This is a genomic window from Streptomyces sp. NPDC046759 (assembly GCF_040645475.1).
Lineage (GTDB): Bacteria > Actinomycetota > Actinomycetes > Streptomycetales > Streptomycetaceae > Streptomyces.
The window spans coordinates 236,210-293,880 of sequence record NZ_JBEYYJ010000007.1; the positions used below are offsets into that span (position 1 = coordinate 236,210).

General features: G+C 71.5%; 41 protein-coding genes and 2 pseudogenes (1 of these 43 cut by a window edge). 33 read left to right on the forward strand and 10 right to left on the reverse strand.

The features are described 5' to 3' along the window. The 3 genes and pseudogenes from ABZ919_RS12665 to ABZ919_RS12675 all read left to right on the forward strand — a co-directional run. Positions 1–293, forward strand: a pseudogene (locus ABZ919_RS12665) (hypothetical protein); the annotation flags it as partial. A gap of 115 nt (positions 294–408) precedes the next feature. Continuing rightward, the gene (locus tag ABZ919_RS12670; RefSeq protein WP_361246284.1) at positions 409–879 is read left to right on the forward strand and encodes a hypothetical protein; all 471 of its coding nucleotides are present in this window, start codon (positions 409–411) and stop codon (positions 877–879) included. Positions 880–962: 83 nt separating this feature from the next. Continuing rightward, complete coding sequence (locus ABZ919_RS12675) at positions 963–2,810, forward strand: glycoside hydrolase family 18 protein (RefSeq protein ID WP_361246287.1); 1,848 nt, start codon at positions 963–965, stop codon at positions 2,808–2,810. Between the two features lie 22 nt (positions 2,811–2,832). On the opposite strand, the pseudogene ABZ919_RS12680 reads toward ABZ919_RS12675, so the two are convergent. Together ABZ919_RS12680 and gabT are read right to left on the reverse strand one after the other, a co-directional pair. Next, positions 2,833–3,447 (reverse strand): annotated as a pseudogene (locus tag ABZ919_RS12680) (phosphatase PAP2 family protein); the annotation flags it as partial. 506 nt (positions 3,448–3,953) lie between these two features. Beyond that, positions 3,954–5,288 (reverse strand): 4-aminobutyrate--2-oxoglutarate transaminase, encoded by a 1,335-nt coding sequence (gene gabT, locus ABZ919_RS12685; protein ID WP_361246290.1) that lies wholly within the window; start codon positions 5,286–5,288, stop codon positions 3,954–3,956. Between the two features lie 302 nt (positions 5,289–5,590). On the opposite strand from gabT, the gene ABZ919_RS12690 reads away from it, so the two are divergent. The 5 genes from ABZ919_RS12690 (at position 5,591) to ABZ919_RS12710 (ending at position 15,426) form a co-directional block, all read left to right on the forward strand. Further along, positions 5,591–8,077 (forward strand): ATP/GTP-binding protein, encoded by a 2,487-nt coding sequence (locus ABZ919_RS12690; protein ID WP_361246293.1) that lies wholly within the window; start codon positions 5,591–5,593, stop codon positions 8,075–8,077. A gap of 108 nt (positions 8,078–8,185) precedes the next feature. Next, positions 8,186–9,868, forward strand: coding sequence for a PucR family transcriptional regulator (locus tag ABZ919_RS12695; protein WP_361246296.1), 1,683 nt, complete (start codon positions 8,186–8,188; stop codon positions 9,866–9,868). 125 nt (positions 9,869–9,993) lie between these two features. Then, positions 9,994–11,439 (forward strand): aldehyde dehydrogenase family protein, encoded by a 1,446-nt coding sequence (locus ABZ919_RS12700; RefSeq protein WP_361246299.1) that lies wholly within the window; start codon positions 9,994–9,996, stop codon positions 11,437–11,439. A gap of 234 nt (positions 11,440–11,673) precedes the next feature. Further along, on the forward strand, positions 11,674–13,041 hold the full coding sequence (locus ABZ919_RS12705) for a S53 family peptidase (protein ID WP_361246301.1): 1,368 nt from the start codon (positions 11,674–11,676) through the stop codon (positions 13,039–13,041). A gap of 447 nt (positions 13,042–13,488) precedes the next feature. Then, the gene (locus ABZ919_RS12710) at positions 13,489–15,426 is read left to right on the forward strand and encodes an acyl-CoA dehydrogenase family protein (protein WP_361246304.1); all 1,938 of its coding nucleotides are present in this window, start codon (positions 13,489–13,491) and stop codon (positions 15,424–15,426) included. Between the two features lie 30 nt (positions 15,427–15,456). On the opposite strand, the gene ABZ919_RS12715 is transcribed toward ABZ919_RS12710, so the two are convergent. Continuing rightward, positions 15,457–15,933, reverse strand: coding sequence for a hypothetical protein (locus ABZ919_RS12715; protein WP_361246307.1), 477 nt, complete (start codon positions 15,931–15,933; stop codon positions 15,457–15,459). A 250-nt stretch (positions 15,934–16,183) separates the two neighbouring features. Here ABZ919_RS12715 and dxr point away from each other — a divergent pair, with 250 nt between their 5' ends. From dxr to ABZ919_RS12745, 6 genes are all read left to right on the forward strand, one after another. Next, positions 16,184–17,455: a 1-deoxy-D-xylulose-5-phosphate reductoisomerase gene (dxr, locus tag ABZ919_RS12720; protein WP_361246309.1), complete on the forward strand. Its 1,272-nt coding sequence runs from the start codon at positions 16,184–16,186 to the stop codon at positions 17,453–17,455. Further along, positions 17,452–18,753 carry a site-2 protease family protein gene (locus ABZ919_RS12725; protein ID WP_361246312.1) on the forward strand — a complete coding sequence of 434 codons (1,302 nt, stop codon included), beginning with the start codon at positions 17,452–17,454 and terminating at the stop codon, positions 18,751–18,753. The genes dxr and ABZ919_RS12725 overlap by 4 nt, the downstream gene beginning before the upstream one ends. A gap of 171 nt (positions 18,754–18,924) precedes the next feature. Beyond that, complete coding sequence (ispG, locus tag ABZ919_RS12730; protein WP_361246315.1) at positions 18,925–20,082, forward strand: flavodoxin-dependent (E)-4-hydroxy-3-methylbut-2-enyl-diphosphate synthase; 1,158 nt, start codon at positions 18,925–18,927, stop codon at positions 20,080–20,082. Positions 20,083–20,327: 245 nt separating this feature from the next. Further along, positions 20,328–21,176 carry a GNAT family N-acetyltransferase gene (locus ABZ919_RS12735; protein ID WP_361246318.1) on the forward strand — a complete coding sequence of 283 codons (849 nt, stop codon included), beginning with the start codon at positions 20,328–20,330 and terminating at the stop codon, positions 21,174–21,176. A gap of 20 nt (positions 21,177–21,196) precedes the next feature. Then, positions 21,197–21,727: a GNAT family N-acetyltransferase gene (locus ABZ919_RS12740; RefSeq protein ID WP_361246321.1), complete on the forward strand. Its 531-nt coding sequence runs from the start codon at positions 21,197–21,199 to the stop codon at positions 21,725–21,727. A gap of 74 nt (positions 21,728–21,801) precedes the next feature. Continuing rightward, positions 21,802–23,505 carry a proline--tRNA ligase gene (locus ABZ919_RS12745; protein WP_361246322.1) on the forward strand — a complete coding sequence of 568 codons (1,704 nt, stop codon included), beginning with the start codon at positions 21,802–21,804 and terminating at the stop codon, positions 23,503–23,505. Between the two features lie 70 nt (positions 23,506–23,575). Here ABZ919_RS12745 and ABZ919_RS12750 read toward each other — a convergent pair whose 3' ends face one another. From ABZ919_RS12750 to ABZ919_RS12760, 3 genes are read right to left on the reverse strand one after another with little or no spacing between them, the layout of a single operon-like run. Further along, positions 23,576–24,475 (reverse strand): aminoglycoside phosphotransferase family protein, encoded by a 900-nt coding sequence (locus ABZ919_RS12750; RefSeq protein WP_361246325.1) that lies wholly within the window; start codon positions 24,473–24,475, stop codon positions 23,576–23,578. Positions 24,476–24,535: 60 nt separating this feature from the next. Further along, positions 24,536–25,027: a ferritin-like domain-containing protein gene (locus ABZ919_RS12755; RefSeq protein ID WP_361246328.1), complete on the reverse strand. Its 492-nt coding sequence runs from the start codon at positions 25,025–25,027 to the stop codon at positions 24,536–24,538. Further along, a complete protein-coding gene (locus ABZ919_RS12760; protein WP_361246331.1) occupies positions 25,024–25,530 on the reverse strand; it encodes a hypothetical protein in 507 nt (168 codons plus the stop codon). Before ABZ919_RS12760 ends, ABZ919_RS12755 begins: the two co-directional genes overlap by 4 nt. 284 nt (positions 25,531–25,814) lie before the next feature. On the opposite strand from ABZ919_RS12760, the gene rimP reads away from it, so the two are divergent. The 9 genes from rimP to ABZ919_RS12805 all read left to right on the forward strand — a co-directional run bounded on the left by rimP (position 25,815) and on the right by ABZ919_RS12805 (position 37,826). Continuing rightward, complete coding sequence (rimP, locus tag ABZ919_RS12765; protein WP_361246332.1) at positions 25,815–26,324, forward strand: ribosome maturation factor RimP; 510 nt, start codon at positions 25,815–25,817, stop codon at positions 26,322–26,324. A 2-nt stretch (positions 26,325–26,326) separates the two neighbouring features. Beyond that, positions 26,327–27,313 (forward strand): transcription termination factor NusA, encoded by a 987-nt coding sequence (gene nusA / locus ABZ919_RS12770; protein WP_361246335.1) that lies wholly within the window; start codon positions 26,327–26,329, stop codon positions 27,311–27,313. A 90-nt stretch (positions 27,314–27,403) separates the two neighbouring features. Beyond that, positions 27,404–27,700, forward strand: coding sequence for a YlxR family protein (locus ABZ919_RS12775; protein ID WP_361246338.1), 297 nt, complete (start codon positions 27,404–27,406; stop codon positions 27,698–27,700). Positions 27,701–27,844: 144 nt separating this feature from the next. Then, entirely contained in the window at positions 27,845–30,895 is a 3,051-nt protein-coding gene (gene infB, locus ABZ919_RS12780; RefSeq protein WP_361246341.1) for a translation initiation factor IF-2, read from the forward strand. A gap of 202 nt (positions 30,896–31,097) precedes the next feature. Beyond that, positions 31,098–31,391 (forward strand): DUF503 domain-containing protein, encoded by a 294-nt coding sequence (locus ABZ919_RS12785; protein WP_361246343.1) that lies wholly within the window; start codon positions 31,098–31,100, stop codon positions 31,389–31,391. A 58-nt stretch (positions 31,392–31,449) separates the two neighbouring features. Continuing rightward, positions 31,450–31,911, forward strand: a complete 462-nt coding sequence (rbfA, locus tag ABZ919_RS12790; RefSeq protein ID WP_361246345.1) for a 30S ribosome-binding factor RbfA — start codon at positions 31,450–31,452, stop codon at positions 31,909–31,911. Beyond that, on the forward strand, positions 31,908–32,813 hold the full coding sequence (truB, locus tag ABZ919_RS12795) for a tRNA pseudouridine(55) synthase TruB (RefSeq protein ID WP_361246348.1): 906 nt from the start codon (positions 31,908–31,910) through the stop codon (positions 32,811–32,813). The genes rbfA and truB overlap by 4 nt, the downstream gene beginning before the upstream one ends. Positions 32,814–33,312: 499 nt before the next feature. Next, positions 33,313–36,738: a trypsin-like peptidase domain-containing protein gene (locus ABZ919_RS12800; protein WP_361246430.1), complete on the forward strand. Its 3,426-nt coding sequence runs from the start codon at positions 33,313–33,315 to the stop codon at positions 36,736–36,738. 140 nt (positions 36,739–36,878) lie between these two features. Beyond that, the gene (locus ABZ919_RS12805) at positions 36,879–37,826 is read left to right on the forward strand and encodes a bifunctional riboflavin kinase/FAD synthetase (protein WP_361246351.1); all 948 of its coding nucleotides are present in this window, start codon (positions 36,879–36,881) and stop codon (positions 37,824–37,826) included. 84 nt (positions 37,827–37,910) lie between these two features. Here the strand turns inward: ABZ919_RS12805 and ABZ919_RS12810 are convergent, their stop codons facing one another. From ABZ919_RS12810 to eccE, 3 genes are all read right to left on the reverse strand, one after another. Then, positions 37,911–41,159 carry an SCO5717 family growth-regulating ATPase gene (locus ABZ919_RS12810; RefSeq protein ID WP_361246353.1) on the reverse strand — a complete coding sequence of 1,083 codons (3,249 nt, stop codon included), beginning with the start codon at positions 41,157–41,159 and terminating at the stop codon, positions 37,911–37,913. A 347-nt stretch (positions 41,160–41,506) separates the two neighbouring features. Then, the gene (locus tag ABZ919_RS12815) at positions 41,507–42,277 is read right to left on the reverse strand and encodes a hypothetical protein (RefSeq protein ID WP_361246356.1); all 771 of its coding nucleotides are present in this window, start codon (positions 42,275–42,277) and stop codon (positions 41,507–41,509) included. A gap of 17 nt (positions 42,278–42,294) precedes the next feature. Next, positions 42,295–43,632, reverse strand: a complete 1,338-nt coding sequence (eccE, locus tag ABZ919_RS12820; RefSeq protein ID WP_361246359.1) for a type VII secretion protein EccE — start codon at positions 43,630–43,632, stop codon at positions 42,295–42,297. Between the two features lie 197 nt (positions 43,633–43,829). On the opposite strand from eccE, the gene eccB reads away from it, so the two are divergent. The 10 genes from eccB to ABZ919_RS12870 all read left to right on the forward strand — a co-directional run bounded on the left by eccB (position 43,830) and on the right by ABZ919_RS12870 (position 56,792). Continuing rightward, positions 43,830–45,356: a type VII secretion protein EccB gene (gene eccB, locus ABZ919_RS12825; RefSeq protein WP_361246362.1), complete on the forward strand. Its 1,527-nt coding sequence runs from the start codon at positions 43,830–43,832 to the stop codon at positions 45,354–45,356. A gap of 11 nt (positions 45,357–45,367) precedes the next feature. Then, complete coding sequence (gene mycP / locus ABZ919_RS12830; protein WP_361246365.1) at positions 45,368–46,606, forward strand: type VII secretion-associated serine protease mycosin; 1,239 nt, start codon at positions 45,368–45,370, stop codon at positions 46,604–46,606. Positions 46,607–47,050: 444 nt separating this feature from the next. Next, on the forward strand, positions 47,051–47,503 hold the full coding sequence (locus tag ABZ919_RS12835; protein WP_361246368.1) for a hypothetical protein: 453 nt from the start codon (positions 47,051–47,053) through the stop codon (positions 47,501–47,503). Continuing rightward, entirely contained in the window at positions 47,500–49,257 is a 1,758-nt protein-coding gene (locus ABZ919_RS12840; protein ID WP_361246371.1) for a hypothetical protein, read from the forward strand. Before ABZ919_RS12835 ends, ABZ919_RS12840 begins: the two co-directional genes overlap by 4 nt. Positions 49,258–49,356: 99 nt before the next feature. Then, the gene (locus ABZ919_RS12845; protein WP_361246433.1) at positions 49,357–50,559 is read left to right on the forward strand and encodes a S8 family serine peptidase; all 1,203 of its coding nucleotides are present in this window, start codon (positions 49,357–49,359) and stop codon (positions 50,557–50,559) included. Positions 50,560–50,672: 113 nt separating this feature from the next. Beyond that, entirely contained in the window at positions 50,673–51,014 is a 342-nt protein-coding gene (locus ABZ919_RS12850; protein WP_361246374.1) for a WXG100 family type VII secretion target, read from the forward strand. A gap of 38 nt (positions 51,015–51,052) precedes the next feature. Then, positions 51,053–51,355, forward strand: a complete 303-nt coding sequence (locus ABZ919_RS12855; RefSeq protein ID WP_361246377.1) for a WXG100 family type VII secretion target — start codon at positions 51,053–51,055, stop codon at positions 51,353–51,355. A gap of 111 nt (positions 51,356–51,466) precedes the next feature. Then, positions 51,467–52,414: a serine/threonine protein kinase gene (locus ABZ919_RS12860; protein ID WP_361246380.1), complete on the forward strand. Its 948-nt coding sequence runs from the start codon at positions 51,467–51,469 to the stop codon at positions 52,412–52,414. A 9-nt stretch (positions 52,415–52,423) separates the two neighbouring features. Then, on the forward strand, positions 52,424–54,667 hold the full coding sequence (locus tag ABZ919_RS12865) for a PQQ-binding-like beta-propeller repeat protein (protein WP_361246383.1): 2,244 nt from the start codon (positions 52,424–52,426) through the stop codon (positions 54,665–54,667). 34 nt (positions 54,668–54,701) lie between these two features. Next, entirely contained in the window at positions 54,702–56,792 is a 2,091-nt protein-coding gene (locus ABZ919_RS12870) for a PQQ-binding-like beta-propeller repeat protein (RefSeq protein ID WP_361246384.1), read from the forward strand. A gap of 82 nt (positions 56,793–56,874) precedes the next feature. Here the strand turns inward: ABZ919_RS12870 and eccCa are convergent, their stop codons facing one another. Next, positions 56,875–57,671, reverse strand: partial view of a type VII secretion protein EccCa gene (eccCa, locus tag ABZ919_RS12875; protein ID WP_361246387.1) — the 3' portion only. It continues 3,169 nt past the right edge of the window; the window shows 797 of its 3,966 coding nt (coding positions 3,170–3,966); its start codon lies beyond the right edge, outside the window; its stop codon occupies positions 56,875–56,877.

Here is a 57,671-nt window from a genome sequence, read left to right on the forward strand (position 1 = left end):
ACCCCAACCCGAAGGATCCGGCTCCCAAGGACCCGGCTCCGAAGGATCCCAACCCCAAGGACCCCGGTAAGGACCTGGGCAAGGACAACCCGGCGCAGGGCGATCAGGGGCAGACCGACCCGCAGCAGGGCCAGTCGGGCCAGGACCAGTCCGGCCAGGGGCAGAAGGACCAGGGGCAGACCGGCCCGCAGCAGGGCCAGTCGGGCCAGGGGCAGACCGACCAGGGCAAGGGTGACCAGTCGCAGGCCCCTGCCGATGCCACCGGGGCTGCCGACACCGGGGCCGGAATGTGATCCGGGTCAGTTCTAAAAAGGGCGCTGAACCCGCGTAACGCGTCCGGAGGGCCTCCCTCTCTCTCCTCGTACGACCGTGCAGGACGGTCGTACGAGAGAAGAGGGGGCCTTCTTGATGACTGGGGCGAAGACGGCCGTCGAGTGGCTGGCATCCGTCGCACCGGACCCCGAGTCCTGCCGCTTGGAATGGGAGCGCAACCCCCTCGGGATCGCGCTGTTGCCCGCCGGCCGGGCCTGGGACGTACTGATCCTGCCGGGCGACCTCGGTCATCCCACCCTGGACGTGCTCACCCGCGTGCTCGACCACCCCGGCCCGGTACTCGTCGATTTCGGCGACAACCGGGTCGGGTTCCTCGTGCCGCCGGGCACCGCGGCCCGCTGGGTCGGCACCGGTGTCCGTGCCGCCGGACGCGGAACCTGGATCGTCGTGCCGTACCCGGGCCGGGCGACCCGGGGTGTGCGCTGGCTGGTGCCGCCGGACGGCTCGGGGACGCTGACCGACCCCGCGCTGCTGGAGCTGGCGATGCACGAAGCGGCGGCGCGGCTGGCCGGGGGCGGGGGTGGGGCCGGGGGTGTGGGCGGGTAGCGCTCGATGCCTTGACAAGAGGATTGGTCTGGACCAAGTTGAGTGCGCTCCACCCTCCAACTCCCCTGACACCGGAGGCTCTTGTGGAACGTGCCCTACGCGCCCCGCGCGCACGCTGCCCCGGACCCGTCGTCGCCCTGCTCACAGCCGCCCTGCTGGCCGTGCCCGGCATGACCGCGCTCTCGTCGGCCGCCCGCGCGGTGGACGCGGACGTCGTGACGAACGGCGGCTTCGAGTCCGGCCTGACCGGCTGGGCCTGCACGGCCGGCAGCGGAACGACCGTCACCTCGCCCGTGCGCAGCGGAAGTCACGCGCTGCAGGCGACGCCGGCCGGCAGCGACGACGCCCAGTGCGCGCAGACGGTCGCCGTCCAGCCGAACTCCCAGTACACGCTGTCCGGGTACGTCCAGGGCTCCTACGTCTACCTCGGCGCGACCGGCACCGGCACCACCGACGTGTCCACCTGGACCCAGTCCGCCCCCACCTGGCAGAAGCTGACCACCGCCTTCACCACCGGCGCGAGCACGACGAAGGTGACCCTCTACACGCACGGCTGGTACGGCACCGGCACCTACTACGCCGACGACGTCTCCCTGGTCGGCCCGGGCGGCGGTGGCAGCGGCACCGGACGGCCGCCCGCCGCGCCCACCGGCCTGACGACCACCGCAGTCACCTCCTCCTCGGTCGGCCTGTCCTGGTCGGCGGTCTCCGGCGCCACGAGCTACACCGTCTACCGCGACGGGGCCCGCGTCACGACGGCGAGCGGCACGTCGGCCACCATCACCGGACTGTCCGCCTCGACGGCCTACAGCTTCCAGGTCACCGCGAGCAACGACGCCGGTGAGTCCGCGAAGTCCTCGGTCGTGACCGCGACGACCGGCAGCGCGGGCACCGGAGGCGGGGGAGGCTCGGCCGGCCTGCCGGTCCACGCCCTCGTCGGCTACCTGCACGCGAGCTTCGCCAACGGCTCCGGATACACCCGCCTGGCCGACGTGCCCGACAGCTGGAACGTCATCGACCTGGCATTCGGCGAGCCCACTTCGCCCGCCTCGGGGGACATACGCTTCAACCGCTGCCCGGTCACCGAGTGCCCGAACGCCGAGAGCGACGCCGACTTCAAGGCCGCGATCAAGGCCAAGCAGGCGGCCGGCAAGAAGGTGCTGATCTCCATAGGCGGCCAGAACGGCCAGGTCCAGCTCACGACCACCGCGGCCCGCGACGCCTTCGTCTCCTCCGTCTCCAGGATCATCGACGACTGGGGCCTCGACGGCCTCGACATCGACTTCGAGGGCCACTCGCTGTCCCTGGACACCACCGACACCGACTTCAAGAACCCGACCACACCCGTGATCGTCAACCTGATCTCGGCCCTGAAGACCCTCAAGGCCGAGTACGGCTCCAGGTTCGTGCTGACCATGGCGCCGGAGACCTTCTTCGTCCAGAACGGCTACCAGTACTACGGCACCGGCAAGTGGGGCGGCCAGGACCCGCGCTGCGGCGCGTACCTGCCGGTCATCCACGCCCTGCGCGACGACCTCACGCTCCTGCACGTCCAGGACTACAACTCCGGGCCGATCATGGGCCTGGACCACCAGTACCACTCCATGGGCGGCGCCGACTTCCACATCGCCATGACCGACATGCTGCTCACCGGTTTCCCGGTCGCCGGCGACCCGAACAACGTCTTCCCGCCGCTGCGCCCGGACCAGGTCGCGATCGGCATGCCGGCCTCGACGAACGCGGGCAACGGCTATGTGCCTCCGGCGGAGGTCACCAAGACCCTGGACTGCCTGACGAAGAGGACGGACTGCGGCTCGTACGCGACCCATGGCACCTGGCCGTCGCTCCGGGGGCTGATGACATGGTCGGTGAACTGGGACCGCTACTCGAACTGGGAGTTCCGGAAGACGTTCGACGCCTACTTCGGCTGAGACCGGGCGTCAGGGACAGGACCGTCAGCAGCACGGCGCTCAGGCACCAGCTGGCCACCACGTCCAGCGGCCAGTGGTAGCCGTGCCTGACCAGGCCGTACGACACCCCGAGGACCACGGCCGTACAGGCGGCGACCAGGCGGCGGCGGGCGGCGGGGGAGTGCAGCCAGGGAAGCAGGAGCAGGGTCGCCGAGCCGTACGCGACGGCCGCCGTGGCCGTGTGGCCGGAGGGGAAGTAGCCGACGGCCGGGGGCATCACGGGTGTCCCCGGCCGTGCGGTCCAGTCCTTGAGCGGCACGACGATCACCGGGACCAGCGTCATCAGGAAGACCGCCGCAGTGGGGGGCAGCCACCACAGACCCGTACCGGAGGCGCGCCCGCGCCAGAGGGCGTAGAGCACGGCCACGACGAGGACCGGGACGGCGACCTGGACGTTGCCGAGGTCGGAGAGGCGTTCGGAGAACCGGTCCGGGTGCGCGAGGGCCCGGCTGAGACGGGCGTCCGGGCGCAGCAGCGGGCCGTGACTCACGACCTGCCAGGTGATCAGGGCGAAAAGGGCGGCCGGGAGGCCGAGGAGCGGGGCGCGGCGGAGTGTGGTCGGCACGGCGCCCAGCTTGTCAGATTTACACGGAGACATCCGGAGACATCCGGAGACATGCAAGACATCCGGTGACGCCGGCGGCAACCGGCGAGATTCGGTGGCATCCGGAGAAGTCCGGGGGCATCCGGAGGCAGCTGGAGAAGTCCGGGGGCATCCGGAGAAGGAGGTCGGCCGCCCCGGAACAGGGGGGGCGTTCCGAAGCGGCCGTCCGGATCGGAACGTCGCGCGCCCCGGGGGGTTTGGGGCGGCGACCGTCCGATCGGTGAGGAGATCCCGGAGCCGTCAGGCGCCGGATGTGTGCGCGAGGGCACGACCAGGTCGAAGCTGGGGAGGCCCCGGCCTGAAATCGCCCACAGTCCCCTGTGGGCGGGGTGTATCTCTCATCTGGGTAGAACCTACGGCAGGCGGGGCCGCTTGGGCAGACGGAATCGCGTCCCGTCATCCACCTCGCACACCTTCTTCACACCGCCTGCCGCAGGCACCCTTCCGGGGCCTCCAAAGGTGCGGACCACGCGCTCGGATGCGCGTGATCAGCCGTCGGCTCAGATGCCGGCGAAGGCCTGCTCGATGATGTCGAGACCCTCGTTGAGCAGGTCCTCACCGATGACCAGCGGGGGCAGGAAGCGCAGCACGTTGCCGTAGGTGCCACAGGTCAGGACCAGCAGGCCCTCGGCGTGGCACGCCTTGGCGAGCGCGGCGGTGGCCTCCGGGTTCGGCTCCTTGGTCGTGCGGTCCTTGACCAGCTCGATGGCGATCATGGCGCCGCGCCCGCGAACGTCACCGATGACGTCGAACTTCTCGGCCATGGCGGTGAGGCGACCCTTCATGATCTCCTCGATGCGCTTGGCCTTGCCGTTGAGGTCGAGCTCCTTCATGGTCTCGATGGCGCCGAGCGCACCGGCGCAGGCGACGGGGTTACCGCCGTACGTACCACCGAGCCCACCGGCGTGCGCGGCGTCCATGATCTCCGCCCGCCCGGTGACGGCGGCGAGCGGCAGACCACCGGCGATGCCCTTGGCGGTGGTGATCAGGTCCGGGACGATGTCCTCGTCCTCACAGGCGAACCACTGCCCGGTCCGGCAGAAGCCCGACTGGATCTCGTCCGCGACGAACACGATCCCGTTGTCGGCGGCGAACTGGCGGATCGCCGGCAGGAAGCCCTTGGCCGGCTCGATGAAGCCGCCCTCGCCGAGCACCGGCTCGATGATGATCGCGGCCACGTTGTCCGGGCCGACCTGCTTGGTGATCTGGTCGATGGCCTGCGCGGCGGCCTCCGGCCCGGCGTTCTCCGGCCCGGTCGGCCAGCGGTACGCATACGCCACCGGTACCCGGTACACCTCGGGCGCGAACGGCCCGAAGCCGTGCTTGTACGGCATGTTCTTCGCCGTCAGCGCCATGGTCAGGTTGGTACGCCCGTGGTAACCGTGGTCGAACACCACCACGGCCTGCCGCTTGGTGTAGGCACGCGCGATCTTGACGGCGTTCTCCACGGCCTCGGCGCCGGAGTTGAACAGCGCGGACTTCTTGGCGTGGTCACCGGGGGTGAGCTCGGCCAGGGCCTCCGCGACGGCGACGTACCCCTCGTACGGGGTGACCATGAAACAGGTGTGGGTGAAGTCGGCGAGCTGGGCGGAGGCGCGCCGTACGACGGCCTCGGCGGACGCGCCGACGCTGGTCACGGCGATGCCGGAACCGAAGTCGATGAGCCGGTTGCCGTCGACGTCCTCGATGATCCCGCCACCCGCGCGCGCGGTGAAGACCGGCAGCACGGAGCCCACGCCCTGCGCGACCACAGCGGTACGGCGGGCCTGCAGCTCCTGCGACTTGGGGCCGGGGATGGCGGTGACGACGCGGCGCTCCTGCGGAAGTGCGCTCATGGGGGCTCCCTGATGATCTTGCGTACCGGGCGGTCCCGGACGATTCCGGGCGGTGATTTTTCGGCCGCTTACCTGTCTTTCTTCGCAGGCTAGGGCCGGGGGTGGGGGGTGGGCATGCTCCATGTGGGCGTCTTCGCGGTAGGCGGTTGTCCGGAGTGGACATAGAGGAACGGGGAGAGGGACGCGGTGGCGTGCTCGCATCTCACTGGGTGCCCTGCCACGCAATCGCTGAACTCCCCATGCGAGGGCATTAGATTGACTCGCTGACGGTGGACGGCGCGGCTGGTCAGGGGGCAAGGGCGATGGACAGCGACGGGACGCAGGACGCACGGGGCACGCATGCGCACCCCGTGCCGCGGCCGGCGGAGCCGACGGACGTGCCCGCACCACCCTGGAACCGGCCCGAGACGCCGTACAACGGCGCTGCGACGCCGTACGAGGTCCCCGCCGCGCCACCTCGGCCGACGCGACTGCCGGACGTGCCCCCGCCTGGACCGCGGCCCGGCGACGCCACTCAGCCGTCACACCCTCGCTCGCCCGTCGCCGACTGGCTCGACCAGCCTCGTCCGGCCGCCGAGCCCGGTATCTGGCGCCACGGCTACCGCCTGCCCAAGGCGACACACCAAGGACAGCGCCTGGCTCCGGTCACCATCGTCGGTTTCGTGGTCCCCCTCGTGGCGGGACTGCTTCTGTGGTCACTGTGGCGGCACGGCAGCCTGCCCTACCAGTGGACCGTCCTCAAGCTGCTCACCCCGGACGGCTGGTGGTGGCCCGGCACCACGTCGCCGAAGGGGTACCAAGGTGCCGAGGCCATGACCGTCGCCGACGGCGTGGTCTTCGCGCTCCTCGTCTATGCCATGGCGCGCCTGGGCAGCTGGCCCGACGTCATCCGGCACGTCGTCACCCGTCGCGAGCAGCCCGCTCGCGCCCTCATCGCCGCTCTCGGCGCACTGATCACGCTGGCCTTCGTCTTCCCGGGCGCGTTCGGGCTGGGCTGGAACGCGCTGCCCGTACAGGACCCGTTGTTCTCGCTGATCGTTCTGATCAGCGGCGATTACGGCGTCTTCACCTCGGAGACGCTCACGGACGCGTTGTACACGCTGATCACCCTGCTGGTGCTGTGGCCGTTCGCCCGTATCGGCGGCTGGTGGTCTCTCATCAAGCAGGCTCTCGCCGCGCGGAGTCGGGCCGGGTCAGCCGAGGGCCCAGAGCCTGCCGTCGACCGGCGGCCGTCGCAGTGGCCCGCACTGCGCGAGGCCGGCCAGCACCAGGCCGCGGACGTGCTCGCCGCAGAGGTGGACGCCGGCCGGATGAACGACGTCGACTGCGCCAGGGTCGGCCACATGTGGGCCTTGGCGCGTTCCCGGGCGCGGCTGTCCTCCTTCACCGACACCGTGCTGCGCGAGGGTGGTGCCGCCTGGACCCATCCCTCCGGGGACCGTGACCTGTCCGGCCGGGTCGCGCCGCATGATCTGCTCATCCGGCAGGTGCGCATCGGGCGGTGGGTGGAGGGGGAGCGCACCCCGCTCGCCTACGGCGGTGCCGGGGCGGCCCTCGCGCCCGACACCCTGGGCACCTCGCTGCTGGCCGTCGGGCCCTCCGGCTCCGGCAAGACGCGTCACCTGATCCGGCCCGTCGTCGAGTCGCTCGGCCTGCAGGCACTGGCCGGCCAGTGCGCCGTGGTCGCGGTGTGCGCGGCCGGCACCCCGCTCGGACCCGATTCGGCCTACGACGTGATCGTACGCCTCGGCGATCCCGCGTCCGTGCACGATCTCGACCCGTACGCCGACTCCGACGACCCCGACGAGGCGGCGGCCTTCCTGGCGGAGGGGCTGGCCGGCGACCTGGACACGGCGAGCGGTCAGCGCTCGGTCACCGCGCTCGCCCAGCTCCTCGGCCCCTACCGGGCGGCGTACGGAAGATTCCCGACCCTGCCCGTGCTGCGGGAACTCCTGGAGGGGGATGCCGAGGCCCTGGCCGCGCTGCGCGGGGGGCTCGCCGGCGACGAGCACGCCGCGATGCGGCGCGAACTCGATGCGCGTACCCGGCAGTCGGGCAGCTCCGCCGATCCCGGGCCGGTCCTGGCCGACCGGCTCGCCGTACTGGACCGGCCGGCGTTCGCCGAGTTCTTCGGCGGGGACGGCGGGAGCGCCCGGCCGTTCTCGCTGCGTGCCGTCGCCCACCATCCGTTGCGCGTCCGTATCGATCTGCCCGACCGCGGACACGAAGAGGCGTCCCGGATCATCACCCGGTTGGTGCTCGCCCAGTTCGCCACCGTGACGCCGGCGGCCGAACGGACCCACTTCGCCTGCCTCGTCCTGGACGACGCCACCGGAGCGGTGACGGCCGAGTCCGTCCGGCGCATCCAGCGCCTGCGCTCCCAGAACGCGGGTGTGGTCCTCGCGCTGCGCACGGTGGGTGACGTCCCCGAGGCACTGCACGGGCCGTTGTACGCGGCCGTCGGCTGCCACATGGCCTTTGCGGGGGTCACCACATGGGACGGCGGGAGGTTCGCGGACGCCTGGGGCACGCAGTGGGTCGAGACCCGGGATGTGGCACGGCACACCGTCTTCGCCGACCAGCCGATGACGCGCGCCATCCATGCCCTGCGCAAACTGGTGACCGGTAAGGCGGTGACGACCGAGGCCGTCACCGTCCGTCAGGTCGAGCGGGAGCGCTGGTCGGCGTCCGAGTTGGCTCACGGGGTGCCGGCGGGGCATGCGGTGTTGTCGTTGACGAGTGTGCGGGGGCAGCACGCGCCGCCGTTGCTGGTGGATCTGCGGGGGTGAGGGGGCGGCAGGGGATCGTACGGTGAGGCAGAATCGGTGTAGGTCGTTCATACGCTTCGGCCAAAAGATCACCGTGATCACCCGGATTCCCCTCACCGTGAAGGCCCCATGCCCCCGACCCTCGCCTCGCTCGTCCACCATTCCGCGCTCAAGCTGACCGTGCGCGCGGGCGAGGACCGTCTCGACGTGCCCGTCCGCTGGGCCCACGTCAGCGAGCTGGCCGACCCCGTGCCGTACATGGAGGGCGGCGAGCTGCTGCTGATCACCGCGCTGAAGCTGGACGCGGAGGATCCCGAGGCCATGCGGCGGTATGTGAAGCGGCTGGTCGGAGCGGGGGTCGTGGGGCTCGGGTTCGCCGTCGGGGTCAACTACGAGGAGATCCCGGCGCCCCTCGTCGACGCCTGCCGGCAGGAGGGCCTGCCGTTGCTGGAGGTGCCGCGCCGCACCCCGTTCCTCGCCATCAGCAAGGCCGTGTCCGCCGCCATCGCCGCCGACCAGTACCGGGCGGTCACGGCAGGGTTCGCCGCGCAGCGCGAGCTGACCAGGCAGGCCCTGAACGCCGGGCCCGAGGGGCTGCTGGGCGCGCTCGCCGCGCAGGTCGACGGCTGGGCGGCCCTGTACGACGCCTCCGGTGCCGTCGTCGCCGCCGCCCCGGAGTGGGCCGGCCGGCGCGCCGGCCGGCTGACCGCGGAAGTGGAGCGGCTGCGGGAGCGGCCCGCCCCCGCCTCCTCCGTGGTCGGCGGCCCCGAACACGAGGACCGGGTCGAGCTGCACTCCCTGGGCACGGGCCGGCGGCCGCGTGCCGCGCTCGCCGTCGGTACGGCCGCCACCCTCGGCACCGCCGAGCGGTACGCGGTGCACTCGGCCATCGCCCTGCTCACCCTCACCACCGAACGCTCCCGCTCCCTGCACGCGGCCGAACAGCGCGTCGGAACGGCGGTGCTGCGCATGCTGCTCGCCGGGGAACCCGACCACGCCCGGGCCGTCGCCGGGGACCTGTACGGCGGGCTGCTCGACGCGCCGTTCCGGATGATCGTCGCCGAGTCGGTCTCCGGCTCGGCCGCACGGGCCCACGCCGACGCCCGCGCCCACGCCCAAGGGCAGACCCCGGCCCACGGCCACGCGCGGGTGGCGGCCGGCGCCGTGCTCGCCGCCGCCGGCGCCTCCGGTGATCCGCTCGGCGGGCTGGCGGAGAGCGTGGAGTCCGCCGCCGCGCGCTCCGGGGAGGCCGTGCTGGTCGTGCCCGAGGGGGTGCGGCTGGTGGTGCTCGCCGCCGACGGGGGCGCGGCGGTGACCGCCTGTACGCAGTACGCGGCGGCCCTGGAGGCGGCGCGGGCGGTCCCGGACCAGGCAGGGGGCGACGAGGCGGAGCTGGTCGTCGGGTTGTCCGCGCCGGCCGGGCCGATCGCCGCGGCCGCGGCGTACAAGCAGGCCGAGCAGGCACTGTCGGTGGCGCGGCGGCGCGGGCGGGTGCTGGTGGAGCACGAGCAGCTGGCCGCAGGGTCCGTGCTGCCGTTGCTCGCCGACGACGCGGTGAAGGCGTTCGCGGACGGCTTGCTGCGGGCGTTGCACGAGCACGACGCGACGGGCCGGGGGGACCTGGTCGCCTCGCTGCGGGCGTGGCTGTCGCGGCACGGGCAGTGGGACGCGGCCGCGGCGGACCTGGGAGTGCATCGGCACACGCTGCGGTACCGGATGCGCCGGGTCGAGGAGATCCTGGGGCGTTCCCTGGACGACCCGGACGTCCGTATGGAGCTGTGGCTCGCTCTGAAGGCGACCGGCACCGACTAGTCCAAACAGTAGTGCCGGGTCCTCCTACTGCTACGACTCGGACAAGCGACCCCCGGCCGCCCCCGCCCTACCGTGGACCACGAAAGCCAAGCACACCTCCAACGCGGAAGGGCCGGGACTCGCACATGACTTCCACCCACGCCTTCTGGCTCGCCGGCCGCCAGGTCACCGGCGAGGACACCTTCGACGTCACCTCCCCGTGGGACGGCCGGCTCGTCGGCAAGGTCAGCGTGCCGACCGACGCCCAGGTCGAGGAAGCCGTGGCCGCCGCGTACGCCGTGCGGGACGACTTCGCCGCCACCCCGGCGCACGTGCGTGCCGCCGCGCTCGACCATGTCAGCAAGCGGCTGGTCGAGCGCACCGAGGAGATCGCCCAGCTGATCTCCGCCGAGAACGGCAAGCCCATCAAGTGGGCCCGGGGCGAGGTCGGGCGTGCCGTCTCCGTCTTCCGGTTCGCCGCCGAGGAAGCCCGCCGGTTCAACGGCGGCGAGGCCCAGCGCCTCGACACCGACGCCGGCGGCCAGGGCCGGCTGGCCCTCACCCGCCGCTTCCCCAAGGGTGTCGTGCTCGGCATCGCGCCGTTCAACTTCCCGCTGAACCTGTGCGCCCACAAGGTCGCCCCGGCGATCGCCGCCGGCGCGCCGATCATCCTCAAGCCGGCCCCGGCGACCCCGCTCTCCGGCCTGATCCTCGGCGACCTGCTCGCCGAGACCGACCTGCCGGCCGGCTCCTGGAGCATCCTGCCGGTCACCAACGACAAGATGCCCGCCCTCGTCCAGGACGAGCGTCTGCCGGTCATCTCCTTCACCGGTTCCGAGAAGGTCGGCTACGCGATCATGGACTCGGTGCCGCGCAAGCACTGCACGCTGGAGCTGGGCGGCAACGGGGCCGCGGTCGTCCTCGGCGACTACGCCTCCGACGCCGATCTGGACTGGGCCGCGACCCGCATCGCGACCTTCTCCAACTACCAGGGCGGCCAGTCCTGCATCTCGGTGCAGCGCGTGATCGTCGACGCCTCCGTCCACGACCGCCTGCTGCCGCGCATCGTCGCCGCCGTCGAGGCCCAGGTCACCGGTGACCCGTCCGACGCCAAGACCGATGTCGGCCCGCTGGTCAGCGAGGACGCCGCCAAGCGTGTGGAGTCCTGGGTGAAGGAGGCGGTCGAGGCCGGTGCCACGCTCCTCACCGGGGGTGACCGCGACGGCGCCTCGTACGCGCCGACCGTGCTCACCGACGTACCCGCGGACGTCACCCTCTCCTGTGAGGAGGTCTTCGGACCGGTCCTCACCGTGCAGAAGGTGGACGGCGAGGCCGAGGCGTTCGCCGCGGCCAACGACTCCAAGTACGGCCTCCAGGCAGGCGTGTTCACCCACGACCTGCAGGTCGCCTTCCGTGCCCACCGCGCCCTCGAGGTCGGCGGCGTGGTGATCGGCGACGTCCCGTCCTACCGCGCCGACCAGATGCCCTACGGCGGCGCCAAGCAGTCCGGTGTGGGCCGTGAAGGCGTGCGGTTCGCGATGGAGGACTACACCTACGAGCGCGTGCTGGTTCTCACCGGTCTCGCGCTCTGACCTGCCACGGACAGGTCGGAAAACAGAAACGGCCGCAGCCCACTGTGCGGGGGCTGCGGCCGTTTCCGTTGCCTCGTTTCTGCTTGCCGGTAAAGGATTTGATATCGGCTGTTCAAGACTGTTGCCCTGCGTCTTGTTCTGTCCATGACTCTCCCGATGGGATGCGCCTGACCACTTCGTCCGGCTCGGGTCCGTCCGGGCCCGGGACGTCTCAGGGATCACTCAGGGGAACACATGCTCATAGCCCGTACCGGGCGCGGCGTCGCGGCGTCCGCCGCCACCGCCGCGCTCGTCGCCGCCGCACTGGCGGCCACCTCCCAGGCCGGCGCCACCACCGCCGCGCCCGCCGGTGTACCGCACACCTTCGCGGTACCGGCCATCGCGGGGCATACTCTGGTCCACGGCGTGGCCAGCCCCCTGCCGATCGAGCAGTGCCAGGCCAAGTGGCACATCAACTGCTACAACCCGCTGCAGTACCGCACCGCGTACGACCTGAACCCGCTGTACAAGAAGGGCATCACGGGCAAGGGCCGGACGATCGTCATCGTCGACTCCTTCGGGTCCCCCACCGTCCAGCACGACCTGGACGTCTACAGCAAGCAGTTCGGGCTGCCGAGCACCACGGTCAAGGTGGTCAAGTGGGGCCACGTCCCGAAGTTCGACCCCAAGAACTCGGACATGACCGGCTGGGCCGGCGAGACCACGCTGGACGTGGAGATGGCCCACGCCGTCGCGCCGGGGGCCAAGATCGTCCTGGTGGAGACGGCGGTGTCCGAAACCGAGGGCACCACCGGTCTGCCGGAGATGATGTCCGCCGAGAAGAGCCTGATCGACCACGGTGTCGGCGACGTCATCAGCCAGAGCTTCGGCGCCACGGAGAACACCTTCCCGGGCTTCGACAAGGGCGACTTCACCAGCATCAAGAAGCTGCGGTACGCCTTCCAGGACGCGCAGCGCAAGCACGTGACGGTTCTCGCCGCCTCCGGTGACGGCGGTGCCACCGACATGAAGCTGGACGGCAAGACGTACTACAACAAGCGCGTCAACTCCTGGCCGTCGTCCGACCCGCTGGTCACCTCCATCGGCGGTACCCAGCTGCACCTGAACGACAAGGGTGAGCGGGTCAAGCCGGACAGCGTCTACAACGACTACGGCGCGGGCGGCGGCGGCCAGTCCCACGTCTTCACCCGGCCCTCCTTCCAGGACGGTGTGAAGAACGTCGTCGGCACCCGTCGCGGCACCCCGGACATCTCGATGGCCGCCGCGGTCAACGGCGGCGCCTGGATCTACTCCAGCTACGACCCGACCGCCACCGGCTGGGACGTCACGGGCGGCACCAGCGAGGCCACCCCGCTCTTCTCGGGCATCGTCGCCCTCGCCGACCAGGCGGCCGGCCACCGCCTGGGCAACGTCAACGCGGCCCTGTACGGCCTGCTCAAGCACAAGAGCACCGGCCTCGTCGACGTCAACGACGGCACCGACAACAGCTACCAGGGCGTCAAGGGCTACAAGGCCGTCAACGGCTACGACCTGGCCACCGGCGTGGGCACGCTGGACGCCCTCCGCTTCGTGCCGGCCCTTGCCGAGGCGAGCCGCGGCTGACGCGTCCGGCCCTCGCGGTCGAGCGTCACCTCCGCGCACGGCCCGGGTCCCGGACCCGGGCCGTTTCGCGTGTCCGCGTGCGGATGACGGGTGCCCGCGTGCGGAAGCGCCCGGCACCGCCTCATGGGCCGCCGCAGGGACCGCCACAGGGACCGCCGCAGGGCCGCCGCAGGGACCGCGGGAGGCGGCCCGGAGGCGCGCCCTGACCGCCGTACCGCACTGGTACGTCTCACCGGCCACGCGTCCGTCTGGCGCGCGCCCGCCGGAAGGCACGGCGTCCGGGCCGACCGTCCGGGCCGGCCGTTCGGCAGGGCCGAGAGCGGACTATCGGCCGTATGGACGCGCGAGGGGTGGTGAGGTCGGCCCGTTTCGGGTACCAACGATCCAGTAGCACTGGTCGGTAACGAACGGTCCGAATCATCCCTCTTTGCGGCGAGGTGAGCCTCCATGTCCGCCCCCACCACTTCACGTACCAACGTCACCGAGCGCGAGGCCCGTCAGGTGGCGGAGGCCGCCCGGCAGCAGGACTGGCACAAGCCCAGCTTCGCCAAGGAGCTGTTCCTCGGGCGCTTCCGGCTCGACCTCATCCATCCCCATCCGCTCCCGGACCAGGAGAGCGTCCGCCACGGCGAGGAGTTCCTCGCCAAGCTGCGGGCGTTCTGCGAGTCCACGATCGACTCCGCCCGCATCGAGCGCGAGGCCCGCATCCCCGACGAGGTCATCACCGGTCTGAAGGAACTCGGCGCCCTCGGCATGAAGATCGACCCCAAGTACGGCGGTCTCGGCCTCACCCAGCTCTACTACAACAAGGCCCTCGCCCTCGTCGGCTCGGCGAGCCCCGCGGTCGGCGCGCTGCTCTCCGCCCATCAGTCGATCGGCGTACCGCAGCCGCTGAAGCTCTTCGGCACCCAGGAGCAGAAGGACGCCTTCCTGCCCCGCTGCGCCCGCACCGACATCTCCGCCTTCCTGCTCACCGAGCCCGACGTGGGCTCCGACCCGGCCCGCCTCGCCACCACGGCCGTACCCGACGGGGACGACTACGTCCTGGACGGGGTGAAGCTGTGGACCACCAACGGCGTGGTCGCCGACCTGCTCGTGGTCATGGCGAGGGTGCCGAAGTCCGAGGGGCACAAGGGCGGCATCACCGCGTTCGTGGTGGAGGCGACCTCGGAGGGCATCACCGTCGAGAACCGCAACGCCTTCATGGGCCTGCGCGGCATCGAGAACGGCGTCACCCGCTTCCACCAGGTGCGCGTCCCGGCCGCCAACCGGATCGGCCCCGAGGGCGCGGGCCTGAAGATCGCGCTGACCACCCTCAACACCGGCCGGCTCTCGCTGCCGGCGATGTGCGCGGGCGCCGGCAAGTGGTGCCTGAAGATCGCCCGCGAATGGTCGGCGGAACGCGAGCAGTGGGGCAAGCCGGTCGCGCTGCACGAGGCCGTCGGCTCCAAGATCAGCTTCATCGCGGCCACCACCTTCGCCCTGGAGGCCGTCCTCGACCTGTCCTCCCAGATGGCCGACGAGGACCGCAACGACATCCGCATCGAGGCCGCCCTCGCCAAGCTCTACGGCTCCGAGATGGCCTGGAGGATGGCCGACGAACTGGTCCAGATCCGCGGCGGACGCGGCTACGAGACGGCCGAGTCCCTCAAGGCGCGCGGCGAACGGGCGGTACCGGCCGAGCAGATGCTGCGCGACCTGCGCATCAACCGCATCTTCGAGGGCTCGACGGAGATCATGCACCTGCTGATCGCCCGCGAGGCCGTCGACGCCCACCTCTCGGTCGCCGGTGACCTCATCGACCCCGACAAGTCTCTGTCGGACAAGGCGAAGGCGGGCGCGAACGCGGGTGTCTTCTACGCCAAGTGGCTGCCCAAGCTCGTCGCCGGCCCCGGGCAACTCCCCCTGTCGTACGGCGAGTTCAAGAACGACGTCGATCTGTCCGGGCACCTGCGCTACGTCGAGCGCACCGCCCGCAAACTGGCCCGCTCCACCTTCTACGCCATGTCCCGCTGGCAGGGGCGGATGGAGACCAAGCAGGGCTTCCTCGGGCGGATCGTGGACATCGGCGCCGAGCTGTTCGCGATGAGCGCGGTCTGTGTCCGGGCCGAACTGCTGCGCCGGCGGGACGAACACGGCCGGGAGGCCTACCAGCTGGCCGACGCCTTCTGCCGGCAGGCCCGCATCCGGGTCGAGGAACTCTTCGACCGGCTGTGGACCAACACCGACGCCCTCGACCGCAAGGTGGTCAAGGGCGTACTCGGCGGGGCCTACACCTGGCTGGAGGAAGGCGTCATCGACCCGTCCGGGGACGGCCCGTGGATCGCGGATGCGACCCCCGGACCGGCCACGGGGCAGAACGAGCGCCGCCCCTTCGGCGACTGAGCCGCGCCCTCGTGGGCCGGGCGCCCGGGGTCAGGAACCCCAGGTGCCCTGGTCCACGGCGCAGTTCCAGCCCGAACCGTGCAGGGTGAACTTCACCTTGTAGGTGTGGGTGTTGAGCAGGTGCGTCTGCACCTTGACCCCGAGGCTCGCCTTCTTGTTGAGCGTGCCCGTGTACACCGACACGGTCTTCGACGTCTTGCTGGTGACCTTGCCGCCGGTGGCCTTGGCCGAGCCGAAGCGGATGTTCTTGACGTCCGTGACGGTGAACGTGACCTTCTTGAAGGTCTGGGTGGTGCTCTTGTTCCTGATGCCGAAGTACAGACCCCCGTTGGTCACCCAGCCGTGCGAGTCGATGTAGAAGCGGCTCGGGTAGACCAGGTTGAGCGGGCAGCCGGCGCGCTCAGGCGTCTGGGTGGCGGCGAACGCCCCGCCCGCCAGCCCGAGCTGAGCAGTGGTCAGGACGCCGGCCGTGGCCAGGACGGCCGCGGTCGTGCGGATGCGGTTCATGGTGGTGACTCCTCCCCCTTGTGGCCCTTCTTGATCGGGCGCCAACGGAAGGATGCCATCACGGGCGGCGGGAAGCCCGCGATTTCGTCGACCTCGGCCCCCGGAGGTGACGCACCCCGTCCAGATGATGTGATCTTTATGGTGTCTTCACCTCGGTAAAACCACCCCATCCGGCGACGAAACACTTGAACGCACCCGCCCGGGGGACCGGCCTTTCCGCACCGTCGCCGCTTGCGGCCACAATGGGGGGATGACCGACAGCCCCGCCCATCCGGCACCTCTCGCCGACCCGCACCTCGTCTACGACCCCCTCAGGGGCGACGGCCCCAAGGACGTGGTGATCCTCGGCTCCACCGGATCCATCGGCACCCAGGCCATCGACCTCGTCCTGCGCCACCCCGGCCGCTTCCGGGTCACCGCCCTGTCCGCGAACGGCGGGCGGGTCGCCCTCCTCGCCGAGCAGGCGCGCAGGCTGAGGGTGCGGACCGTCGCGGTCGCCCGCGAGGACGCCGTGCCCGCCCTGCGGGAGGCGCTGGCCGCCGAGTACGGCACCGGCGAGCCGCTGCCCGAGATCCTCGCCGGACCGGAAGCGGCCACCCACCTCGCGGCCTTTGACTGCCACACCGTGCTGAACGGCATCACCGGCTCCATCGGACTCGCCCCCACCCTCGCCGCGCTGGAGGCGGGCCGCACCCTGGCGCTCGCCAACAAGGAGTCGCTGATCGTCGGCGGGCCGCTGGTCAAGGCGCTCGCCAAGCCGGGCCAGATCATCCCGGTGGACTCCGAGCACGCCGCCCTGTTCCAGGCCCTCGCCTCCGGCACCCGGGCCGACGTCCGCAAACTGGTCGTCACCGCCTCCGGCGGCCCCTTCCGCGGCCGCACCAGGGCCGACCTGGCGAACGTCACCGTCCAGGACGCCCTCGCCCACCCCACCTGGGCGATGGGCCCGGTGATCACGATCAACTCCGCGACCCTCGTCAACAAGGGCCTGGAGGTCATCGAGGCGCACCTGCTCTACGACATTCCCTTCGACCGCATTGAGGTGGTCGTGCATCCCCAGTCGTATGTCCACTCGATGGTCGAGTTCACCGACGGATCCACGATCGCCCAGGCGACGCCGCCCGACATGCGCGGGCCCATCGCCATCGGTCTGGGCTGGCCCGAACGCGTCCCGGACGCGGCGCCCGCTTTCGACTGGAGCAAGGCCTCCACCTGGGAGTTCTTCCCGCTGGACAACGAGGCCTTCCCTTCGGTGGACCTCGCCCGGCACGTGGGGCGGCTCGCGGGCACGGCCCCGGCGGTGTTCAATGCGGCCAACGAGGAGTGCGTCGAGGCCTTCCTGGGCGGCGCACTGCCCTTCAACGGCATCATGGAGACCGTGACGCGGGTGGTCGAGGAACACGGCACCCCGGCACAGGGAACTTCACTCACCGTGTCGGACGTCCTCGAAGCGGAGACCTGGGCCCGTGCCCGGGCCCGCGAACTGACAGCCACGACGGCGACCGCGGAGGCGCGTGCATGACGACGTTGATGTTCATCCTCGGCATAGGGGTCTTCTTCGTCGGCCTGCTCGTCTCGATCGCGTGGCACGAGCTGGGGCACCTGTCCACGGCCAAGCTCTTCGGCATCCGCGTCCCCCAGTACATGGTCGGCTTCGGCCCGACCGTCTGGTCGCGGAAGAAGGGCGAGACGGAGTACGGCGTCAAGGCGATCCCGCTCGGCGGCTACATCCGCATGATCGGCATGTTCCCGCCCGACGAGGAGGGCCGGGTCTCCGCCCGCTCCACCTCCCCGTGGCGCGGCATGATCGAGGACGCCCGCTCGGCGGCCTTCGAGGAACTGCAGCCCGGCGACGAGACGCGCATGTTCTACACGCGCAAGCCGTGGAAGCGGGTCATCGTCATGTTCGCGGGCCCCTTCATGAACCTGATCCTCGCGATCGCCCTGTTCTTCACCGTGCTCATGGGCTTCGGCATCCAGCAGCAGACCACCACGGTCGCCACGGTCTCGCCGTGCTCCATCGCCCAGAGCGAGCACCGCGACACCTGCAAGAAGTCCGATCCCGTCTCCCCGGCGGAGAAGGCCGGACTGAAGGCGGGCGACAAGATCCTCTCCTTCGGCGGCGTGCGGACCAAGGACTGGAACACCCTCTCGGACCTCATCCGGGACAGCGCCGGCAAGAACGTGGCGATCGTGGTCGACCGCAAGGGCCAGGACGTGACCCTGCACGCGACGATCACCACGAACATGGTCGCCAAGAAGGACGCCGGCGGACAGTACGTCCAGGGTTACGTCCCGGCGGGCTTCCTCGGCTTCAGCGCCGCCACCGGCGTCGTCCACCAGAACTTCGGCCAGTCCGTGACCTGGATGAGCGACCGGGTCGGCGACGCCGTCGACTCCCTCGCCGCCCTGCCCGCCAAGATCCCGGCCCTGTGGGACGCGGCCTTCGGCAACGCCCCGCGCCAGCCGGACTCCCCGATCGGCATCGTCGGCGCCGCCCGCATCACCGGCGACATCGCCACCCTCCACATCCCCGCCTCCCAGCAGGTGGCGATGTTCGTGATGCTCCTCGCCGGCTTCAACCTCTCCCTGTTCCTGTTCAACATGCTCCCGCTGCTCCCGCTCGACGGCGGGCACATCGCGGGCGCGCTGTGGGAGGCACTGCGGCGGAACGTGGCGCGGGTGCTGCGGCGCCCCGACCCGGGCCCGTTCGACGTGGCGAAGCTGATGCCGGTGGCGTACGTCGTGGCGGGGATCTTCGTCTGCTTCACCCTCCTGGTGCTGATCGCGGACGTGGTTAACCCGGTGAAAATCTCCTAGCCATCCGGCGTTCGAGGCGGCCCGGGACCCTGTGCAGCGGGCCGCCTTCCATCGAGTGGGTTTACCGGGGTGGGATGTGCTCAGGCCAAGGGCCGTACCGTAATCTCGAAGCCTGGAGCCCGCCCGTAGACGGGACCGGACCTTGATCCACGACTTGGGGTTGCACAGCAGATGACTGCGATTTCTCTCGGCATGCCGTCCGTTCCGACCAAGCTCGCCGAGCGCCGGAAGAGCCGGCAGATCCAGGTCGGAAGCGTGGCGGTCGGCGGAGACGCGCCCGTCTCGGTCCAGTCGATGACCACGACCCGTACGTCCGACGTCGGCGCCACCCTCCAGCAGATCGCCGAGCTGACCGCGTCCGGCTGCCAGATCGTCCGCGTCGCCTGTCCCACCCAGGACGACGCCGACGCCCTCGCGACCATCGCCAAGAAGTCCCAGATCCCGGTCATCGCCGACATCCACTTCCAGCCCAAGTACGTCTTCGCCGCGATCGAGGCCGGCTGCGCCGCGGTCCGCGTCAACCCCGGCAACATCAAGCAGTTCGACGACAAGGTCAAGGAGATCGCGCGCGCCGCGAAGGACCACGGCACCCCGATCCGCATCGGCGTGAACGCCGGCTCCCTCGACAGGCGTCTCCTGGAGAAGTACGGCAAGGCCACGCCGGAGGCCCTCGTCGAATCGGCCCTGTGGGAGGCGTCCCTCTTCGAGGAGCACGACTTCCGGGACATCAAGATCTCCGTCAAGCACAACGACCCGGTCGTCATGATCGAGGCCTACCGCCAGCTCGCCGAGAGCTGCGACTACCCGCTCCACCTCGGCGTGACCGAGGCCGGCCCGGCGTTCCAGGGCACGATCAAGTCGGCGGTGGCCTTCGGCGCCCTGCTCTCCCAGGGCATCGGCGACACGATCCGCGTCTCCCTGTCGGCCCCGCCCGTCGAGGAGGTCAAGGTCGGCCTGCAGATCCTGCAGTCGCTCGGCCTGCGCCAGCGCGGCCTGGAGATCGTCTCCTGCCCGTCCTGCGGCCGCGCCCAGGTCGACGTCTACAAGCTCGCCGAAGAGGTCACCGCGGGCCTGACCGGCATGGAGGTCCCGCTGCGCGTGGCCGTCATGGGCTGCGTGGTGAACGGCCCGGGCGAGGCCCGCGAGGCCGACCTCGGCGTCGCCTCCGGCAACGGCAAGGGCCAGATCTTCGTCAAGGGCGAGGTCATCAAGACCGTCCCCGAGTCCAAGATCGTGGAGACCCTCATCGAGGAGGCCATGAAGCTGGCCGAGAAGATGCAGGACGAGGGCGTGGAGTCGGGCGAGCCGTCGGTGTCGGTGGCCGGCTGACACCCGTACCCACCACCCCGCGGGTCCCGTCACCACTCGGTGGCGGGACCCGGCCGTGTGGGCGGCAGGAGAAGCGGAAATCCGCCCCCACCGTCCGCACCGGGGCCCCGGGAGCCCCGGACCGCGGGGGCGGAGCGAGGCCGCCTTCGCCGTCCTCCTGATGGGCCGTCCGCACCCGCAAGCGCCGCACAACCGCTCGGGGTAAAGTTCCGGGACCAGCAGAACCCCAGGGTGAGGCCCCGAACGTGTTGACCCAGACCACCTCACGGGTGCTCGAACCGAGCGACCTCGACGCCGCGCTCGCCGTACTCGACCGCGAGCCGGTCGCGAACGCCTTCGTGACCTCACGGGTGCAGGTCGCGGGCCTCGACCCGTGGCGCCTCGGCGGCGAGATGTGGGGCTGGTACGAGGACGGCATGCTCACGTCCCTGTGCTACGCGGGTGCCAACCTGGTCCCGGTCTGCGCCACTCCGCGTGCCGTCCGCGCCTTCGCCGACCGCGCCCGCCGGGCCGGCCGCCGCTGTTCCTCCATCGTCGGCCCCGCCGAATCCACCGCCGCGCTGTGGCGCCTGCTGGAGCCCCACTGGGGTCCCGCCCGTGAGGTACGCCGCCACCAGCCCCTGATGGTCACCGACCGCATGCCCGCGGACATCGCCCCGGACCCCTACGTCCGCCGCGTCCGCAAGGACGAGTTGGAGACGATCATGCCGGCGTGCGTGGCGATGTTCACCGAGGAGGTCGGCGTATCGCCGATGGCCGGCGACGGCGGCCTGCTGTACCAGGCCCGCGTCGCCGAACTCGTCGGCTCCGGCCGCTCCTTCGCGCGCGTCGACGACCACGGCAAGGTCGTCTTCAAGGCGGAGATCGGCGCGGCGACCAGCCAGGCCTGCCAGATCCAGGGCGTCTGGGTCGCCCCCGAGTACCGGGGCAGGGGCCTGGCTGTCCCCGGCATGGCGGCCGTCCTGGGCTACGCGCTCGCCGACGTGGCCCCGGTCGTCAGCCTGTACGTCAACGACTTCAACACGGCGGCGAGGAGGACGTACCTCAGGGTGGGCTTCCGAGAGGTGGGCGCCTTCATGAGTGTGCTGTTCTGAACCCCCTGTACGCTCCCGGCATGGACCTCGTGATCGGTTCCCTGGACCTCGCAGCCCGCGTCGACGAGGCCCTCGCTGTCCAAGCCGTCGCATTCGGCCTCGGCCCGGACGAGGTCGCCGTACGCCGCCAGATCGTCCAGCGCCACATGCAGTTCCCGGGCGCCAGGGCCCTCGGCGCCACGGTGGGCGGTCACCTCGTCGGGTTCGTCTACGGCATGCCGAACTCCCGCACGCACTGGTGGTCCACCGTCGTGGAGCCCTACCTCCGCGCGGCCGGCAACGACCACTGGCTGGACGACTCCTTCGTGATCACGGAGCTGCACGTCCACCCGGACCACCAGAACCGCGGCATCGGCCGGCGCCTGATCACCACCATCACGGACTCCGCCCCCGAACCCCGCTCGATCCTCTCCGCGATCGACACCGACAGCCCCGCCCGCGGCCTCTACCACTCCCTCGGCTACGTCGACCTCGCCCGCCAGGTGCACTTCCCGAGCGCGCCGAGGCCGTACGCGGTGATGGGCGCGCCTCTGCCCCTCCGCAGGCGTTAACCGATTTCCACCGGCCCAGTCGGCCCGGCTAACCTCCTTGCCATCAACGTTTTCCCGGCAGGAGTACGAGAACCATGGCCAACGCACCGGTCCAGCGCATGTCCCAGTTGATGGCGAAGACGCTGCGCGACGACCCGGCGGACGCCGAGGTCCTCAGCCACAAGCTCCTCGTCCGCGCCGGCTACGTCCGCCGGACCGCCGCCGGAATCTGGAGCTGGCTGCCCCTCGGCAAGAAGGTCCTGTCCAACGTCGAGCGGATCGTCCGCGAGGAGATGGACGGCATCGGCGCCCAGGAGGTCACCCTTCCCGCCCTGCTGCCCCGCGAACCCTACGAGGCCACCGGCCGCTGGGACGAGTACGGCCAGGAGCTGTTCCGCCTCAAGGACCGCAAGGGCGGCGACTACCTCCTCGGCCCCACCCACGAGGAGATCTTCACCCTCCTGGTCAAGGACCAGTGCACGTCCTACAAGGACCTGCCGGTGATCCTCTACCAGATCCAGACCAAGTTCCGGGACGAGGCCCGCCCCCGCGCCGGCATCCTGCGCGGCCGCGAGTTCCTGATGAAGGACTCGTACTCCTTCGACCTGGCCGACGAGGGCCTCGCCCAGTCGTACGCCCTGCACCGCCAGGCCTACCAGCGCATCTTCGAGCGCCTCGGCCTGGACTACCGCATCTGCGCGGCCACCGCCGGCGCCATGGGCGGCTCGAAGTCGGAGGAGTTCCTGGCCCCGGCCGAGGCCGGCGAGGACACCTTCGCCGACTGCCCGAACTGCGACTTCGCCGCCAACACGGAGGCGATCACCTACGAGCTCAAGCCGGTCGACGGCTCGGCCGTGCCCGCGCTGGAGGAGATCCCCACCCCGGACACCCCGACCATCGAGACCCTGGCCGCCTCCCTCGGTGTCCCGGCCTCCGCCACGCTGAAGAACCTGCTGGTGAAGGTGGACGGCGAGATCGTCGCCGTCGGCGTGCCCGGTGACCGCGAGGTGGACCTGGACAAGGTCGAGGCGCACTTCGCCCCGGCCGTCGTCGAGATGGTCACGGAGGCCGACTTCGCCGGCCGCCCCGACCTGGTCCGCGGCTACGTCGGCCCGCAGGGCCTGGGCGAGAAGGTGAAGTACATCGCCGACCCGCGCGTGGCCCCCGGCACCGGCTGGATCACCGGCGCCAACAAGGAGCACACGCACGCCAGGAACGTCGTCGCCGGCCGTGACTTCGAGGTCGACGCGTACGTGGACGTCGTGGTGGTCCAGGAGGGTGACCCCTGCCCGAAGTGCGGCACCGGCCTGAAGCTGGACCGCGCCATCGAGATCGGCCACATCTTCCAGCTGGGCCGCAAGTACACCGACGCCCTCAAGCTCGACGTCCTCGGCCAGAACGGCAAGCCGGTCCGCGTCACCATGGGCTCCTACGGCATCGGCGTCTCCCGCGCGGTCGCGGCCATCGCCGAGCAGAGCGCCGACGACAAGGGTCTGGTGTGGCCCAAGGAGGTCGCCCCGGCCGACGTGCACGTGGTCGCCGCCGGCAAGGCCCTGCAGACCGAGCTGGCCCTCGACGTCGCCGAGAAGCTGGCCGCCGCGGGCGTCCGGGTCCTGGTCGACGACCGGGCCGGTGTCTCCCCGGGCGTGAAGTTCACCGACTCCGAGCTCATCGGCGTCCCGCAGATCCTGGTCGCCGGCCGCCGCTCCGGCGAGGGCGTCCTGGAACTGAAGGACCGCAGGACCGGTGAGCGCGAGGAACTGACGGTGGAGGACGCGATCGCCCGTCTCACGGCGTAGCGGGGAAGCCCTCGGCATTGGGACGCCCCCTGAGACCTCCGGAGGTCTCAGGGGGCGTTCCCCGTGGCTCTCACAGCCACCCGGCGAACTCCAGCAGCAGCTCCCCGTCCTTCGGCCGCCCCACCCGCAGGGCCCGCACACCGGACTCGACCGCCCGGAACAGCGTCCACCCGCGCAACCGCTCCTGATCCACCTCCAGCGACTCCGCGAGCCGCTTGACCCGCCGCCGTACGATGGCCGCCCCGGACGGCGCCGCGATCAGGTCCTCCACCCGGTCCCGCACCAGCCGTGCCAGATCGAAGGCGTTCTCGCCGACCACCGGATCCGGCCCCACCGCGAGCCACGGCATCCGCTCCCCGGCGAGCACCTTGCTCTGCCGGAACGTGCCGTGCAGCAACCGGTGCTCGGGCGGTTCCGCCACCAGCTCCTCTCGGGCCGCGAGCGCCGCGTCGACCAACGGCGCCACATCCGGCTCGGCCTCCGCACCCGCCCGCATCGCCGCCGCCTGCCGCCCCGTGCGCTCGGCGACGGTCTCGAAGACGTGGCCGGCGGGCGGCTCGACCCACAGCCGCCGCAGCGTGCCCGCGGCCTCCAGCAGCGCCTTCGCCTCCGGCAGCGACCGCACCGACACATCCGGGTGCAGCCGCTCCAGCAGCAGCACACCCTCCTCCGCGTCGGCCTCGAGGAGCTGTACGGCGCCCCGTCCGCCCCAGTGCGCCAGCGCCGCCCGCTCGCTCTGCGGGCGGGCCCTGGGCGGGGCCAGCTTCAGCACGGCCGGGGTGCCGTCCGGCCGCCGGACCAGAACCACCAGGCTGCTGCGGCCGCCCGGCACCTGGACCCGCTCCACGGTCAACTCGCGCCTGGTCACAGCCTGTTCGGCGATGGCGGGCAGCCGTGCCAGCCAGTCGTCCCCGGCCGGTGCCGTCTCACCGAGCGCGCGAACCAGGCGCGGCGGCGGTTCGAAAGCCATGCGCGAGTCGTTCCCTTCCAGTCCGGGTCCTGTCCTGCGGCCGCCTGCCGGGTCACCGGGTCACGGTGACACCGGGGCGGAGGCCGACGGCGCGGCACCGGCCGCGCCGGCACCCTCGTCGGCCCGCTCGGCGAGCCCAGGGAAGGCTACGCTCTCCCCGCTCCAGCGCACCGCGCGCACCGCGGCCTCCCGCAGGGCCGCGGCGGCAGCGCCGCGCCGGGCGCCCGTCACCGCCCGCACCACGTCCGCGTACACGCCGGCCAGCCGCTCCTCGAGCCGGGCGGCGAGCCGCACGGCCGCGGGCGAGTCCGGCACCGGGAACGGCAGCGCGTACGCGGCGTTCGCGGCGACCGGCTGCCCGCCCAGATCGCGGACCTCACGGCTCAGCGTGTCCCGGCGCGCCCGGTGGGCGTCGTACGCCGCCCGCGCCTCGGCGCGGCGCGCCGAGCTGATCTTGCCGCCGACGATGCCGTAGCCGTACACCGCGGCGTGCTCCGCCGCCAGCGCCGCCTGCAGAGCGGTCAGCTCGGCCGTCTTCACTCCGTCGCTCACTTGGCTCCTTCCGTCAGCAGGTACGCGTGCGTGGCGCCGGCCGCCGCCACCGACGCCAGCAGCCGTGCCGGCTCGCCCGGCACGTCGAGCAGCGCCTGGGCGCGCCGGCCGGCGAGGATGCGTTCGGCAGCGGCGAGGTCGGCCAGCGCGTCCTTCTCGGTGGCCGGCACGGGAGCCGGCGACGAGGACGCGGACGGCGACCTCGCCGGTGTCGCGGCGCTCCCGAAGGCCGCGGCGTGGGCGGCGACCTGGTCGCGCAACGGGCGCAGCCGCTGTTCGAGCCCGGGATGCGCGGCGAGCACCGCGTCGTAGCGCTCCAGCAGCCCCCGGCTGTCCCGCGCCGCACGCGCGCGTGCCTTCTCCGTCGCCGACGCGCCCGCGCCGCCGCCGGAGTCCGGGCCGGCGGCGGCGCAGCCCACCAGCAGGGCGGCACCCGCGGCCGAGGCGAGCAGGGATCTTCTGCGCGGCCCCGAGGGGGTGCGCGGCGGCAGGGGGTACGGCACTGCAGACGTCCTCGGGGAACTCGTACGGAGGGAAATGGAGGGCAGAAACGCAGGGAAACGGAGGGAAGGCCGCGAGGTGGGCGGCACGCCCGTGATCACCGTACCCGCGCGCCCGTCCTACGCCACTCACCGGCACCGATCGTCCCCGCTCGGCCTCAACGCTCCCCCGAGGGATCGTCCCGGCTTGTCCACAGGTGGACGGCAACACTCCCTGCGACCGGATACCCTTTGACCAGACACGCGACCCATCCCACAACAGCACACGCGGCCGAGGAGTCACCCGGATGAGCACGACCCAGAGCGAAAGGCTGCGAGAGCTGCTGGAACCGCTCGTCACGTCCCAGGGACTGGATCTCGAGGAGATCGCCGTCGACTCCGTCGGACGCAAGCGGGTGCTGCGCGTGGTCGTCGACTCCGACACCGGAGCCGATCTGGACGCCATCGCCGATGTGAGCCGTGCGCTCTCGGCGAAGCTCGACGAGACCGACGCGATGGGTGACACCGCGTACGACCTCGAGGTGGGAACCCCTGGCGCGGAGCGCTCCCTCACCGAGCACCGCCACTTCGTGCGTGCCACCGACCGGCTCGTGAAGTTCCAGCTGACCGAGGGCGACGAGCTGACCGCCCGGATCCTGAAGGTCGACGAGGACGGTCTCGACGTCGAGGTCCCCGGGGTCAAGGGCCGCAAGGCGACCAGCCGCAGGCTCGGTTTCCCGGAGATCGCCAAGGCGCGCGTGCAGGTCGAGTTCAACCGCAAGGACAAGAAGGACATGACGGAAGAGGAGGAGGCGTAGCCGTGGACATCGACATGAGCGCCCTGCGGGGCTTGGTTCGGGAGAAGGAGATCTCCTTCGACCTGCTGGTCGAGGCGATCGAGTCGGCCCTCCTCATCGCCTACCACCGCACCGAGGGAAGCCGCCGACACGCGCGCGTGGAGCTCAACCGGGAGACCGGGCATGTGACCGTGTGGGCGAAGGAGGACCCCGACGACCTCGAGGAGGGCCAGGAGCCCCGCGAGTTCGACGACACCCCCAGCGGCTTCGGCCGGATCGCCGCCACCACCGCCAAGCAGGTGATCCTGCAGCGGCTGCGCGACGCCGAGGACGACGCGACGCTCGGCGAGTACGCGGGGCGCGAGGGCGACATCGTCACCGGCGTGGTCCAGCAGGGCCGCGACCCGAAGAACGTGCTGGTCGACATCGGCAAGCTGGAGGCCATCCTGCCGGTGCAGGAGCAGGTGCCGGGCGAGACCTACCCGCACGGCATGCGGCTGCGCAGCTACGTCGTCCGGGTGGCCAAGGGCGTCCGCGGACCGTCGGTCACCCTCTCGCGCACGCACCCCAACCTGGTGAAGAAGCTCTTCGCCCTGGAGGTGCCGGAGATCGCCGACGGCTCCGTGGAGATCGCCGCGATCGCGCGTGAGGCCGGTCACCGCACCAAGATCGCCGTCCGCTCCACCCGTTCGGGCCTGAACGCCAAGGGCGCCTGCATCGGCCCGATGGGCGGCCGGGTGCGCAATGTGATGGGCGAGCTGAACGGCGAGAAGATCGACATCGTCGACTGGTCGGACGATCCGGCGGAGATGGTGGCGAACGCGCTGTCACCCGCTCGGGTGAGCAAGGTGGAGGTCGTCGACATGGCCTCCCGCTCCGCCCGGGTGACCGTGCCGGACTACCAGCTGTCGCTGGCGATCGGCAAGGAGGGCCAGAACGCCCGCCTGGCCGCCCGGCTCACCGGCTGGCGGATCGACATCCGCCCCGACACCGAGCAGATCGGGGAATAAATCCAAGCCGCACACCGCTTGGATCACGACAACAGCCGTTCGATCTTTGCCCCGAAGGGGTGAGGTCGGTACGGGGAGGTAGACTTAACTGTGTCTGGCCGGACGCACGCCGGAGCATGCCCTGAACGCACCTGTGTGGGGTGCCGGGAGCGGGCGGCCAAGAACGATCTCCTGCGGATCGTGAGGATCGAGGACGCATGCGCCCCCGATCCTCGCGGTACGCTGCCCGGCCGGGGTGCCTATGTGCACCCCGCCCTGGTCTGTCTCGACCAGGCGGTACGCCGCCGGGCGTTCCCGCGGGCACTGCGCGCCCCGGGGCCGCTCGACACAAAGGCGTTGCGCCAATACGTCGAGCAGACAAGAGTTGCCGAGCAGGCAACACCGTAAGACGTGCCGTACGGAACCCCGTGCGGCCTGGTACCTCGCGAGTCGAAAGCAGGTCGAGATTGCGATGAGCACTCGATGAGTACGCGATGAGTACGCCCATGAACTAGCGACGGTCCGGCTTCACCCGGACCTCAAAGGAGCGAAGTGGCTAAGGTCCGGGTCTACGAACTCGCCAAGGAGTTCGGCGTTGAGAGCAAGGTCGTCATGGCCAAGCTCCAGGAGCTCGGTGAATTCGTCCGTTCGGCGTCTTCGACCATCGAAGCGCCCGTAGTACGCAAGCTGACCGACGCCTTCCAGGGCGGTGGCAACGGCAAGTCCGCCGGGAAGCCCGCCCCGCGCAAGGCCGCCCCCAGGCCCGCCGCGCCCTCCCCGGCGCAGGCGGCTCGTCCTGCTGCCCCGAAGCCGGTGGCCCCCAAGCCTGCGACGGCGCCCGCTGCCGAGCAGCCGGCCGCCCCGTCGGTGCCCTCGGCGCCCGCTCCGGGTCCGCGTCCGGTCCCGGGTCCCAAGCCCGCGCCGCGTCCGGCTCCGGCCGCCCCGGAGTTCACCGCTCCGGCCGCGCAGACCCCGCAGGCCCCGGCCGCGCAGGGTCCGCGTCCCGGCGCCCGTCAGGGTGCCCCGAAGCCCGGTGGCCGTCCGGCTCCCGGTCAGGGGCAGGCCCGTCCGGGCCAGGGTGCCCCGCGTTCCGGTGGCCAGGCCCCGCGTCCGGGTGCCCGTCCGGCCGGCCCGCGTCCGGGCAACAACCCCTTCACCTCCGGTGGCTCCACCGGCATGGCCCGCCCGCAGGCCCCGCGCCCGCAGGGCGGCCCGCGTCCCGGCCCCGGCGGCCCCGGCGGCGCTCCCCGTCCGCAGGCGCCCGGCGCCCAGGGCGGCGGTCCGCGTCCGCAGGCTCCCGGCGGTTCCCGTCCGTCCCCGGCCGGCATGCCCCGGCCGCAGGGCGGTCCGCGTCCCGGCCCGGCCGGTCCGCGTCCGAACCCCGGCATGATGCCGCAGCGTCCCGCTGCCGGCCCGCGTCCGGGCGGCGGTGGCCCCGGCGGCCGTGGCCCCGGTGGCGGCGGTCGTCCCGGTGGCGGTGGCGGCGGTCGTCCCGGCGGCGGCTTCGCCGGTCGTCCCGGTGGTCCCGGTGGTGGCGGCGGCTTCGCCGGTCGTCCCGGTGGTCCCGGCGGTGGCGGTGGCGGCGGTTTCGCCGGTCGTCCCGGTGGTCCCGGCGGTGGCGGCGGTGGCCGTCCCGGCTTCGGTGGCCGTCCCGGCGGTCCCGGGGGCCGCGGTGGCACGCAGGGTGCCTTCGGCCGTCCCGGTGGTCCCGCGCGTCGTGGCCGCAAGTCGAAGCGGCAGAGGCGCCAGGAGTACGAGGCCATGCAGGCCCCGAGCGTCGGCGGCGTGATGCTGCCGCGCGGCAACGGCGAGACCATCCGTCTCTCCCGCGGCGCGTCGCTCACCGACTTCGCGGAGAAGATCAACGCCAACCCGGCGTCCCTCGTCGCGGTCATGATGAACCTCGGCGAGATGGTCACGGCCACGCAGTCCGTCTCCGACGAGACGCTGCAGCTCCTCGCGGGCGAGATGAACTACGAGGTTCAGATCGTCAGCCCCGAGGAGGAGGACCGCGAGCTGCTCGAGTCCTTCGACATCGAGTTCGGCGAGGACGAGGGCGACGAGGAGGACCTGGTGGTCCGTCCGCCGGTCGTCACCGTCATGGGTCACGTCGACCACGGCAAGACCCGACTGCTCGACGCGATCCGCAAGACGAACGTCATCGCGGGCGAGGCCGGCGGCATCACCCAGCACATCGGTGCCTACCAGGTCGCGACCGAGGTCAATGACGAAGAGCGCAAGATCACCTTCATCGACACCCCGGGTCACGAGGCGTTCACCGCCATGCGTGCCCGTGGTGCGAAGTCGACCGACATCGCGATCCTGGTCGTCGCGGCCAACGACGGCGTCATGCCGCAGACGGTCGAGGCGCTCAACCACGCAAAGGCGGCCGACGTGCCGATCGTGGTCGCGGTCAACAAGATCGACGTGGAGGGTGCCGACCCGACCAAGGTGCGCGGTCAGCTGACCGAGTACGGCCTGGTGGCCGAGGAGTACGGCGGCGACACCATGTTCGTCGACATCTCCGCCAAGCAGGGTCTGCACATCGACTCGCTGCTGGAGGCCGTGATCCTCACGGCCGACGCCTCGCTCGACCTGCGGGCCAACCCGGCCCAGGACGCGCAGGGCATCTCGATCGAGTCCCGCCTCGACCGCGGCCGTGGTGCCGTGGCGACGGTCCTCGTCCAGCGAGGCACGCTGCGGGTCGGCGACACGATGGTGGTGGGCGACGCCTACGGCCGTGTCCGCGCCATGCTCGACGACAACGGCAACAACGTCGCCGAGGCCGGCCCGTCGACGCCGGTCCAGGTCCTGGGCCTGACCAACGTCCCGGGTGCGGGTGACAACTTCCTGGTGGTCGACGAGGACCGTACGGCCCGTCAGATCGCCGAGAAGCGTGCCGCCCGTGAGCGCAACGCGGCCTTCGCGAAGCGCACGCGCCGCGTGTCCCTGGAGGACCTGGACAAGGTACTCAAGGCGGGCGAGGTCCAGCAGCTGAACCTGATCATCAAGGGTGACGCCTCTGGTTCGGTCGAGGCCCTCGAGTCCTCCCTGCTCCAGCTGGACGTCGGCGAAGAGGTCGACATCCGCGTCCTGCACCGCGGCGTCGGTGCGGTCACGGAGTCCGACATCGACCTGGCGATGGGCTCCGACGCCATCGTGATCGGCTTCAACGTCCGCGCGGCCGGCCGCGCGGCGCAGATGGCCGAGCGCGAGGGCGTGGACGTCCGGTACTACTCGGTCATCTACCAGGCGATCGAGGAGATCGAGGCGGCCCTCAAGGGCATGCTCAAGCCGGAGTTCGAAGAGGTCGAGCTGGGTACGGCGGAGATCCGCGAGGTCTTCAAGTCGTCCAAGCTGGGCAACATCGCCGGTGTCCTCATCCGCTCCGGCGAGGTCAAGCGCAACACCAAGGCGCGCCTCGTCCGCGACGGCAAGGTCATCGCCGAGAACCTCAACATCGAGGGTCTGCGTCGCTTCAAGGACGACGTCACCGAGATCCGCGAAGGCTACGAGGGTGGTATCAACCTCGGAAACTTCAACGACATCAAGGTCGACGACGTCATCGCGACGTACGAGATGCGGGAGAAGCCGCGGGCGTAACGCCGACGGTTCGCTGCTGGCCGGCGGGACTGCGGTCCTGTCGGCCAGCGCGCCGTTCCCGGGGGTTCCGCTCCCGGGCGGCGCCCCCCGGCACCGAAACCCTGTCGAGCCACCGGCGGGTACGCGGTACCGTTCTTGATGTCCCCGGCCACACCGACCCGGGGCCATCGATCCCGTACCGGCGGGTAACCCGGCACACAACATGTACGTGGGGACTCTGTCCTTCGACCTTCTCCTCGGCGACGTCCACTCGCTGAAGGAAAAGCGCTCCGTCGTCCGCCCGATCGTCGCCGAACTCCAGCGCAAGTACGCGGTGAGCGCGGCCGAGGTGGACCACATGGACCTCCACCGGCGAGCGGTCATCGGCCTCGCCATGGTCTCCGGCGACGCGGCGCACCTCACCGACGTACTGGACCGGTGCGAACGGCTGGTCGCCGCCCGCCCAGAGGTGGAGCTGCTGTCCGTACGACGGTGCTTCCACGGTGAAGACGACTGAGGACGACCGGCGACCAGACCACAGAACGCAAGAAGAAGAAAGAACGGGAGACGGACCAGTGGCCGACAACGCGCGGGCGAAAAGGCTGGCGGACCTCATCCGGGAGGTGGTGGCCCAGAAGCTGCAGCGCGGGATCAAGGACCCGCGGCTCGGCTCGCACGTCACCATCACGGACACCCGGGTCACGGGTGACCTGCGGGAGGCGACCGTCTTCTACACGGTCTACGGCGACGACGAGGAGCGGAAGGCCGCGGCTGCGGGCCTGGAGAGCGCCAAGGGCATCCTGCGCTCCGAGGTCGGCCGCGCGGCCGGTGTGAAGTTCACGCCGACCCTGACCTTCGTCGCGGACGCCCTGCCGGACACCGCCCGGACCATCGAGGACCTCCTCGACAAGGCCCGGCAGTCCGACGCCGCGGTCCGCGAGGCCTCCGCGGGCGCCAGCTACGCGGGCGGCGCGGACCCCTACCGCAAGCCGGCGGACGACGAGGCGATCGAGCCGGACGGCGACGCCGCGGAATGACCCAGAAGCACACCACGCCCGACGGCCTCGTCATCGTCGACAAGCCGTCGGGCTTCACTTCGCACGACGTGGTCGCCAAGATGCGCGGGATCGCCAGGACCCGCCGCGTCGGCCACGCGGGAACCCTCGACCCGATGGCGACCGGCGTCCTGGTCCTCGGCGTCGAGCGCGCCACCAAGCTCCTCGGGCACCTCGCCCTGACGGAGAAGGAGTACCTGGGCACCGTCCGCCTGGGCCAGGACAGCGTCACCGACGACGCCGAGGGCGAGATCACCTCGTCCACCGACGCGTCCGGAGTGACCCGGGACGCCGTCGACGCCGGCATCGCCAAGCTGACCGGCGACATCATGCAGGTGCCGTCCAAGGTCAGCGCCATCAAGATCAACGGCGTACGGTCGTACAAGCGGGCCCGCGAGGGCGAGGACTTCGACATCCCCGCCCGTCCGGTGACGGTCTCCTCCTTCACGGTGTACGACGTCCGGGCCGCCGTGGCCGACGACGGCACCCCGGTCCTCGACCTGGTCGTCTCCGTCGTCTGCTCCTCCGGCACCTACATCCGCGCCCTCGCCCGGGACCTGGGCGCCGACCTCGGCGTCGGCGGCCACCTCACCGCTCTGCGCCGGACGCGCGTCGGGCCGTACAAGATCGACACGGCGAAGACGCTGGACGAGCTCCAGAAGGAGCTGACCGTGATGCCGATCGCCGAGGCCGCCGGGGCCGCGTTCCCGCGCTGGCAGGTCGACGCCCGGCGCGCCCGGCTGCTGCTGAACGGCGTCCGGCTGGAGATGCCCGACGAGTACGCGGGCGCTGGTCCCGTCGCGGTCTTCGACCCCGAGGGCGGTTTCCTCGCACTGGTCGAGCAGCACAAGGGCAAGGCCAAGAGCCTGGCCGTCTTCGGCTGAGACACCTGCCGCGGGCGACGCCCGTGGAGCGGCGGCCGGCCACGGGGTGGGCCCCTGCCGCCGCTCCACGGTCCCCCCTCGGTTCCCCCCTCTCTAGGGTTGTCCAAGGTCTTCCGCCTATTCACCCGTCCGGGCAGGCGCTCGGAGTGAACCAGGGGAGCGGAAGGGGGCGCGTTCGCCACGCGATCTGTCCCGCCGATCATCACGCGCCTACCGTCGGGAGACAGGGCACGTGGTTCGGACGGGGAGGTACGGCATGGCGGGACGGGGCCCGCGCACCGGCGGCACCGACAGCATCACCAGCACCGGTTACACGACAGGCACCTCCGGTGTCGGCCGGCCCCGGAGCACGACGGACGCCTTTGGTGTCGGCCAGGCCCGGAGCACCACCGGTGTCACCGACGACGGCGGCCGGACCGGCGGCGGGAGGGGCCGCCACGCCTCGCGAGCCGCCGCCGACACCCCCCACGACGACTCCCGGTCCGAACACCCCGCCCTCGTGCAGATCTGCGACCTCGCCGGCCGCCCCCGAGGCGTCGGCTTCCTCGTCGATCACCACGGCACCCTGCTCACCAGCCACGAAGCCGTCGACGGCCTGCCCCGGCTGGTGCTGCACACCGCGGGCGGCGATCTGACCTGCGTGGTCGCCGCCGACGCCGTCACCCCGCTGCCCGACCGCGACCTGGCCCTGGTCCGCACCGAGGGCCTGGGGCTCGACCCGCTGCCGCTGACCGTGCGGGAGCGGATCGACGCCGGCACCTACGTACGCATCCCCGCGGGCTGCTGGCGGGAGGCCAGGGTGCTGGCCGCCACCGAGGCGACCTACACCGCCACCGACCGCTTCCACCTGATCCAGGACGCACTGGAGCTGGCCATCGGCACCGCGGGCCGGGACGCGCTGCGGCTGGGCGGCGGTGCGGCCGGGGGACCGGTGCTCGACGCGGAGACCGGCGCGGTCCTCGGCGTGCTCGGCACCGCCCTGCACTCCGCACAGCGCGACACGGGCTTCGCGGTGCCGCTGCGGCCCGCCGGCGACCCCCTCGCCGAGCTGCTCGCCCGCAACGCGGCCACCGTGCCGGCCTACGGCGCCGACCTCAACCTGGCCGGCATGCTGGAGCTGGCCGCCACCTCGGTCGGCCAGGACGGCCCGCAGGGCTTCCTCGCCGGCGCCGTAGAACCGGTCGAACGCACCGGCGTCACACGGGAGTTGGCCGCATTCACGGACGGCGACCGGGCCGTGCTCGGACTCGTCGGCGCCCCGGGAAGCGGCCGTACGACGGCGCTCGCGGCCTTCGCCGCCCGCCGGGCCCGCGGGGAGCGGCCCGCCCCGACGCTGTGGCTGCGCGGCGCCGACCTGGAGGACGCCGACGACTCCGTGGCCGACGCGGCCCGCCGCACCCTGGAACGGGCCGCCCGGATCGTCGCCGCCGCCCGGTCCGGCGGCCCCGAATGCCTCGGCGGCCTCACCCCCGAAACCCTGGCGCACCACGCCGCCCGGGCCGGCCGCCCGCTGCTGCTCCTCCTCGACGGCCCCGAGGAGATGCCGCCCGTGCTCGCCCACCGCCTCCCCGAGTGGACCAGGGAGACGGCCGCCTGGCTGCGTACGACCGGGGCACGCCTGGTGGTGGCCTGCCGGGAGGAGTACTGGGAACGGGCGGGGGCGGAATTCCCCGCCGACCTGCTGCACGCTCCGGCGGTCCCGGCAGCTCCGGCCGCGTCTGCGGTCCCCGCCGCCCCCGCCGCCCTCCCCGACGAGCCCCCGGCGTCCCTCCCACCCTGCCTGCAGCTGTCCGACCTGACGGAGGACGAGGCCCGCCTCGTCCGCGCCCGCCACCAGCTCCCGGACGGCCTCCTCGCCGACGGTGACGCCCGGCACCCGCTCACCCTCCGGCTGCTCTCCGAAGTGCGGGCCGCCGCCCCGGACGCACCCGTCGCCGGGCCGGTGGACCGGCACGAGGTGTTCGCCGCGCACCTGGACCTGATGTGCCTGCGCGTCGCCGTCCGGCTCGCCGCCGAGAACGGTCTGCGCGGCACCGCCGTACGCCGGCTCGCCGCACGCGTGGCCGGGCAGGTGCACGAAGCCGCCCGGCGCAGCCTCGGCCCCGGGCAGGGCGAGCTGGACCGCGCCTCCTTCGAGGCCGTGTTTCCCTGGGGGCCCGCCCCGGCCCGGCTCGGCGGCGGCACCGGGTGGGCGTCCGCCGTCCTGGCCGAAGGCCTGCTCGTCCCGGCCGGCCGGGGCTACCGCTTCGCCCACGAGGAGCTGGCCGACTGGATCCAGGGCACGCACCTCGACCTCGACGAGGCCCTGCACGCCCTGGTCCACCGACCCCGCGCCCCGCGCGAACCCGTCCCGGTGCCGGTGCCGCACCATCGCGTCGGCCCCGTTGTCCAGGCCCTGCTGCTCCTCGCCAGGCAGCACGGAGACCGCCAGCTCGCCGCTCGGCTACGGGACTTGACGGACGCCCTGGACCGCGACCCGGACTCCTGGTGGGCCGCCCGGCTGCTCGCCCGCACCCTCCTCCAGGTCCCGGACGCGACGCCGTACACCGACGTGCTGAGGCTGCTCGCCGAGCGGATCGTCGCCTGGCGCCGCGCAGGGCGGCCCGTGCCCACCGAGTTCGGTCCCGCCTTCTGGGCCGAGCTGCCGGCCGGCCTTGCCGAACGGCTCGACCTGCTGCGCCGGCTCGTGCTGGCCGACCGGACGCCACCGGAGGCCGGCGGACGCTACCTCGACGCCGCAGCCCGGCTGCTCTGCGCAGCGCCCGCCGTAGTCCAGCCGGCGCTGACACGCTGGTTCGACGACGAACGGCCGCTGCCCGCCACCCCGCACGCCACCGTCGCGACCGCCGCCCAGGCGCTGCTGCACACCCACCGGCACGGCGCGCTGGACGAGCTGACCGAGATCCTGGTGCGAAGCCCGCACCGGCGCGCCGACGAACTGCTCGCCACCCTCGCCGAGGACGAGCCGTCGGCCGTCTGCCGGGCCGTCGACCGCTGGGCGCACGACGAGCGCCCCGCCCGCCGGGCCGCGGTCGTGACCCACGGCCTGCGCGCGGCGCCGCACGCCCGCTCGGACGCCGATCGCGAACTGCTGCGCTACGCCGCCCTCACCCTGCTCGCCCGCCCCGCCGACCGCTCCCTGCACGGCGGCGCCCTCGCCCTGCTGGTCCACGACCCGCGCACCCGCGACCGGCACCTCACCGCGGCCCTGCGGCACTTCGCCGACGGCGATGCGCAGTTCCCGCCCAGCGCCCTGGCCCCCGCCCTGGCCACACACCCCGAACCGGTTCTCGAGGCCTTCCGCGCCCGGCTGCGCGGCCCGGACCCCGGCGAGGCGCTGCGCACGCTCACCGACGTCACCACCCCGGCCCTGGCCCGCCGCGTCGCGGTCCTGCTCCAGGAGGCGGCGCGGACACACCTCCAGGCGGCCGGGCACATCGCCGCCCACATCGACCGCCGCCTCGCGCAGGGCCCCACCACTCGTCCGGTCCTGCTGCCCCTGGTCACCGGTCTGCTCGACGACGCCCCCGAACCGCTCCGCGCCGCCCTCGCCACCGTTCTCGCCGCCGCCGGCACCCCCGCCTCCCGCCCGCTGCGCCGCGAGCTCCTGGAACTGCTGCTCGTCCGGGAACAGGAACCGTCCGTGCTGGACGCCGTCCTGCACGCGGCCGCCGAGCACGGCGACGGCCGGGAGGAGGAGGTCCGCGGGCTCGTCCACCGCACCGGTCTGCTCCTCGTGCGCACCCCCGAGGGCGCCACCCGCTTCGACCGCGGACTGGTGGACCTGGGCAGGCACGTGCCCGGCTTCGCCGCACGGGTGGCCGCCTGGCTGGCCGCCACCCCGGAGGAGTGGGCCGCCGTGGTGGGCCCCAGCACCCGCCGCACCCTCGAGAACCTGGCCGCCGCCGTACGCGTACCGGCGTGACCAGTGCCAACAGGGTTGCCGCGAACGTGCGCCCGGTCACAGCGTCGATACCGATGCGGGCCCGGGGCACCCGGCATGGCACCCTTAGACCTGCACAGAGGTCAAGGTAGACACGGACACGGGTTCGAGGAGCGGTCACAGTGCAGCGCTGGCGTGGCTTGGAGGACATCCCCGAGGACTGGGGGCGCAGCGTCGTCACCATCGGTTCCTACGACGGCGTCCACCGCGGCCACCAGCTGATCATCAAGCACGCCGTCGACCGCGCCCGCGAGCTGGGCGTCCCGGCGGTCGTCGTCACCTTCGACCCGCACCCCAGCGAGGTCGTCCGCCCCGGCAGCCATCCGCCGCTGCTCGCCCCGCACCACCGCCGCGCCGAGCTGATGGCGGACCTGGGCGTGGACGCGGTCCTGATCCTCCCCTTCACCACCGAGTTCTCCAAGCTGTCGCCGGCAGACTTCGTGGTGAAGGTCCTGGTGGACAAGCTGCACGCGAAGGCGGTCGTGGAGGGCCCGAACTTCCGCTTCGGCCACAAGGCCGCCGGCAACGTCGAGTTCCTCACCGAACAGGGCAAGGTCTACGACTTCGAGGTCGAGGTCGTCGACCTGTACGTCACCGGCGAGGCGGGCGGCGGGCAGCCGTTCTCCTCCACCCTGACCCGCCGTCTGGTCGCCGAGGGCGACCTCGAGGGCGCCCGCGAGATCCTGGGCCGCCCGCACCGCGTGGAGGGCGTGGTCGTCCGCGGTGCCCAGCGGGGCCGCGAACTGGGCTTCCCGACGGCCAACGTCGAGACGCTCCCGCACACCGCCATTCCCGCCGACGGTGTCTACGCCGGTTATCTGCACGCTCAGGGCGAGGCCATGCCGGCCGCGATCTCCGTCGGCACGAACCCGCAGTTCGACGGCACCGAGCGCACGGTGGAGGCGTACGCCATCGACCGCGTCGGCCTCGACCTGTACGGCCTGCACGTCGCCGTCGACTTCCTGGCCTACGTGCGCGGGCAGGCGAAGTTCGACTCCCTCGAGGCCCTGCTGGAGCAGATGGCCGCGGATGTGAAGCGCTGCCGGGAGATCGTGGCGGCGCAGGAGTAGCACTGCCCGGCCATCGTCTGCCATGGCCTTACGACATGAAAGGGCGGCCGGTGCCATGAGCACCGGCCGCCCTTTCATGTGCTGCTACTGCTGCTGCGGCGGGGGCTGCTGTCCCTGCGGCGGCTGCTGTGCCTGTCCCTGCGGGGACTGCTGTCCGTGCGGGGGCTGCGGGTAGCCGTAGCCGTACGGCTGGCCGGGCTGCTGCTGGGGCGGCTGGCCCTGCTGCGGCGGGTAGGGCTGCCGGCCCGGAGCTGCCTGCGGGTAGGGCTGCTGGCCTGGGGCTGCCTGCGGGTAGGGCTGCTGGCCTGGGGCTGCCTGCGGGTAGGGCTGCTGGCCCGGCTGGGGCGGGTAGGGCTGCGGCGGCCCGGTGTACAGCTCCTGGCCGGGTGCCTGGGGGTATGGCTGGCCGGGCATCGGCGGGGCGGCCACCGGCGGCGGGTTGCCGTCGCTGGTCCACAGGCCGTGCGCCTGCTGGTGCCGCACGAAGTCCTCGGCGACGAGCGCGGCGAGGTTGAAGTACGCCTCCCGCGTCTTCGGGCGCATCATGTCGAGGTCGACCTCGGCACCGGCGGCCAGATGTTCGTCGAAGGGCACGACCACGACCGCGCGGGTGCGCGTCTCGAAGTGCGCCACGATGTCCTCGACCTTGATCATCTTGCCGGTCTCGCGGACACCGGAGATCACGGTGAGCGAGCGGGAGACCAGGTCCGCGTACCCGTGCGCGCCCAGCCAGTCCAGCGTCGTACTGGCGCTGCTCGCGCCGTCCACGGACGGGGTGGAGATGATGATCAGCTGGTCGGCGAGGTCGAGCACCCCGCGCATGGCGCTGTACAGCAGACCCGTGCCGGAGTCGGTCAGGATGACCGGGTACTGCCGGCCGAGCACGTCGATCGCGCGCCGGTAGTCCTCGTCGTTGAACGTGGTCGAGACGGCCGGGTCCACGTCGTTGGCGATGATCTCCAGACCGGAGGACGCCTGCGAGGTGAACCGCCGGATGTCCATGTAGGAGTTCAGGTACGGGATCGCCTGGACGAGGTCACGGATGGTCGCCCCGGTCTCCCGGCGCACCCGCCGGCCGAGCGTACCGGCGTCCGGGTTCGCGTCGATCGCGAGGATCTTGTCCTGCCGCTCGGTGGCGAGGGTGGAGCCCAGCGCGGTGGTCGTGGTCGTCTTGCCGACGCCGCCCTTGAGGCTGATGACCGCGATCCGGTAGCAGGAGAGCACCGGTGTGCGGATCAGCTCCAGCTTCCGCTGCCGCTCGGCCTCCTCCTTCTTGCCGCCGAGCTTGAACCGGCCGCCCGCCGCCGCGGGTCGCCCGCTCTTCGCCTTCTGCTTCCTGTTGTTGAGCAGCCGGTCCGAGGACAGCTCGACGGCGGCCGTGTAACCGAGTGGCGCGGCACCGGGGTTGGTGGGCTGCCGCTGGTCGTGCTGGATGGGCTGCGGCCACCCGGCGCCGGACCGCGGATCCACCGGAGGCTGCGGGGCCTGAGGTGCCGCCTGCGGAGGCTGAGGTGCCTGAGGTGCCGCCTGCGGAGGCTGAGGTGCCTGAGGTGCTTGGGTTCCGTCGGCCGCCGGGCCACCCTCCGGCCCCTGCGGCGGCTGCGGGAAGCCGTAACCGCCGGGCTGCCGCTGGGCGTTGGGCTGGGGCTGGGCCTGGGGTAGGGGCGGCTGGGGGAAACCGTAACCCCCGGATTGCTGCGGGGCGTTGGGATCGCCGGGCGGCGGAAAGCCGTAACCGCCGGGCCCGGTGGGTGCGTTGGGGTTCGGCTGGGGTACGGGCGGCTGCGGGAAGCCGTAGCCGCCCGACGTGCCGCGGCCCGCCGGGTTCGGCTGCAGTCCCGGTCCTGCGGGGTTCGGGTGGGGTCCGGGGCCCGCGGCCGGCTGCCCGGCTGCGTGCGGCTGACCGGGCTGCGGTGCGGTGGGTGCGCCGGGGTGGCCGGCCTGGTGCGGCTGGTGGGGCTGGTCCCAGGCGGCGGGCGCGGGCTGCGGGGCCTGCGGCTGGAACGGGGGTTGCTGGCCGGGCGCACCGCCGGGCACCTGCGCGGCCGTCGGCTGCGGCTGATCGGGCAGGGGACCGGGCATCGGGCCGGGCTGCTGCTGCGACGCGTTCGGCTGCCAGGGCCACTGGGTCGCCGGAGCGGGCGCGGCGGGCTGGTAGGAGGGCGGCAGCGGGGGGACCCCGCTCTGCGGCGCGGGCGGAGGCGCCCAGGCGGGCACGGCGGGCGGGGCGTCCTGGGCAGGCGCGGGCGGCACGGCGGCCTGGGGCGCGCCGGTCCCTGAAGTGCCGTCCGCCCGGTTGCCGTGGTCCGGTGCGCCGGGCTGAGGCGTGCCGTCCGGGGTGGCGGCGTCCTGCGGCGGGGCGTCCTGCGGCACTGCGTCCCGCGGCGCGGCGTCCGCGGATCCCGAGGCGTCCGGAGCGGCCGTGTCCGGTGTGGCCGCGTCGGACGTGACGTCGCCGGACGTGGTGTTCTCGGGAGAGTCCTCGGGAGCACCGGCCGAGCCCCCGGCCTCGGCACCAGCGTTGCCCTCGGCCGTGTCCTCGGCCGTGTCTCCGGCCAGAGGCTCGTTCTCGTCCTCGACCGCGTCGGCCTCGGCGGCGGTCTCGTGCCCGGGGCCGTCCTCGGCGGCGATCCCGTCCGCGGGCCTGTCGTCCGGCGGTTCCTCGGCACCTTGCGCGACACGCTCCGGAGCGGACTTCTCGGGCGCGGACTTCTCCGGCACGTCGGACCCGGTATCGGCCGGGCCTGCGGCCGTGTCCTCCGCGGAGCCCTCGTCGCCGGAACCGGTCTGCTGCCCGGCGGCGGCCGCGCGCTCGGCGATCTCGGCCATCTCGCGCTTCAGGGCCACGGCGGAGAACCGCATGGTGGCCCCGCTCTCCAGGTCCCCGTTGTCCGTCCCCGGCTCGACCGCACCGGCAGGCGCCTCCGGCTGCGCCTGCTGTGCGGGTGCCTGCCGTTCGGGTGTCTGCTGTGGAGGTGTCTGGTGCGCGGCGTGCGGCTGCTGCGGCTCGAATCCCTCCGGCAGGCGGGGCATCGGCACGGGACTCCCGACGGGCGGTGCGGGATCGCCGATGGGTGGCGCGGGCGGGGCGGGCGGGGCGAAGGGGGCGCCCTGGGCCGCCGGGGGCGCGGTGTAGGGCGCGGCGTGCGCCGGCGGGGGCATCGGGGCCGAGGAGGGCGCGCCGGACGGACCCGGCGCGTTCTGCGTGTACCAGGCGGGCGGCGCGTAGTCGATGGTGAACTCGCCCGTCATCTCGATGGCGGACTCCGCGTCGGTCTGGTCGTCGTCGGGTGTGTCCCAGCCCCCGCGGATCCCGTCCCGATCGCTGTTCACAGTTCCTCCTGGTGTGGTCGAACACCCTCATGCCGTGCCGGGGCGACCATGTCGTGTCGTTCCGAGTCGTCCGTAGTTGTTCGGGGTAGCCCGAGTCGGCGGTCCTCCCCCTGGGACACCGATCGCCCGGTCAACGGGTCGTGTCATCGCGCCCGCTCCCAGCCTAATCACCACGAGCCGTTCCTCGGCAGGCCCGCCCGGCCATGAGTACGTGTCCGCCCGTTCACAGCGCGCCCCGAACCGCCCCGCAGACCCCATGGTTCGCCGGGGGAATTGGGGATCAATCAGCAGGCACGTGACGAACCGGGAAGGCGGATACCTGAACAAAAGTGATGCGGAAGGGAAGTTCAGTCCATCCGGCGCGGTGTGCCCAACAATCCGATCTCGGCGTCGGTGGGTTGGGTCAACACGTACTGCCGGTCACGGTCCGTGCACCACAGAGTGACGCCGTCGGGCAGCGTCGGCAGCGACTCCACCTCCGTCCGCGTGAGGCCCATGGTGCGGCCGAGTTCGGCGGCCTCGTCCGGGGACACCCGCTGGATGCCGGAGAGCCGGGCCTGGCGCAACAGCCGGGGCGCGACGGGGCTGAGATACGGCAGCAGGGTCAGCACCGACTGCCAGGGCCCGGACACCACGCGTCCGCGGGGCGGCCGCATACCGCAGTCCCGCACCACCAGCACCGGCGTGCCGGCGGACGCACCCTGCGGCGGCACACGGCCGACGTCGAACACGGACAGTCCGTTCTGCCCACCGCCCATGGCATGCACCATCTGCATCCAGGCCTGCGGCCGGCCGGTCTCGACCGCGACCCGGGCACCGGTGGCCGCAGACCGCAACGCCAGCACCTGCGCGGTCCACAGACCGCCGATCAGCACGATGTCGTACGGCGTCGGGCGGTTGATGCCCAGCACGGCCGGCTGGCCCTCGGCGTCGACACCCGCCACCACGCCGTCGTCCCCGATCGGCAGGGCGAGCGCGTCCAGGTGCTGCGCGGTCAGCCCGTGCCGGCCGTGCCGGGGACCGATCAGGCCCAGTCCGTGTCGGAGCAGTTCCACCGCCCGGCGCGGACCGGACGGCGCCGGCGCCTCCGTGCCCGGCGCCGAGGGCATCGAGGACATCGGGGGGATCGTCGTCGTCACCGCGCGCCTCCGAGGGGCAGTGTGGCCAGCATGCCGGGCAGTTGTTCCCGATCGAGGCGGGCCAGACCGGCCCCCGCCTGCCGGGCGGCGCTCTCCAGCGCCCGTCGTGCCGCGACGAGTTCGTCATCGCTGCGTCCGGTCACCCGCAGATGCGCGGACAGGATCACTTCCTGCTGCTCGCCCTGCGTGAGGGTGAGGCTGAAGGTGGTCGCCAGGGCCGGTATCGCCGTGACCCGGGCGACGAACTGTGGCAGCGACTCGCCCCGGCCGCCGCCGAGTTGGGGCCAGCGCCTGACCCAGTACGTCGTGTGCCGCCGGTTGTCGCAGCGCCAGCTGCGCCCGGACTCCTCCGTGCGCCGCTCGCGGGTCTCGCTGCGCCCCGCCTCGGCGGTGACCAGCGGATTGGCGCAGGCCGAGGTGGCGAGCGCGGCGATCAGCTCCTCCTCGTCGAGCACGCGCGCCCGGAACCCGGCGCCGGTCAGCCGGCTCGCGAGATGGTCCACGGTCCGCGCGACGCACTTCTGCGCACCGAGCAGTCCACCGCCGCGCGCGGCCACGGCCTCCGCGCACAGCTCAGGGTCCAGCTTCAGCGCGATCCAGGTGATACGCACCGCCGGAGCGCCCGTCTGCTCCTGCAGCGGAAGGTAGTTGGAAACGGCGACGGACTGCTGGGGCAGGTGCAGCGCGGGCGCCGGCTGGGTGTGCAGCACGATCTGGGCCGATTCCAGCCGGATCCCGTCCACCTCGAGTGCGTCCCGCACCAGGGCGACCGGCAGCGGCTGCCGGCTCCGCTCGGCCCGCAGCGCGGTCGAGTCGGCCTCCACCTGCAGTACGGCCGTGACGAAGGTGCCGTCCCCGACGATTCCGACCGGACGCCGGTCACGCGGCCCGTGGGAGTACGTACGCAGGGCGGGATCGCACTCCACGGCAGGAACCAGCCCCGGCTCCGTACCCGGTGATATCGGTGTGCCGGCGGCCCGCTTCTGGCGTGCCCGCAACTCCCGTGCGGTGGCGAGCCACTCGGGCAGCGACCTGCCCCGCCGTCGTACGAAGGCCAGCAGGATCAGCGCCAGGGCCACGACTGCGGCGGGCACGAGGGCCCCCATCCCGAGGGCGAACCCGACGACGAGCGAGGCGACCGCCAACTCCACCAGCACGAGCCGTTGCAGACGGAATGAACCGGCCCGGCCCGGCCGGGGCCTGAGGCTGAAGGTGACCGGCTGTCCCGCCGTGCCGTGTTGGGCGGACGACCCGCCTGCCGGCGCCGCGGACGCAGCCGTGCGGCCTCGTGCCGCCGATCGACCGCGCGCTCGCGTCCGCGTTCCGGAAGCCATTACGACATCCCCCCGATTTGCTCACAACTCGCTGGAACCAGGCCACTGAACAAGGCCTTTGAGGGCCCAGGTACCCTACCCGCTCCACGAGACCTGCTCCGTAACAGGCATAGTAGGGGCCGGGTCCGACAACGGAGGGCGGGGGAGCGTGGTCCCCGGGCGCGCTCCGCGTGAGTCACGGGGAGAAAAAGGCACAGATGGCATCTCGGCGGGACCAACTCAACGCCTACACCTTCGCGAAGCGCCGCATGCTCGCGTCGTTCGTGCAGTCGTCACCGGATGCCTCCGACGAGGGGGCGCCGCGGCCGCTGCGCGCCATCCTGCCCGGCGCCGTCGTCGGCGCCGTCGTCCTCGCCGCCTTCGGCGCCTGGGGCATGTTCAAGCCGACGGCCCCGCAGGGCTGGGACAAGCCCGGCCAGAACGTGATCATCGCCAGCAAGTCCACCACGCGGTACGTCGTTCTGGAGACGAAAGGCAGGGTGCAGCTCCACCCCGTCCTCAACATGGCGTCCGCCAAGCTCGTCCTCAACAGCCAGAGCGACGTCAACGTCGTCACGGTGGACGAGTCGATCCTCGACAACGGCAAGATCCCGCACGGCGTCACCATCGGCATCCCCTACGCCCCCGACCGGCTGCCCTCCGACAAGGAAGCCGGTACGGCCAAGGAGTGGGCCGTCTGCGAACGCCCGAGCGGCAGCGGCAGTTCCATCCAGAAGGCCGCCTTCGTGCTGGCCGAACGCGACCAGAGGCTGACCGGGGGGCCGCAGAGGCTGCAGGGCGGCGAACTGCTCTACGTCACCACTCCGACGGACAAGAAGCGGTATGTGGTGGACGGGCAGGGCACGGCGTACCCGGTGGACTCCTCGGACCCCCTCCTGCTGCAGACCCTCGTGGGCGCGGACCGCAAACCGCAGCAGGTGACCCAGGCGTGGATCGACACCCTGCACCAGGGCGACCGGATCAGCTTCCCGTCGATCAACGGCGTCCCGGGTGCCGGCGCGAACGCACCCGGCGAGCTGGGCGGCGCCGACAAGGTCGGTATGGTCCTCAGGGCGCCGGTCAACGGCCACGAGCAGTATTTCGTGGTGCTGCCCGGCCGGGTCGCCCCCATCACGGACTTCGTTGCCCAGCTGCTGCTGACCAGCAGGAACCTCGTCAAGCTCGGCCAGGCCGGACACGCCCAGGAAGTCAGTGCGGGCGCCATCACCCGGGGCACGCCCTTCGCGTCCGAGTACAAGTGGCCGACGCAGAAGCCCAGTGCGGTCAACGACGCCTCCACCGCCGACGGCAGCCGCAACACCATCTGCAACGTCCTGGACCGCGTCGACCCCGACAACGGGAACACCACGCTGACCACCTGGGCGGGCAAGGACTTCCCGGCGGTCCTGCCCACCGGATCCTCCAGCGCCTACGTCACCGCCGGCTCCGGCCAGCTCTACCGTCAGTTCCAGGGCACCGCGACCAAGGACGGCTCGCTCTTCCTGGTCACCGACACCGGCCTGCGCTACGCACTGCAGTCCAATGACGACAGCGCCACCGACGACAAGGGCATCGGCATCACGCCCAAGCAGCGCAGCGAACTCCAGCAGGAAGCCAAGCTGGCCCAGACCCGCCTCGGCTACGCGGGCGTGAACCCGGCGCCCATCCCCGCCGCCTGGTCGGAGTTCCTGCCGACGGGCCCGCGCCTGTCGACGGCGGCCGCGCGTCAGCCGCAGGGTTCGTGAGGAGCACTCCGATGCGATCCACACTGCGCACCCGTATGACCCTGGCGACGGCGCTGGCCATCACCGCCTCGCTGCTGGCGGCCCCGATGGCCGCGGCCGACTCCGCGTCCGACCAGTGCACGTTCTCCAAGAACAACCACAAGTACACCGGCACGCCCTGGGCGTTGCAGCGGGTCAACCTCGACGAACTGTGGAGCCAGTCGAAGGGCAAGAATGTGAAGGTGGCGGTGATCGACACGGGTGTCGACACCACCAACCCACAGCTGACCGGCGCAGTGGACGCGTCCCTGGGTGAAAACCTGCTGCCCAGCAAGGTCAAGGGTGAGTCGATCGACCGGGGCAACAAGTACGGCACGACCGACACGGTCGGGCACGGCACGCGCGTGGCGGGCATCATCGCCGCCCGCCCCATGAAGGGCACCGGCTTCGTCGGTCTCGCCCCGGAGGCGACGATCGTCCCGATCAAGCAGAACGATGCCGAGGGCCATGGCACGGCGGCCAGCCTCGCCGCGGCGATCAGGCATGCGATCGCGGTGAAGGCCCAGGTCATCAACATCTCCCAGGACACGGCCAAGGCCGTGCCACCGGGCGGCGACCTGCACAACGCGATCAACGAGGCTCTGCACAACCAGATCGTCGTGGTCGCCTCGGCGGGCAACGACGGACTCGACGGCAATGTCAAGCCGACGTACCCCGCCTCCTACGACGGAGTCCTCGCCGTCGCCGCCTCCGACCGCAACAACGAACGCGCGGCCTTCTCCCAGTCCGGGAGCTGGGTGGGAGTCGCCGCCCCGGGCGTCGACATGATCTCCACGGTGCCCAAGGGCGGCCACTGCTCCGACAACGGCACCAGTTTCTCCGCGCCGTACGTGGCGGGCGTGGCCGCCCTGATCAAGGCCAAGCACCCCGACTGGACGGCCGGGGAGGTCGTCGCCCAGATCGAGCAGACGGCCGAGCGATCGATCGCCGGTCACGACCGACTGGTCGGCTGGGGCGTGGTGGACCCGGTCCGCGCCCTCACGGAGGACGATCACCCGATCGAGACGCCCCACCCCGACGCCGGCCTCACCCACGCGGAGGCCCCGACCCCCGCCAAGCTCACCCTCGGCGAAACCCCGCAGGAACGCACTGCCCGCATCGCCACGTACGTGGCCATCGGCGCGGCCGTACTGGCCGCGGGCCTGGGCGGAGCCGCGGTGGCCCTGCGGGACGCCCGGCGGAGGCGGCGCGGTTCGGTGGGGCGGGCATGACATGCGGACACAGGTCCCGCGTCGACTGACTGACCGACCGACCGACTCGGACGTACCAGCTCCCACTCGGCCCACGCCATGCGTCGACCCTTCCCGGCACTTGCCGGCCATTGACTCTTCGACAACCTGACGACCGCTTTCCCACGGAGAAGTTTTGTGGTTGCAAAGTTCCCGTCTCACTGAAGCGCGGCGTCCCATGCCCTGGACGCATGTGAAGTTTCTGCGCAGATGCCGGGATGCTTCTGTCTTTATTGGCCACCTTGTCGGTCTTGGGTGGCTCCAGACCCGGTCACTTCGGGACACCATTGCAACTGAACTGTCGCAGAGCTCAGTTGGCCGAGAAATGCACAGTGACTACAGTGGTCAGCGATGGATCCGGGGGTGCGGGTGCGCTTCCCCGGTCTGTCGGCAGCTCGACCAACGGGGAACGGGGAAGGGGCCACGGTGAGTGACGGTGGCAGCGCGGATCTGAGGCGCGGCGCCGACGCGCTGGCGAAGTTCAGCGGTGGGTTGAAGGATGCGCTGACGACGTTCGAGAAGTCTCCGGCGAACCCGTCGGAGCTCGGGCATCACGGACTTGACCGCCAGTCGTTCGGCGGTTCGAAGATCCCGTTCCCCGAGGCGGACTACCTGCACCAGAAGTACTCGGACGTGCACGGCGTCCTCATGGACATGTCGGCAACCTTGAGCATGCACATCGAGGCTCTGCAGTGTGCGGCGCACTCGGCGGATACCACGTACGACGGCACTGAGGAAGAAGTGCGGCGTCGGTTCTGGGAGATCAAGGCCAAGCTCGACAAGGAGTACGAGAAGACGCACCCCAAGAAGGACCAGCAGCCCCGGAAGGACACGAGGCAGCACACTGACGGCAAGTCCGCGGGGGTGAGCTCCCAGTGAGCGACGACTGGAAGCAGAAGCCCGAGTACCAGAGCGGTATCAAGGAAGCGAACGGGTTCGCCAGTGCGTCCGACGCGCTCGGCACGGTGAAAAACTTCTTCAGGGGCACGCCGTTCGGCAGCAGCCAGTTCGACGAGTGCGATCTCAACGACATGATCGACGTGGTCGAGCACGCCAACCCCGAGCATCTGGAGATGGCCGGCAAGGCCATCTGGGATGCCCGTGACGCCGTCATCACCGCCGCCAAGGACCTGCGTAAGTACGTCGACCAGGTCGACTGGGAGGGCGAGGGCGCCAAGTCCTTCCAGAAGTACGCCGCGTCACTCCTCAAGTGGGTCGGTGAATTCGAGGACTACGCTCACAACGTCGGTGCGGAGATCACCGCCGCCGGCACGGGCCTGGCCTCCGTACACATGCCACCCCGGGATACCCGGCCCGCGGGCGAGCAGAAGCGGCCCTGGCTGCTGCCAAAGGCCAAGCAGGTCGAGAGCAACCCGGACTACGTGCTCGCCCAACAGGTCGAGAAGAACCGGCAAGAGGCCATCAACCAGATGAACCGGTTGGGGTCCTACTACTCGGTGGCCGGCAGTGCGCTGCACACGCAGCCCAAGCCGTCCATGGCGCAGCTCGAGAAGCTGCCGGACTTCGGGGTGCCCCGGGTGTCGACCGGAATTGACGAGCAGCGGCGCAGTTACACCGCGGAGAGGCCGACGCCAACGGCTGAGGTCAAGCACAGCGTCGTGGAACACCATGGCGTGGCGCCTGTGTCCCATGGGGCAGAGACCGGAGGAGGTGTACCGCCTCTCAAGGAGGTTCACGAGCCCAGCGGGCATTTGGGCCACGATGTCGGCACGGAAATCAACACCGTGGGCACACTGCCTCCGCAGACACACACCACACAGCCCGGCCCCCCCGCACCCACGCTTCCGACTGCCGGTGGTGGAGGGCAAACGACCGTGCCCCCGCTGGCGCCCGGACCGATGGCGCCGACCATCGGGGGTACCACGGGTTATCGTCCGATCAGCCGGCTCCCGATTTCGGCGCAGGGGCGCACGGGCCCTTCGGGCACCGTAAGTGGGCGAGTGCCACAGGAACCCGAGGAGCAGACGGCTCGATCCGTTGCCGGCGGCCGGGGGCCGCAGGGCCCGATGGGGCAGGCTGCGCGAGCCATGGGACGTACGACGGCCCCGGCCGGTGAATCGGCTGTGCGTGGATCCACTCAGCAGGCCGGACGCTCCCCGCTGGGGCGTGGCGTCACAGGTGGAATGCCGAGGGTGACCAATACGCCTGGTGAAAGTGCCGGAGGGACCGGCCTCACCCGCGCGGTTCGCAACGGCGTCGTGGGCGGCAAGCCCGTCACGGGCCGTACGCCCGGAGAGACGTCCAATTCTCGGGTCCCGCGCGGTATGGTCGTCGGCGCCGAGGAGCCGGTCTCCTCAGCGCAACCGAAGGGTGCTCTCGGGCAGAGAGGCGTTGTCGGCGCGCCCACGGCGAAGGCGGATCCCGGCACGGGCCAGTCGACGCTGCGTTCGGCAAGCAACCCCGAAGGCGTGATCGGTGCGCCCCGGAATGCCGCCGGATCGACACTCGCAGACTCCGAGGCCAGTGCCCGTGGCGCAGGACTCGGCCGAGGCGCAGTCGGCAACCGCCAGGGCGCGAACGGTGAGACCGATCGTGATGGCGGCCCGGCTAAGAAGCAACCGCAGCGCCCGCCGCAGAAGCAGCGGCGTGATGCGCCACAGAAGCGTGACTGAACACAAGCGAGGACGTACACGGGCATGAAGCCAGGGACCGGTCGGCGCGGCAGAAATATTGCCCTCTTGAGGAGGCGCAATGTGAGACGTCTGGCGGCAATGTGTTCGGTGCTGGGCACACTGGTCATTGCGTCGGCTGGGCTGGCTCCAGGAGCGGCGGCAGAGGATATTCAGCCGAAGCAGTGGTATCTGAACGCCATGGGTGCCGACGAAATATGGAAGCACAGCACTGGTAAAGGGGTGAAGGTCGCCGTTGTCGACTCAGGCGTGAATGCCGCGACGCCCTCGCTCAAGGGGCAGGTGCTGGTCAATCAAGTGCCGAAGTCTGTCGCGTACAAGGCGGCCGAGGACAATGACGGTCATGGCACAGGCATGGCTGAGATCATTGCCGGTACGGGAGCGGGTGGCGGTGTCAAGGGGCTGGCACCGGGAGCAAAAATCATTCCCTACCACGTCCAGACCGCGAAGGACCGAAGTGGCGATGACGGGAAGTTCGCGAACCTCGCCGATGTGATTCGGGCGGCCGCCGACAGCGATGCCGAGATCATCAACATGTCCATCAGTTTCCCGTACCCCGACTCGGATGAGGCTGACGCCGTCAAGTACGCCGCCTCCAAGGGGAAGTTGATGTTCGCGGGCATCGGTAACGACGGAGAGAAGGGAAAGGCGTCGTATCCGGCCGTCTACCCGTACGTCGTCGGTGTGTCCGCGACCGACAAGTCCGGGACAGTGGCAAAGTTCTCCACAAAGAGTGATTATGTGGACTTTGCCGCACCAGGGGTCGGAATCCCCGGCTGGTGCGACGGCACGTTCACCAAGTACTGCGACACCGAGGGAACCAGCCCCGCCACCGCCATCGCCTCCGCCTCCGCCGCCCTCGTCTGGTCGGCTCACCCCACCTGGACGGCCGACCAGGTCTTGCGGACCCTCCTCGACACCGCGGGTCGCTCCTGGCCGAAGGACAAGCCCAGTACGTACCTCGGCTACGGCCTCATCCGCCCGCGCCGAGTGCTGATCGACAAGAACATCGACCCGGGCCCGGCCAACAAGGACCCCTTGTACGCCGAGAACGGCACGGACGCGAACGCAGACGTCACGGCCACTCCGAGCCTGTCGGCGGCGCCTTCTTCCGGGACGTCGGCCAAGGGCACCGGAAACTCCAGCGGCCCCACTTCCGCCGCCGCGAAGGACTCCGGCTCCGGCGGTAGCACGCAAACCTGGGTGATCGTCGGCGCCGCAGCCGCCGTACTAGTCGTCGGAGGCGTCGGATTCGCCGTGCTGCGTGCACGCCGTAACGCCTGACCGGTCTCCCGCACAGCTGCTCGTTCGCCGAATGGGCAGAGGTCCGCTTGCCGACCGTGCCGTCTTCGGAATTCGGCGCCAGGCAAGGCCAGTTCACAAAGAAAGGCATCGAAGTGGCAGCAGGCACTCAGAAGATCACCAAAGAATCGGTCGCAGGTCTTGAGCAGAAGCTTCTGGCGCAGTTCGACGACATCAAGGGTCAGCTGGGGCGCCTCCAGCACCTGATCGACTCGATCGAGGGTCACTGGAAGGGCATCGGCGCCGGCGCGTTCAACCAGAAGCAGACCGAGATCAACGAGCACATGGTCCGGATCGGCAACATCCTGGTCGGGTTCATCGAGTCGATGAACACCACCATGAAGATCAACGACCACACCGAGGACCAGGTCCGCGCCACGGTCCAGAAGATCGACGTGAATCTCGGTGGCTCGCACTCGGCGCTGACGCACTACTGACAGCGGCCGGACCACCACTTTTCAGCAACGGAGGAATCATGGGCGTCAACAACAGTGGCGTGACGGAAGTCCATTACGACGGTCTCGACCAGATGGCGACCGAAATCGCCAACCAGGCCCAGAAGCTCGAAGCCAGCCTCGAGACGATCAAGGGCGAGGTCCAGAAGGTCTCGGGCATGTGGGAGGGCGAGGCCCACCAGGCGTACACCCGGAAGCAGGCCGAGTGGGACAAGGAGGCCCGGGCCATCCACGAGGCCCTGGTCGCCATCGGCCGCGCCGTGCACGCCGCCGGCGGCGACTACATGGGCGGCGACAAGAAGGCCGCCAGCTACTTCCAGTAAGCGGCCGGGACCATGAGCACGTCGTGGTAACGGGGTGGGCACGCACGGAGGGTGCCCACCCCCTGTCGTGCCCGGGACGGACCCGGCAGAGCGCAAGAGTCAGGACGGGACATGCACGCCACAGGCACCACGGATGTGGCCGCCGGGGAAGAACCGGGCAGAGCCGCGAAAGCGCAGCGGCGGGTGGGCCCCTACCGCCTGATCACCGCGCTGGACGATCCCCGCACCAAGGTGCCCGTTCCGGAGCGGCGGTACATCGCCCGCAGCGCCGACGGCCGGCACACCGCGCTGCTCTCCCTTCCCCTCCCCGGTCGTGATCCCCACCTCTTCCTGGCGGAGGCCGACGCCTCCCGCTACCTCCTCGGCCCCTGCGCGGCACCGGCCACCGCCCTCGCCGGTCCGGGTGAGCCCGCCTGGTGCTCCCGCCCGTACCTGCCCGTCCTGCCGCTGCCGACCGCCCTCGCCGTACACGGCGGTCCGCTGCCGGAGCGGACCGTACGCGCGCTCGGCCTCGCTCTCGCCGAGACGCTCGCGATCGTGCACGGCCAAGGACTGACCTTCGCGGGCGTGTCTCCGGCGGCCGTCCTGCTCGCCGCCGACGGACCCCGCCTCACCTGCTTCGGCGCGGTACGCGCAGCCGGGCCCGACGGTACGTCCCGCTCGGGGCTGCCGGGGCTCGAACCGGGCAGCCTGCCGCCGGAACAGGCATCCGGCGGGCACCCGCGTCCCCTCGGTGACGTGTACGCCCTCGGAGCGACACTCGCCTACGCGGCCACCGGGTACACGACACCGGAACAGGACGAACTTCCCGCCGCATTCCGTGCTCTGATCGCCCGGTGTCTCTCACGCGACCCGGGCAACCGCCCTCAGCTGGCGGAGGTGACCGACGCCATGGGCGGTGGGCCGGACAGCAGTTCCGCCGCCCTCGTGGGCCCCGGATGGCTCCCCGGACGTGTTGTGGCGGCCCTCGCCCATCAGTCGGCGGCCGTCCTCATGGCCGAGATCCCCCACGAGACCGCCCCCGCGTCGCCCACCGGTCCGGTATCCCACTCGAACTGAAGACAGCCCATGCCTTCCCCTCTCACTCATGACGACCCCCACGCGGTCGGTCCCTACCGGCCGATCGCCCGCCTCGGCAGCGGCGGCATGGGCACCGTCTACCTCGCGCGCACCGCGGGCGGCCGTACCGTCGCGCTGAAGACCATGCACGCCCGCATCGCCTCCGACCCGGCCTTCCGCACCCGGTTCCGGCTGGAGACCGATGCGGCCCGGGTCGTGGGGGAGCGGTTCGGCGCCGGGGTGGTCGACGCGGACCCGCGGGCCGAGACGCCCTGGTTCGCCACCGAGTACGTGCTCGGGCCACCGCTCGACGAGGCCGTGGAACTGTGCGGTCCGCTACCCGAGGCGTCCGTACGGGCGCTGGGGGCGGCACTGTGCGGTGCGCTGGGTCAGCTGCACGCCTCGGATGTCGTCCACCGTGACCTCAAGCCCTCCAACATCCTCATCACCGCGTACGGACCGAAGGTCATCGACTTCGGTATCGCCCGCGCTGCAGGCGACGACCATCTCACCCGGGTCGGGGTCGCCGTCGGCACGCCCGCCTTCATGTCGCCGGAACAGGCGAGCGGGCAGGAGCACACGGCTACGGGTGATGTCTTCGCGCTCGCCGGCCTGCTCGTCTTCGCGGCCACCGGGCATCCGCCGTTCGGGCATGGGCAGGCGGCGGATCTGCTGTACCGCGTGCAATACGGCGAGCCCGACCTGAGCGGTGTACCCCACGGCCTGGTGCCGCTCCTCGCGCAGTGCCTGGACAAGAACCCGTTCCGGCGGCCGACGACCGGCTGGCTCGCCTCCCGGCTGCACGACGGAGCAGGCGAGTTCGCCGATCACCTGCCGGACGTGCTCCTGGCCGACATCGGGCGGCGGGCCACCGAGGTCTGGCAGGTCACACCGCAGCGGCTGCCGGCTCCGGCCGAAGCAGCGGTCATGGCACCGACGGCTGCCCCTGCCCGATGGTCCCGTCGTCGGCTGCTGCTCACCGGAGGAGGCGCGGCGCTGGGCGTCGCGGCTGCCGGAACGGCGGCGGCCTGGGCGTGGAGCGACCGGGCCGGCGGCTCGAAGACACAGCCTGCACCCGGGCCCAGCAACAGCCTGTTGCCGAAGAAACAACTCGACTCCCTCTGGCAGATCCAGGTGACTGACCCGGAGAACGCGGACTTCACCGACGAGCCGATGAGCAACTTTCCAGCGCAGTTGCACGCCGTCGACAACCTGGTGGTGCTCATGGTCGGGGACGGTCTGAACGGAGTCATGGCGCGGACCGGGGAGGTCGTCTGGAAGTCGGACGGCATGGAGTACACCTGGCAGTTCGGCTACGACACGGATCGCATCATCGCGATGACGTTCGTGGACGACGGCTACATCCCGCCCGACATCAATGACGAAACTGCCCATGCGTACCCGCTCGCGTTGGCCTCGGCCGACGTCCGCACCGGCAAGGAGGGTGACCCCTTCGCGCAGTTCTCCGATCTCAGGGGCCTCCCGCTGAACCAGGCGCTGTGCGTCGCGGGCGGGGTGCTCTATGCGGTGGCCGGGCGCGGTGAGTTCGACTTCGGCTACCTCGCCTCCCAGTCCTGGTACGTGATCGCGGTCGACATCGGCACGGGCAAGCGGCTGTGGACGGCACCGCTGCCGAGCCGGCGCCAGGCGGCCGCGCACCTGTACTTCCTCGGTGCCTCCGTCGTGGGAAACGGTCTCGTGGCGCTCCAGGAGGCCGACGACGGCAGTGTGCACGCAGTCCTGCGTGACATCCGCACGGGCACCGTGCGCTGGGACCGAAAGCTGGACGGCGTCGAACCGGACCGCGTACGGCAGCCCCTGGTCACCGACGCACAGCACCTGTATGTCGGCGCCGGCCGGCTCAGGGCTCTGCGGCTCAGCGACGGCAGCGTGGCCTGGGACTCCAAGTCGAGGCGGCCCGGCCGTACCTACGGCCTTCCCGCTCTCAGGGACGGCACCTTGTACGCCGTCGAGAAGGGGCTCGGGCTCGTCGCCTTCGACCCGTCGAGCGGGGGCGTCAAGTGGCAGGAGGAGGGCGGGCAGGGAACCACAGCAGATCTGAACGCCGCACCCGTGGTCGGCTCCGACTACGTGTACAGCAAGCGGGGGTCGCGGCTGTGGGCGATCGAACTCTCCTCCCATGCCCCGGCGCACTCCTACCGGACCACCGGCGACCGCTTCATGATCCATGAGAAGGCGGGGGAGATCATCGCGCTGGGCGGCCGATTCCTCGCCGCCTTCCCGCTGCGGTAGGCCGATCGGTGCTGAGAAGAGAGAGCGACAAGCGATGAAACCCCTGGGGACCGGCGACCCGATCCGTCTCGGCCCGTACCGGCTGCTCGGTGTGCTGGGCGAGGGCGGCATGGGCAAGGTGTACGTGGGGCAGGACCACGCGGGCACCGTCGCCGCCGTGAAAGTGCTCCGGCCCGAACTCGCCCATGACACCGGCCTCGCCCAGCGGTTCGTGCGCGAGGCGCTGGCGGCCCAGGCCGTGCGGAGTCCGGGTGTGGCGGCCGTGCTGGGCGCGCAGACCGAGGGCGGACGGCCCTGGATCGCCACCGAGTTCCTCGTCGGACCGACCCTGGACCAGATCGTGGACCGGCTCGGCCCACTGGACGACGCGGCGCTGCGCGCCCTCGCCGCGTCGATTGCCCTTACCCTGCGCGACATCCACGCCGCCGGTTTCGTGCACCGCGACCTCAAGCCGCCGAACATCGTCCTCACCTCGGACGGCCCGAGGGTCATCGACTTCGGCATCGCACGGCCCGAGCACGGGCTGACGCTCACCACCACCGGCCAGATCCCGGTCACGCCGGGGTACGGAGCCCCCGAGCAGGTGCTCGGGCACAGGGTCTCCGCAGCCGCCGACGTCTTCTCCCTCGGCGCCGTCCTCGTGTACGCGGGCACCGGGCACCGGGCGTTCGAGGGCACACATGTGGCTGCCGTGCAGTACGAGGTCGTCCACGGCGAGCCGCGCTGGCACGGGCTCTCCCCCGAACAGCACGCCCTGATCGCCCCGTGTCTCGCCAAGGAGGCGGCGGGGCGGCCCACGCCGGAGCAGATCGCCGGTGCCTTCGCCCCGCCCAAGAAGTCCGGCACGGTGTGGAAGCGCGGGTCCGTGGCGGACGCGATCAGGGAGAGGGAGCATGAGCTGCGGGAACTGACCGCGCCGCTGTTGACGACGCAGGCCGGGGCGGCGCCGAGCCGGCGAAGACTCCTCACCGGGTTCGCGGCCGGTGGCGCTCTGCTCGTGGCGTCCGGCGGCACCGGATGGTGGCTGCTGCGGGACGGCGGCCCGAGCAGGAAGGACCTGTTCACCATCCCGCCTGCGGCGAAGACACCGGCGGCACGCATCCTTTCGGCCGACGACGGCGACTACATCGTCGGTGACCCGGTGAAGCCGCTCTGGAAGCACGATGCGGCGGTGGCCACCGACTCGCCGGCTCCGCTGGCGGTCCGGGACGTCGTCATCGCCGGTACCGCGGCCGGCGGCATCGCGGCGTTCAACGTCGTCGACGGCAAGCGTCGCTGGCAGGCCGCGGACATGGAGATGACCAGCCGTTGGCTCTCGCTCTCCGACCGGCTGCTCGTGGCCGCCGACAAGGAAGGCACGCTCCACACCTTCGTCCCGTCCACGGGCGAGCCGAAGTGGACGGCGAAGGCCGGCGCCAAGGCGCTGCTGGCCGCCGACGAGGAGGCGGTGTACGTCCTGACGAAGGACCACCGGCTGCGTTCGGTGGGGCGCTTTGACGCGAGGATCCGCTGGACCGTGTCACCACCGGAGCGGTTCCGAACCGGCGTCTACGCGCAGGGCGCGGCCGGCAGCGGAACACTGGTCGTCGCGACCGCCGGTGGACATGCTCTGGCGGTCAGCACGAAGACCGGCCGCACTCTCTGGGCGCTGTACAACCAGGCGAGGAAGAATCAAATCGTTCCGACCGTCCGCAACGGTGTCGTCTACCTCAATGGCAAGTCGCTGTCCGCGCGGAGAGTCTCGGACGGCAAGGAACTCTGGCAGGAGACGGACTCATACGCGGACCCGCCGGAGTACGGCCCTGCCGAGGTCTCAGGCGATTCCGTGTACGCGACCATCGGGGGCGATGTCAGCCGGTTTCCCCTCCGCGGCGGCCAAGAGCAGTGGTCGTCGTCGGAGGATGGCCAGGGCCCGGTTCTGGTTCAGGGCAACGGCGTCTGGGTGATCGACCAGCAGTACAACGGCACCACGGTGCGTACCCTGAGCATCAAGGACGGCTCGCAGGGCTGGAGTTACGACGTCCTTTCGTTCCTGGGTGTCAAGATCCCGGTCAGCCTCGCGGTCGGCGGCAATCGGGCCTTCGCCACGGCCGGCGGTTCCCTGATCGCCTTCCCGGTCTTCTGACCACGCCGCCCACCAGAACGCCGGATCCGGCGGTCCGATCGGACCGCCGGATCCGGCGTATGCGCAGAACTCCAGGGGGACGTCAGTACTCCACGTCCACCAGCCCCGTCTGGACCAACGGCTTCCCCCGCTTCCGCGACACGAAGACGCCCCGTCCCGCGGGCATCGGCCGCGGCCGGACGCCGCCGAGGATGTCGCCTTCCGCCGGGTCGCCGGCCAGGACGATCCCCTGGGCGCCGAGTTCCTTCATGCGCTGCATGAACGGCTCGTAGGAGGCGCGGCTCGCGCCTGCGGACGAGCGGGCGATGATGAAGCGGACGCCGACGTCGCGAGCGAAGGGCAGCATTTCCGTCAGGCCGTTGAGCGGGTTGCCGCTGGACGTGGAGACGAGGTCGTAGTCGTCGATCACGACGAAGACCTGCGGGCCCCGCCACCAGCTCCGGTCCCGCAGCTGCTGCGGTGTGACGTCCGCCGTGGGGGTGCGGCGCTGCATGAGGTCGGCCAGGGCCGTCATGTGGTGGTCCATCTGGCTGGACATCGGGATGTACTCCGCCAGATGGGAAGCGGGGGTGATGTCCAGGAGCGAACGGCGGTTGTCGACCACGAAGAACTTCGCCTCGTCGCCGCCGTACCGCAGCGACAGCTGCTTGAGCAGCAGTCGCAGCAGGTTGGACTTGCCGGACTCGCTCTCGCCGAAGACGAGGAAGAACGGGTCCTGTTCGAAGTCGAGGAACACCGGCTCCAGGTTGTCCTCGTCCTGCGCGAAGGCGACACCCTGCTTCGGGAAGCGGTCGCCCGGCGGCAGCTGGACCGCCTCCAGCCGGCGCGGCAGCAGCCGCACCTTGGGCGCGCCCGGTGCCTGCCAGTGACGGCCGACCT

Coding starts and splice junctions, on each gene's coding strand:
- ABZ919_RS12740 (WP_361246321.1), top strand. CDS start 21,197: ATGGACCTCGTGATCGGTTCCCTGGACCTCGCAGCCCGCGTCGACGAG.
- ABZ919_RS12865 (WP_361246383.1), top strand. CDS start 52,424: ATGCCTTCCCCTCTCACTCATGACGACCCCCACGCGGTCGGTCCCTAC.
- rimP (WP_361246332.1), top strand. CDS start 25,815: ATGAGCACGACCCAGAGCGAAAGGCTGCGAGAGCTGCTGGAACCGCTC.
- ABZ919_RS12670 (WP_361246284.1), top strand. CDS start 409: ATGACTGGGGCGAAGACGGCCGTCGAGTGGCTGGCATCCGTCGCACCG.
- ABZ919_RS12785 (WP_361246343.1), top strand. CDS start 31,098: ATGTACGTGGGGACTCTGTCCTTCGACCTTCTCCTCGGCGACGTCCAC.
- ABZ919_RS12870 (WP_361246384.1), top strand. CDS start 54,702: ATGAAACCCCTGGGGACCGGCGACCCGATCCGTCTCGGCCCGTACCGG.
- ABZ919_RS12700 (WP_361246299.1), top strand. CDS start 9,994: ATGACTTCCACCCACGCCTTCTGGCTCGCCGGCCGCCAGGTCACCGGC.
- ABZ919_RS12815 (WP_361246356.1), bottom strand. CDS start 42,277: ATGTCCTCGATGCCCTCGGCGCCGGGCACGGAGGCGCCGGCGCCGTCC.
- ABZ919_RS12845 (WP_361246433.1), top strand. CDS start 49,357: ATGTGTTCGGTGCTGGGCACACTGGTCATTGCGTCGGCTGGGCTGGCT.
- ABZ919_RS12725 (WP_361246312.1), top strand. CDS start 17,452: ATGACGACGTTGATGTTCATCCTCGGCATAGGGGTCTTCTTCGTCGGC.
- gabT (WP_361246290.1), bottom strand. CDS start 5,288: ATGAGCGCACTTCCGCAGGAGCGCCGCGTCGTCACCGCCATCCCCGGC.
- eccB (WP_361246362.1), top strand. CDS start 43,830: ATGGCATCTCGGCGGGACCAACTCAACGCCTACACCTTCGCGAAGCGC.
- mycP (WP_361246365.1), top strand. CDS start 45,368: ATGCGATCCACACTGCGCACCCGTATGACCCTGGCGACGGCGCTGGCC.
- ABZ919_RS12710 (WP_361246304.1), top strand. CDS start 13,489: ATGTCCGCCCCCACCACTTCACGTACCAACGTCACCGAGCGCGAGGCC.
- ABZ919_RS12750 (WP_361246325.1), bottom strand. CDS start 24,475: ATGGCTTTCGAACCGCCGCCGCGCCTGGTTCGCGCGCTCGGTGAGACG.
- ABZ919_RS12695 (WP_361246296.1), top strand. CDS start 8,186: ATGCCCCCGACCCTCGCCTCGCTCGTCCACCATTCCGCGCTCAAGCTG.
- ispG (WP_361246315.1), top strand. CDS start 18,925: ATGACTGCGATTTCTCTCGGCATGCCGTCCGTTCCGACCAAGCTCGCC.
- ABZ919_RS12705 (WP_361246301.1), top strand. CDS start 11,674: ATGCTCATAGCCCGTACCGGGCGCGGCGTCGCGGCGTCCGCCGCCACC.
- ABZ919_RS12690 (WP_361246293.1), top strand. CDS start 5,591: ATGGACAGCGACGGGACGCAGGACGCACGGGGCACGCATGCGCACCCC.
- ABZ919_RS12715 (WP_361246307.1), bottom strand. CDS start 15,933: ATGAACCGCATCCGCACGACCGCGGCCGTCCTGGCCACGGCCGGCGTC.
- ABZ919_RS12855 (WP_361246377.1), top strand. CDS start 51,053: ATGGGCGTCAACAACAGTGGCGTGACGGAAGTCCATTACGACGGTCTC.
- dxr (WP_361246309.1), top strand. CDS start 16,184: ATGACCGACAGCCCCGCCCATCCGGCACCTCTCGCCGACCCGCACCTC.
- eccE (WP_361246359.1), bottom strand. CDS start 43,632: ATGGCTTCCGGAACGCGGACGCGAGCGCGCGGTCGATCGGCGGCACGA.
- ABZ919_RS12745 (WP_361246322.1), top strand. CDS start 21,802: ATGGCCAACGCACCGGTCCAGCGCATGTCCCAGTTGATGGCGAAGACG.
- truB (WP_361246348.1), top strand. CDS start 31,908: ATGACCCAGAAGCACACCACGCCCGACGGCCTCGTCATCGTCGACAAG.
- ABZ919_RS12860 (WP_361246380.1), top strand. CDS start 51,467: ATGCACGCCACAGGCACCACGGATGTGGCCGCCGGGGAAGAACCGGGC.